The sequence below is a fragment of the Variovorax sp. PvP013 genome (assembly GCF_050435945.1).
In the GTDB taxonomy this organism is placed as follows: Bacteria; Pseudomonadota; Gammaproteobacteria; order Burkholderiales; family Burkholderiaceae_C; genus Variovorax.
Map to the genome: position 1 here is coordinate 1 of NZ_JBNDLF010000008.1, position 55,839 is coordinate 55,839.

Annotated in this window: 52 protein-coding genes and 1 pseudogene (1 of these 53 only partly in view); 29 read left to right on the top strand and 24 right to left on the bottom strand. The window is 70.7% G+C overall.

Annotated elements, in window-relative coordinates; genetic code table 11:
• Positions 1–233: hypothetical protein (locus tag ABID77_RS17870; RefSeq protein ID WP_429598634.1), on the top strand; the 233-nt coding region annotated here is incomplete at its 5' end.
• On the opposite strand, the gene ABID77_RS17875 is transcribed toward ABID77_RS17870, so the two are convergent.
• Entirely contained in the window at positions 220–420 is a 201-nt protein-coding gene (locus ABID77_RS17875; protein ID WP_429598636.1) for a hypothetical protein, read from the bottom strand. The two genes, ABID77_RS17870 and ABID77_RS17875, sit on opposite strands and share 14 nt — an antisense overlap.
• 194 nt (positions 421–614) lie before the next feature.
• Here ABID77_RS17875 and ABID77_RS17880 point away from each other — a divergent pair, with 194 nt between their 5' ends.
• Both ABID77_RS17880 and ABID77_RS17885 read left to right on the top strand, forming a co-directional pair.
• Positions 615–926 (top strand): H-NS family nucleoid-associated regulatory protein, encoded by a 312-nt coding sequence (locus tag ABID77_RS17880; RefSeq protein WP_429598638.1) that lies wholly within the window; start codon positions 615–617, stop codon positions 924–926.
• 89 nt (positions 927–1,015) lie between these two features.
• Entirely contained in the window at positions 1,016–1,912 is an 897-nt protein-coding gene (locus tag ABID77_RS17885; protein ID WP_429598640.1) for an SDR family oxidoreductase, read from the top strand.
• Positions 1,913–2,237: 325 nt separating this feature from the next.
• Here the strand turns inward: ABID77_RS17885 and ABID77_RS17890 are convergent, their stop codons facing one another.
• From ABID77_RS17890 to ABID77_RS17905, 4 genes are read right to left on the bottom strand one after another with little or no spacing between them, the layout of a single operon-like run.
• Positions 2,238–3,119, bottom strand: coding sequence for an amidohydrolase family protein (locus ABID77_RS17890; RefSeq protein ID WP_429598642.1), 882 nt, complete (start codon positions 3,117–3,119; stop codon positions 2,238–2,240).
• On the bottom strand, positions 3,106–4,185 hold the full coding sequence (locus tag ABID77_RS17895) for an isocitrate/isopropylmalate dehydrogenase family protein (RefSeq protein WP_429598644.1): 1,080 nt from the start codon (positions 4,183–4,185) through the stop codon (positions 3,106–3,108). The genes ABID77_RS17890 and ABID77_RS17895 overlap by 14 nt, the downstream gene beginning before the upstream one ends.
• Positions 4,186–4,210: 25 nt before the next feature.
• Positions 4,211–5,206 (bottom strand): Bug family tripartite tricarboxylate transporter substrate binding protein, encoded by a 996-nt coding sequence (locus tag ABID77_RS17900; protein WP_429598646.1) that lies wholly within the window; start codon positions 5,204–5,206, stop codon positions 4,211–4,213.
• A 25-nt stretch (positions 5,207–5,231) separates the two neighbouring features.
• Entirely contained in the window at positions 5,232–6,212 is a 981-nt protein-coding gene (locus ABID77_RS17905) for a tripartite tricarboxylate transporter substrate binding protein (protein ID WP_429598648.1), read from the bottom strand.
• A 102-nt stretch (positions 6,213–6,314) separates the two neighbouring features.
• Between ABID77_RS17905 and ABID77_RS17910 the strand changes: the two genes are divergently transcribed.
• Positions 6,315–7,253, top strand: a complete 939-nt coding sequence (locus tag ABID77_RS17910) for a LysR family transcriptional regulator (RefSeq protein WP_429598650.1) — start codon at positions 6,315–6,317, stop codon at positions 7,251–7,253.
• A gap of 379 nt (positions 7,254–7,632) precedes the next feature.
• Here the strand turns inward: ABID77_RS17910 and ABID77_RS17915 are convergent, their stop codons facing one another.
• Positions 7,633–8,910, bottom strand: coding sequence for an extracellular catalytic domain type 2 short-chain-length polyhydroxyalkanoate depolymerase (locus tag ABID77_RS17915; RefSeq protein WP_429598652.1), 1,278 nt, complete (start codon positions 8,908–8,910; stop codon positions 7,633–7,635).
• Positions 8,911–9,263: 353 nt separating this feature from the next.
• Here ABID77_RS17915 and ABID77_RS17920 point away from each other — a divergent pair.
• Positions 9,264–10,040 (top strand): annotated as a pseudogene (locus tag ABID77_RS17920) (protein-glutamine glutaminase family protein); the annotation flags it as partial.
• A gap of 13 nt (positions 10,041–10,053) precedes the next feature.
• Here ABID77_RS17920 and ABID77_RS17925 read toward each other — a convergent pair.
• The 5 genes from ABID77_RS17925 to ABID77_RS17945 are packed head-to-tail and all read right to left on the bottom strand — an operon-like array spanning position 10,054 to position 16,194.
• Positions 10,054–10,731 carry a glutathione S-transferase family protein gene (locus ABID77_RS17925; RefSeq protein ID WP_429598654.1) on the bottom strand — a complete coding sequence of 226 codons (678 nt, stop codon included), beginning with the start codon at positions 10,729–10,731 and terminating at the stop codon, positions 10,054–10,056.
• Positions 10,728–12,806 (bottom strand): aconitase family protein, encoded by a 2,079-nt coding sequence (locus ABID77_RS17930; RefSeq protein WP_429598656.1) that lies wholly within the window; start codon positions 12,804–12,806, stop codon positions 10,728–10,730. The genes ABID77_RS17925 and ABID77_RS17930 overlap by 4 nt, the downstream gene beginning before the upstream one ends.
• Before the next feature lie 60 nt (positions 12,807–12,866).
• Positions 12,867–13,871, bottom strand: a complete 1,005-nt coding sequence (locus ABID77_RS17935; protein ID WP_429598658.1) for a tripartite tricarboxylate transporter substrate binding protein — start codon at positions 13,869–13,871, stop codon at positions 12,867–12,869.
• Positions 13,872–13,918: 47 nt separating this feature from the next.
• Positions 13,919–15,160, bottom strand: coding sequence for a CaiB/BaiF CoA transferase family protein (locus tag ABID77_RS17940; protein WP_429598660.1), 1,242 nt, complete (start codon positions 15,158–15,160; stop codon positions 13,919–13,921).
• Positions 15,161–15,174: 14 nt separating this feature from the next.
• Positions 15,175–16,194, bottom strand: coding sequence for a hydroxymethylglutaryl-CoA lyase (locus ABID77_RS17945; RefSeq protein WP_429598662.1), 1,020 nt, complete (start codon positions 16,192–16,194; stop codon positions 15,175–15,177).
• Positions 16,195–16,318: 124 nt separating this feature from the next.
• Here ABID77_RS17945 and ABID77_RS17950 point away from each other — a divergent pair, with 124 nt between their 5' ends.
• Positions 16,319–17,224, top strand: coding sequence for a LysR family transcriptional regulator (locus ABID77_RS17950; RefSeq protein ID WP_429598664.1), 906 nt, complete (start codon positions 16,319–16,321; stop codon positions 17,222–17,224).
• A gap of 43 nt (positions 17,225–17,267) precedes the next feature.
• Here ABID77_RS17950 and ABID77_RS17955 read toward each other — a convergent pair whose 3' ends face one another.
• From ABID77_RS17955 to ABID77_RS17990, 8 genes are all read right to left on the bottom strand, one after another.
• Positions 17,268–19,256, bottom strand: a complete 1,989-nt coding sequence (locus ABID77_RS17955; protein WP_429598666.1) for an alkyl/aryl-sulfatase — start codon at positions 19,254–19,256, stop codon at positions 17,268–17,270.
• Between the two features lie 44 nt (positions 19,257–19,300).
• Positions 19,301–20,287, bottom strand: a complete 987-nt coding sequence (locus ABID77_RS17960; protein WP_429598668.1) for a Bug family tripartite tricarboxylate transporter substrate binding protein — start codon at positions 20,285–20,287, stop codon at positions 19,301–19,303.
• Positions 20,288–20,330: 43 nt separating this feature from the next.
• Positions 20,331–21,554, bottom strand: a complete 1,224-nt coding sequence (locus ABID77_RS17965) for an acyl-CoA dehydrogenase family protein (protein WP_429598670.1) — start codon at positions 21,552–21,554, stop codon at positions 20,331–20,333.
• Between the two features lie 11 nt (positions 21,555–21,565).
• The gene (locus tag ABID77_RS17970) at positions 21,566–23,137 is read right to left on the bottom strand and encodes an AMP-binding protein (protein WP_429598672.1); all 1,572 of its coding nucleotides are present in this window, start codon (positions 23,135–23,137) and stop codon (positions 21,566–21,568) included.
• Between the two features lie 143 nt (positions 23,138–23,280).
• Positions 23,281–24,294, bottom strand: coding sequence for a LysR family transcriptional regulator (locus tag ABID77_RS17975; RefSeq protein WP_429598674.1), 1,014 nt, complete (start codon positions 24,292–24,294; stop codon positions 23,281–23,283).
• 58 nt (positions 24,295–24,352) lie between these two features.
• Positions 24,353–24,514 carry a hypothetical protein gene (locus ABID77_RS17980; protein WP_429598676.1) on the bottom strand — a complete coding sequence of 54 codons (162 nt, stop codon included), beginning with the start codon at positions 24,512–24,514 and terminating at the stop codon, positions 24,353–24,355.
• Between the two features lie 21 nt (positions 24,515–24,535).
• Positions 24,536–24,865 (bottom strand): hypothetical protein, encoded by a 330-nt coding sequence (locus ABID77_RS17985; RefSeq protein WP_429598678.1) that lies wholly within the window; start codon positions 24,863–24,865, stop codon positions 24,536–24,538.
• A 285-nt stretch (positions 24,866–25,150) separates the two neighbouring features.
• Complete coding sequence (locus tag ABID77_RS17990; protein ID WP_429598680.1) at positions 25,151–25,930, bottom strand: IclR family transcriptional regulator; 780 nt, start codon at positions 25,928–25,930, stop codon at positions 25,151–25,153.
• 203 nt (positions 25,931–26,133) lie between these two features.
• Here ABID77_RS17990 and ABID77_RS17995 point away from each other — a divergent pair, with 203 nt between their 5' ends.
• The 3 genes from ABID77_RS17995 to ABID77_RS18005 are packed head-to-tail and all read left to right on the top strand — an operon-like array spanning position 26,134 to position 28,853.
• On the top strand, positions 26,134–26,652 hold the full coding sequence (locus tag ABID77_RS17995) for an amidohydrolase family protein (protein WP_429598682.1): 519 nt from the start codon (positions 26,134–26,136) through the stop codon (positions 26,650–26,652).
• Between the two features lie 58 nt (positions 26,653–26,710).
• Positions 26,711–27,658: a hydroxymethylglutaryl-CoA lyase gene (locus tag ABID77_RS18000; RefSeq protein ID WP_429598684.1), complete on the top strand. Its 948-nt coding sequence runs from the start codon at positions 26,711–26,713 to the stop codon at positions 27,656–27,658.
• Complete coding sequence (locus ABID77_RS18005) at positions 27,651–28,853, top strand: CaiB/BaiF CoA transferase family protein (RefSeq protein WP_429598686.1); 1,203 nt, start codon at positions 27,651–27,653, stop codon at positions 28,851–28,853. Before ABID77_RS18000 ends, ABID77_RS18005 begins: the two co-directional genes overlap by 8 nt.
• A 576-nt stretch (positions 28,854–29,429) precedes the next feature.
• On the opposite strand, the gene ABID77_RS18010 is transcribed toward ABID77_RS18005, so the two are convergent.
• Positions 29,430–29,942, bottom strand: a complete 513-nt coding sequence (locus ABID77_RS18010; protein ID WP_429598688.1) for an Lrp/AsnC family transcriptional regulator — start codon at positions 29,940–29,942, stop codon at positions 29,430–29,432.
• Positions 29,943–30,088: 146 nt separating this feature from the next.
• Here ABID77_RS18010 and ABID77_RS18015 point away from each other — a divergent pair, with 146 nt between their 5' ends.
• Both ABID77_RS18015 and ABID77_RS18020 read left to right on the top strand, forming a co-directional pair.
• Entirely contained in the window at positions 30,089–31,105 is a 1,017-nt protein-coding gene (locus ABID77_RS18015; protein ID WP_429598690.1) for a 1-aminocyclopropane-1-carboxylate deaminase, read from the top strand.
• 25 nt (positions 31,106–31,130) lie between these two features.
• Positions 31,131–31,562, top strand: coding sequence for a hypothetical protein (locus ABID77_RS18020; protein ID WP_429598692.1), 432 nt, complete (start codon positions 31,131–31,133; stop codon positions 31,560–31,562).
• On the opposite strand, the gene ABID77_RS18025 is transcribed toward ABID77_RS18020, so the two are convergent.
• On the bottom strand, positions 31,555–32,499 hold the full coding sequence (locus ABID77_RS18025) for a LysR family transcriptional regulator (protein ID WP_429598694.1): 945 nt from the start codon (positions 32,497–32,499) through the stop codon (positions 31,555–31,557). The genes ABID77_RS18020 and ABID77_RS18025 overlap by 8 nt on opposite strands.
• Before the next feature lie 139 nt (positions 32,500–32,638).
• Between ABID77_RS18025 and ABID77_RS18030 the strand changes: the two genes are divergently transcribed.
• Genes ABID77_RS18030 through ABID77_RS18060 form a run of 7 tightly spaced genes read left to right on the top strand, consistent with a single transcriptional unit; the run spans position 32,639 to position 40,513 of the window.
• Positions 32,639–34,171, top strand: coding sequence for an ABC transporter substrate-binding protein (locus ABID77_RS18030; RefSeq protein ID WP_429598696.1), 1,533 nt, complete (start codon positions 32,639–32,641; stop codon positions 34,169–34,171).
• 21 nt (positions 34,172–34,192) lie between these two features.
• Positions 34,193–35,110, top strand: a complete 918-nt coding sequence (locus ABID77_RS18035; RefSeq protein WP_429598698.1) for an ABC transporter permease — start codon at positions 34,193–34,195, stop codon at positions 35,108–35,110.
• 11 nt (positions 35,111–35,121) lie between these two features.
• A complete protein-coding gene (locus ABID77_RS18040; RefSeq protein WP_429598700.1) occupies positions 35,122–36,051 on the top strand; it encodes an ABC transporter permease in 930 nt (309 codons plus the stop codon).
• Between the two features lie 10 nt (positions 36,052–36,061).
• Positions 36,062–37,057, top strand: a complete 996-nt coding sequence (locus tag ABID77_RS18045; protein ID WP_429598702.1) for an ABC transporter ATP-binding protein — start codon at positions 36,062–36,064, stop codon at positions 37,055–37,057.
• On the top strand, positions 37,054–37,893 hold the full coding sequence (locus ABID77_RS18050; RefSeq protein ID WP_429598704.1) for an ATP-binding cassette domain-containing protein: 840 nt from the start codon (positions 37,054–37,056) through the stop codon (positions 37,891–37,893). Before ABID77_RS18045 ends, ABID77_RS18050 begins: the two co-directional genes overlap by 4 nt.
• A gap of 44 nt (positions 37,894–37,937) precedes the next feature.
• Entirely contained in the window at positions 37,938–39,341 is a 1,404-nt protein-coding gene (locus tag ABID77_RS18055) for a M20 family metallopeptidase (protein ID WP_429598706.1), read from the top strand.
• A complete protein-coding gene (locus tag ABID77_RS18060; protein WP_429598708.1) occupies positions 39,338–40,513 on the top strand; it encodes a M20 family metallopeptidase in 1,176 nt (391 codons plus the stop codon). Before ABID77_RS18055 ends, ABID77_RS18060 begins: the two co-directional genes overlap by 4 nt.
• Positions 40,514–40,752: 239 nt before the next feature.
• Here ABID77_RS18060 and ABID77_RS18065 read toward each other — a convergent pair whose 3' ends face one another.
• From ABID77_RS18065 to ABID77_RS18075, 3 genes are all read right to left on the bottom strand, one after another.
• Entirely contained in the window at positions 40,753–43,905 is a 3,153-nt protein-coding gene (locus tag ABID77_RS18065) for a sensor domain-containing protein (RefSeq protein WP_429598710.1), read from the bottom strand.
• A gap of 30 nt (positions 43,906–43,935) precedes the next feature.
• On the bottom strand, positions 43,936–44,823 hold the full coding sequence (locus ABID77_RS18070) for a phosphate/phosphite/phosphonate ABC transporter substrate-binding protein (protein ID WP_429598712.1): 888 nt from the start codon (positions 44,821–44,823) through the stop codon (positions 43,936–43,938).
• 622 nt (positions 44,824–45,445) lie between these two features.
• Positions 45,446–46,135, bottom strand: a complete 690-nt coding sequence (locus tag ABID77_RS18075; RefSeq protein ID WP_429598714.1) for a GntR family transcriptional regulator — start codon at positions 46,133–46,135, stop codon at positions 45,446–45,448.
• Positions 46,136–46,211: 76 nt separating this feature from the next.
• Here ABID77_RS18075 and ABID77_RS18080 point away from each other — a divergent pair, with 76 nt between their 5' ends.
• The 11 genes from ABID77_RS18080 to ABID77_RS18130 all read left to right on the top strand — a co-directional run.
• Positions 46,212–47,600, top strand: coding sequence for an acyclic terpene utilization AtuA family protein (locus ABID77_RS18080; RefSeq protein ID WP_429598716.1), 1,389 nt, complete (start codon positions 46,212–46,214; stop codon positions 47,598–47,600).
• On the top strand, positions 47,593–47,919 hold the full coding sequence (locus tag ABID77_RS18085; RefSeq protein WP_429598718.1) for a DUF4387 domain-containing protein: 327 nt from the start codon (positions 47,593–47,595) through the stop codon (positions 47,917–47,919). Before ABID77_RS18080 ends, ABID77_RS18085 begins: the two co-directional genes overlap by 8 nt.
• A gap of 362 nt (positions 47,920–48,281) precedes the next feature.
• Positions 48,282–49,493: an ABC transporter substrate-binding protein gene (locus tag ABID77_RS18090; protein WP_429598720.1), complete on the top strand. Its 1,212-nt coding sequence runs from the start codon at positions 48,282–48,284 to the stop codon at positions 49,491–49,493.
• A 10-nt stretch (positions 49,494–49,503) separates the two neighbouring features.
• Positions 49,504–50,388 (top strand): branched-chain amino acid ABC transporter permease, encoded by an 885-nt coding sequence (locus ABID77_RS18095; protein WP_429598722.1) that lies wholly within the window; start codon positions 49,504–49,506, stop codon positions 50,386–50,388.
• Positions 50,389–50,404: 16 nt separating this feature from the next.
• Entirely contained in the window at positions 50,405–51,325 is a 921-nt protein-coding gene (locus tag ABID77_RS18100; protein WP_429598724.1) for a branched-chain amino acid ABC transporter permease, read from the top strand.
• Complete coding sequence (locus ABID77_RS18105; protein ID WP_429598726.1) at positions 51,318–52,082, top strand: ABC transporter ATP-binding protein; 765 nt, start codon at positions 51,318–51,320, stop codon at positions 52,080–52,082. The genes ABID77_RS18100 and ABID77_RS18105 overlap by 8 nt, the downstream gene beginning before the upstream one ends.
• Positions 52,083–52,093: 11 nt before the next feature.
• The gene (locus tag ABID77_RS18110; protein WP_429598728.1) at positions 52,094–52,810 is read left to right on the top strand and encodes an ABC transporter ATP-binding protein; all 717 of its coding nucleotides are present in this window, start codon (positions 52,094–52,096) and stop codon (positions 52,808–52,810) included.
• A gap of 11 nt (positions 52,811–52,821) precedes the next feature.
• Positions 52,822–53,751, top strand: a complete 930-nt coding sequence (locus ABID77_RS18115; protein WP_429598730.1) for a branched-chain amino acid ABC transporter permease — start codon at positions 52,822–52,824, stop codon at positions 53,749–53,751.
• Positions 53,741–54,685, top strand: coding sequence for a branched-chain amino acid ABC transporter permease (locus ABID77_RS18120; protein ID WP_429598732.1), 945 nt, complete (start codon positions 53,741–53,743; stop codon positions 54,683–54,685). Before ABID77_RS18115 ends, ABID77_RS18120 begins: the two co-directional genes overlap by 11 nt.
• Positions 54,682–55,140: a FixH family protein gene (locus tag ABID77_RS18125; RefSeq protein ID WP_429598734.1), complete on the top strand. Its 459-nt coding sequence runs from the start codon at positions 54,682–54,684 to the stop codon at positions 55,138–55,140. Before ABID77_RS18120 ends, ABID77_RS18125 begins: the two co-directional genes overlap by 4 nt.
• A 19-nt stretch (positions 55,141–55,159) precedes the next feature.
• Positions 55,160–55,839: the 5' portion of an SDR family NAD(P)-dependent oxidoreductase gene (locus tag ABID77_RS18130; protein WP_429598736.1), read on the top strand. It continues 85 nt past the right edge of the window; only the first 680 of its 765 coding nucleotides appear in the window; its start codon is at positions 55,160–55,162; the stop codon falls past the right edge of the window.

Here is a 55,839-nt window from a genome sequence, read left to right on the forward strand (position 1 = left end):
TCACCCGGCAGACCAGCGAGGAGCTGCTGGCGCAGACGGGGACCGGGCCGCGCATCGAGGCGGCCATCCTGCGTCTCGAGGGCCGGCTGGGCGACCTGCTGCTCATCGCGCAGCTCATGGAGGGCTTCAAGCCCGTCGAACCCGCGCAGGCGCTGGCGCGCTGCGGGATCGCGTTCGATCGCCTCAGTGCGCTCTTCGCCCGCGCGACGGGCGAGGTCATCACCAGCGGCTGAGCGATGGGAGAGGCTGGCCGATGATCGGCCCCGTGCTTGGTGTCTGGTAGCGCGCGGCGCACGCGGCCACGTCCAGGCCCTCGGCGACCGCGCGCAACTGTGCGAAGCGGTGCAGGCCGATGTGCCGCACGGATCGCCGCTCGCCGGAGGAGCGCGTGGGCGAGGGCGGATGCGATGGTGAAGTCACCGTCGGACGGTGAAATTCGAGTCCGAGATTGTGCGAGCGATCTCAGGTCTAGGATCTTCGGCATGGCCTGTTCGGCAGAGACAGGCACATGGAAAAGCCGGAGAACAAGCGTGGATGCATGCAGCATGCGGCGGAATACAAGGAACAGGCGGACTAGACTCAGGACCGGCAAGCCACGGCATTCACACGCACTGATGAGAAGAACCTACACCGAACTGAAAACCGAGATCGCCCGATTGGCGGCAGAAGCCGAGAGGGTGCGGCAGTTTGAGCTGCCCGCCGTCATCGCCGAACTGAATCTGCTCATCGAGCGCTACGAGCTCACCGAGGCGATGATCTTCGGCGTCAGCCGCAAGGAAAACCCGGGTCGGCCAAGGACTGTGCTGGTCCCCAGGTATGTCGATCAGGCCACCGGCAACACGTGGACCGGACGTGGCCCGAAACCGGCTTGGTTGTCCGAAGCGCTCAGTGCCGGCACGCTGGCGGAAAACCTGCTGGTCGGTTGAGGCCTCGCGATGCGCGTTGGACCGCCCATCGCGATCACCCCGTGCTTGTGGATGCACCTGACCCTTTTTTCAGATGAGCAAGGAACACCATGTCTCGTGACCAATACAGCTTCACGAATCCGGTCGAGCAGTACGACCGTGTGGAGCCGCCCGTGCAGCATCAGCCGGTGCCCGGCGTTCAGGCGAGGATGACGCCGGTGCCCGATCTGGGCGAGGCGACGTACCGCGGCAGTGGACGCCTCGCGGGCCGCAAGGCGTTGATCACGGGCGGCGACTCCGGCATCGGCGGTGCGGTCGCCATCGCGTTCGCGCGCGAGGGCGCCGATGTCGTGATCGTCCATCTGCCTGCCGAGCAGGAGGATGCCGAGCACATCCTCGGCCACATCGAGAAGGCTGGCAGGAAGGGACACGCGATCGCCGCCGACATCACGGACGCCGATCGCTGTCGCGCGCTCGTCGCGAAAGCCGTCGGCGTACTCGGTGGGCTCGACATCCTCGTCAACAACGCCGGCAAGCAGGTGGCTGTCGCGCGAATCGCGGATCTGTCCGACGAGCAGTTCGAGCTGACGTTCCGCACGAACGTGTTCGCCAATTTCTGGATCACCAAGGCGGCGCTGGCACACATGTCGGCAGGTGCCAGCATCATCAACACCGCATCGCTGGAGGCCTACAAACCGTCGCCGGAACGTCTGGACTACGCGGCCACCAAGGCGGCGATCAACAATTTTTCGAAGGGACTCGCGCAGCAGCTCGCTCCGCGCGGAATTCGAGTCAACGTGGTCGCGCCCGGGCCGGTGTGGACTGCGCTGCAGGTGTCGGGCGGTGTGTCCGACGAGCAGATGAAGGCCTTCGACGACGAGAACACCTACCAGCGTTCCGGCCAGCCGGCGGAACTCGCGCCCGCCTATGTCTTCCTCGCTTCCGCGGAATCGAGCTACGTCTCGGGCGAGACGTTGAACGTGAACGGTGGCATGGTCACGCCGTGAGGGATCGAAAGGCCCACCGTCTCCCCGGCGGCGTGGCGGCACGACTTCCCATTCGGGTATCGCCGACGCAGTCTCGTGGAGATCGGGAGGGGCCGCTTCCAAAGACCGGGTGAGCGAACGACGGCGTAGGACTTTGAGCAAACGAGTGCTCTGAAGGTCAGCTGCACCCCCGGCGGCGTGCGACACGTCGGCAGGAATGAAGGTCGTGCACCGACCCGGTTCCGACGCGTCGTCGGCGTGATCGACGTGCGTGATCCGGACCGGAGACCAGGTGATTCGGCGAGACGGCGACCGACGCCGTTTCGAACGTGGCCACCACTCTTCTTCAGAAGCCGTAGAGGTCCGCCGGCGTGTCGACCAGCACCAGACGCCGCAGGTCCGGCGAAGGCAGCCAGGCCTGCACTGACTCGGCGAGTTCACCGGGCGCGATGCGGCGATAGGCGCTGACGCCCAGACGCCCGGCCTCGGGCTGCCGCGCCGTGTGGGGCCAGTCGCTGCCCCACAGCACCGACGTCGGCGAGGCCTCGACGAACGCCCGGGCCCAGTCCCGGGCCGACGCGGGCGACGTCAGACGGTAGGGCGCCGACAGCTTCACCAGGACCCGGCCGGTGCGCAGCAGGTCCTCGATCGCCGTCCCCGGGCCGTCGGCGCCGGGGGCTTGCGCCATCAGCGCGAAGTGATCCAGCACGACCCGCGTCGGCAGCGCGGCGAGCCGGTCGGCCAGCGCGGCGACGACGTCCGACGCCGCATACAGCTGCACGTGCCATCCCAGGTCCGCGATGCGGCCGCTCCACCGCGCGAGCATCGCCTCCAGCACGGCGACGTCCTGGCTGCCCGAACTCTCGAGGTTGATGCGCACGCCGCGCACGCCCCGCGCATGCATGCGGCGCAGTTCGGCCGGGGAAACGTCGTCCGGCGGCACCGCGATGCCGCGACCGGTCCCTTCCAGGCGTTCCAGGGCGGCGAGCATGCAGCGGTCGTCGGTGCCGTAGACGCTCGGCTGCACGATCACCGCGCGCTGCAGCCCCAGGGCCGCCATGTGCCTGCGCAGGGCCTCCAGGGGCGCCGGACCCGGGGTGTAGTGCCGGTCCGCGACCATCGGACAGGCCTCCGGCGCGCCGATGACGTGGACGTGGCAGTCGCACGCGCCGGCGGGGAGCGCCGGTTCCGGCGTTCTCGGCGTGTCCGACGCGTCAGGCGGCGCCATGGTCGCCGGCCCTTGCCAGGCGTTGCGCGAACGCCCGTCCCGTGGCGGCGGTGCCCAGGGCGCCGCCGACGTCGCGGGTCGCTTCGCCGGCCTGGATGGCCTCGGCGGCGGCGTGCTCGATGGCCTGCGCCGCGGCGGTGAACGCCGGCAGGCCACGCCGCTGGCCGTGCCAGCCGAGCAGCTGGCCGGCCGACAGGATCAGCGAGAACGGATTGGCGACGTCCTGGCCGGCGATGTCGGGCGCCGAGCCGTGCGCGGCCTGGCCCATCGCGTGGTCGCGGCCCGCGTTGAGCGAGCCGCCCAGTCCCAGACTGCCCGAGAGTTCGGCCGTCAGGTCCGACAGGATGTCGCCGAACATGTTGGTCGTCACCACGACGTCGAATTTCTGCGGCGCGCGCACCACGTGGGCCATCATGGCGTCGACGATGACGTCGTCGACCCGCACCTCGGGGAAGCGCCGCGCCACGCGCCGGCACTCGTCGATGAACATGCCGTCGCCGATCTTCAGCACGTTGGCCTTGTGCACGATGGTCACGTGGCGCTGTCGCGTCATGGCCAGCTCGAAGGCGGACTCGGCGATGCGAGCGCAGCACACCCGCGTGATGCGCCGCAGCGACACCGCTACGTCGGGCGTGATCAGCATCTCGCTGCCGCCGGACGCGATGTTGCGATCGGCGTAGAAGCCCTCGGTGTTCTCGCGCACCACCACCAGGTCGAACGCGCCGACCTTGTGCGGCAGGCCGCTCCAGGTGCGCGCGGGCCGGATGTTGGCGTAGAGGTCGAGCTCCTTGCGGAAGAACTTGGAGGGATTGATCTCGCCCTTGGCCTCGTCCTTGAAGTCGTAGGTGGCCATGGGACCGAGCATCAGGCCGTCGGCGGCCTTGACCTTGGCCAGCAGGGCCGGCGTCACCGTCGCGCCGTGCCGCCGCAGGCTCTCGTGGCCGGCCACGTCGTGGTCGAAGTCGAGGTCGAGGCCGAAGCGCGCGGACGCGGCCTCCAGCACCTCGATCGTGGCGGCCATGCTCTCGGGGCCGATGCCGTCGCCGGGAAGGACAACGATTTTCATGGGAGTGTTCCTGTGGGTTGGGGATTCATTCAAGGATGGTGCCCGTGGCCTTGATCAGGCGCGCGTACTTGGCGACCTCGTCGCGCACGAACCGGTCGAAGCGCTCCGGCGTCATCGGGGTCGCGGCGCTGCCTTCGGCTTCGAAGCGCGCCTTCAGCTCGGGCTCCGTGACGATCCGGTTGATCTCGGCGTTCAGCCGCCAGACGACGTCGTCCGGCGTGGCGCGCGGGGCGAAGTAGCCGCCCCACAGGCTGAAGTCGAAGCCCGGCAGGGTGTCGGCGACCGGCGGCACCTGCGGCAGGCTCGCCAGCCGCGCCGGCGTCGAGACCGCCAGCGCCCGGACCCGCCCGCCCTGCAGGTGCGGCGCGATCGACGACGCGCTGGCGAAGAAGAACTGCACCTGCCCGCCGATCAGGTCGGTGATGGCCTGGCCCGCACCTTTGTAGGGGACGTGGGTCATCTCGGTCCTCGTGCCGGCGGCCAGCGCGGCGGCCGCCAGGTGGCCGGGCGTGGCGGTGCCCGAGGACGCGTAGGCCACGCCGCCGGGCTTGTCGCGCGCGCCCTTCACCAGGTCCGCGACACTCGCGAAGGGCGAGGCCGAAGGCACGGCCAGCACCAGCGGCGCGTCGCCCACCAGGGCCACGGCGCGCAGATCCCTGAGCGCGTCGTAGCCGGGGTTCTTCATGGCGGTGCCGTTGATGGCGATCTCGCCGGTCTGGCCCAGCAGCAGCGTGTGGCCGTCGGCCGGCGCCTTGGCCACGAGCCGGGCGCCCAGCGCGCCACTGGCGCCGGGCCGGTTGTCGACGATCACGGGCTGCCCCAGCGAGCGGGCGAGCCGATCACCGACCAGGCGGGCGAAGACGTCGCCCTGGCCGCCGGGGGCGTAAGGCACGATCACTGTCACGTTGCGTTCCGGCCAGGCGGCGGCGAAGGCGTTGCCGATCGGGGTGACCGCCGCGATGGTCGCCGTGGCTGCGCAAGCGCCGAGGAAGCGGCGGCGCTCGAGTTCGAAGGTCGTCATGGGGAAAGGGCTCCTGTTGAGTGGTTCAACGCAGCTGCATGCCGGGCTTGTTCGCGACGTCGCGCCACAGGGCGAGCTCCTTGCGCAACTCCTGGCCGAAGGCGACGGGCGCCAAGCGCACCGGGTCGGCGCCTTCGTGCAGCAGTCGGCCCTTCACCGGCTCGGCGGCGGCGGCGTCGTTCACCGCCCGGTTGAGCGCCTCGACGATCGCGCCCGGCGTGCCGGCCGGCGCGAGCACGCCCCACCAGGTCGTCACCTCGTAGCCCGGCACGCCCGATTCCGCCAGCGTGGGCAGGTCGGGAAAGAGGGGCGAGCGGCGCGCGCCGGTCACGGCCAGCAGGCTCAGCCTGCCGTCCTTCAGGTGCGTCTGGATGGTGGGCACGGTGGCGAAGAACAGGTCGACCCGTCCGGCCAGCAGCTCGACCGTCGCGGGCGCGCTCCCCTTGAAGGGCACGTGCGTCATCGCGAGGCCGGTCCTCTGGCGGAACATCTCGCCGGCCAGGTGGTTGATGCTGCCGTTGCCGGCCGAGCAGTAGTTCAGCCCCTCGGGCCTGGCCTTCGCCGCGGCGACCAACTGGGCGACGGTCGACACGCCCAGCGCCTTGTTCGCCACCACCAGCAGCGGGCCGCGGCCGATCATGGCGACCGGGACGAAGTCCTTCACCGGATCGAAAGGCAGCTTCGGTTCGATGGCGGCGTTGGTCGCGAAGGTCGAGGTGGCGAACAGCAGCGTGTGGCCGTCGCCCGGCGCCTTGGCCACCAGGTTGGCGCCGATGGCGCCGCCCGCGCCGCCCCGGTTGTCGACGATCACGGGCTGGCCGAGGCGGTCGGCCAGGGTCTTGGCGATGTCGCGGGCGATGCTGTCGGTGCCGCCGCCGGCAGCGAACGGCACGACCAGCGTGATGGGCCGCGCCGGCCAGGGCGCCTGCGCGATCGATGTCAGGGGCAGGGCGGCGAGCGCGGCCAGCAGCACGCGCCGGTGGCGGTGGCGGTGGAAAAGGGTCATGGTGTCTCCGTCGGTTCCTGTCGCGGGTCGATGCAGCGGATGATCGATCGGCAGTGGGGCGCTGTAAATTGCAAAGAAGCTGTCGATTGATACGCTTCGCACATGAATTTCGATCTCTCCGACCTGCGTGCCTTCGTCTCCGTCGCCGACCTCGGCAGCTTCCGCGCCGCCGCCGAGGCCCTGCACCTGTCGCAGCCCGCGCTCTCGCGGCGCGTCGACAAGCTCGAGCAGGCGCTGGGATTCAGGCTGTTCGAGCGCACCACGCGCAAGGTCGAACTCAACGCCATGGGGCGGGCCTTCCTGCCGCGCGCTCGCCACGTGCTGGGCGAGCTGGAGGCGGCCCTGCTGGGCATGGTGGACCTGTCCGAGCGCATCCACGGTCTGGTGACCGTGGCGTGCATCCCCTCGGCGGTGGGCAACTTCGTCGCGGGCGTGGCGCGCGATTTCCATCGCCGCTTCCCGAGCATCCGGGTGCGGCTGCTCGACCAGTCCGCGCCCGACATCCTGCTGTCGGTGGCCCGGTCGGAGGCGGACTTCGGCATCACGTACCTGGGAGCGCAGGAACCCGACCTGGAATTCGAGCGACTCGTCGACGAACCGTTCGTGCTGGCCTGCCGGACCGACCATCCGCTCGCGCACCGGCGCCGGGTGCGCTGGGCCGAGTTGGCCGAGCACGACTGCGTCGTGCTGGCGCCGGGCAGCGGCAACCGGCTCCTGATGGATCAGGGCCTGGCGCACGTGCCGGCGAAACCGCGCTGGACCTGCGAAGTCCAGCACGTGCCGGCGCAACTCAGCCTGATCGAGGCCGGTGTCGGGATCGGCGCCGTGCCCGGGCTGGCGCTGGCCGGGGGCGCCGGCTCGTCCCTGGTCGGCGTGCCGCTGGTCGAGCCCGCGCTCGCACGCAGCGTCGGCATCGTGCGCCGACGCGGACGTCCGGCCGGTGCCGCCGTGCAGGCGTTTCACGACGCGCTGGTCGCGGCGCATCGGCCGGACGACCGTGCGTCGGGTACGGTCCGATCGAAGGCAGGGCGGGCGGATTGACCGCATCGCTTCGCCGGCGGGTCGGCGCGCCCGCGAAGGCAGCGTCGATCGGACGGCGCGCGCCGCGGTTCATGACGGCCTGGGTCACGATCCCGCCATCTTCGGTCTTCTCGGCTGCAGCGCCGACGGATCGGGCCGCCCGAGGGGTGGCCGGAACGCACCTCGCCGCATCGACGGTCCTGCCGCTCGAGGCGACATGGGACTGCGGGCGCGAGACGAAGGCGGTCTTGGGCGTGTGGGGGCGCTCCTCGGTCGCTTCCGGGGCACTGTCTCCCAGGCCCGTGCCGGCGACAGACCCGGCACCTCGCTGGGAAGCGTGGCCGGCCAGTTCCGACGAAGGCTCTGGGCCCGCCATCGGATCGGGCGGTCGCCGTCCGAGCTAGCGTTGCAGCGCGGCAACCATCGCGCGCACCGCGCGCATCTGCGGTGCCATGTTCGTGACCTGCCGGCTGATGAAAGGGATCGGCTGCGTGTAGCCCCAGAAGTCCCAACAGGCCCGCGGATTGTTCAGGTAGGGGATCAGCGGCGTGCCGGTGTCGATCGGCCGCACCTGCGGATAGAGCACGACGATGCGGCTGCCGGCGGCCCAGCGGTTGTAGCCGGCGTCCCGCGCGAACAGGTCGCCGACCACGCCCCCATGCCCATCGCCGGAGTCCCGCGCCTGCCGGCAGCCATGGAACGCGACGTGCAGGCGACAGCGCGCGCCGACGGCGTCGCAGGGGGTGGGCACGTAGACATAGCCGGTGTCGCCCAGTCCGGTGTAGCCCAGTCCTGCGAGGTAGGGCCGCTGATCGAACTCGAGGAGTCGTCCCGCGCCAGCCTGCTCGCTCGAGACCGTGTCCGGATACAGCCACTCGAGCAGATCGCCCGCCGCGTCGAGCGGACAGTCGGTGAGAAAAGGGTACGCCGATGCGCCGCAAGCGGTCGCACCGGCCGGTTTTGGAACCACCGGCATCCCATGGCCGGAGGCCGCGATTCGGCGGTGGCGCAGACGTGAACGCGGCAGCTTCATGTGCGCCACATAGAAAAGTCCGATCGCGTCGACGTTGGCAGCCGGCACGGTCTTGTCCTTGCCGCCGGAGAACAGCCACACGCGTTGAGCCTTCAGGTTGTCGAGCGGATCGATCTGCTCGACCGCGGCCTTGCCGCTGGCCCGCAGGGCACTTTGAACGGCGAGCACCGACGGGGTCGGCGTGCTGCACGACGGCGGCAAAACGCAGGAGCAACGGGTGGTGGCCTCCTGCAGGCTGCCCTGCGCGCAATCGAACGGGCCGCCCGCGAGCACGCCGACCCCCTCGACGCTGGCCGAGAACGCGACAGCGAACTGCACTGCCATGTAGCCACCGGACGAGAGTCCGGAGACCGTGACTTTCGGCTCGACACCGAGCGGGGGCAATGGCGCGGCGGCAAAGCTGCCGCCGCACCATGCCAGCACACCGGCGATGCGCCAGATCCAGGAACCTCGTTCGGACAGCGGCATGTTCATGCGGTCTCCGCTGTTGCGGCGTGCGCGATGCGTACAAGTTTGTCGCCCGAGCGGCCAGTCGATGAGGTCCATCCAACCTTGCGGCGCCGCAAACGTCATCAATGCTGAGGAGGACTGCTCCTCGCACCGGGGCGGCCGGTGCGAGCGCATGGCGATCAGGCCGTCGAGCAAGTCTTGCGATGCGGCACGCGCTTCACGTCATCGCACCGCCGTCACGGCGCCCCGGCAAATTGCCGATGTGCATCGAGACATCACGAGCGATGCCATGGGTGCGCTTGATCGGGGGGCCTTGCCCCGAGCCGGCCCGAATGGGCAATTGCTTCGAATTCGCATGGCGCGAGCGCCACTGCATGCCCAACCATCACTGACTCGGTTTCCGCTGCCAGGCGCAGACTCCCCAGGAGATCCCCATGTCACCTGCGAATGCACTCATCGATTTCGTGGACAGCGTGGCCGCTGCTCCAGTCGCTGCCGCTTCGGGCAGCACCGGTGCGCTACCGGCTGCAGCCCCCTCGACCACGTTGATGCACATCGCCTTTCGACACGGTCCGGTGGACGTGGTCGACACCGCCACGCCGCAAGGCAACGCCTGGCTCCAGGTGCTCACGTCGTTGCAGCGGAACGGCGCCCCGACGTATGTCGAACTCGACCCGGTGAATGGCCATGTCACCCGGGTTCTTCAACCGCACGTGGTGCAGGTGATCGCGATCACCAACATCGTCGATGGCGTGGAAGTCGAACTGCAGATCTCGCATGCCAAGCATTACCTGCGCAAGAGTCAACCCGACTACGCCCGCCTGCTCGCAGCGTTGAAAGACGCGCTGGCGAAGAAGACACGCGTCGCGGTGACCGAGACGCCGGTCGATCACGAGATATTCGAGGTGAGTGCATTGCCGGCAGGCGATGCGGACATCGCCCCGGCTGCCGCGCCCGCCGCTGCACCCGGGAGCGGGCAGGAAGGTCCGGTCGCGACCGCGATCGTGCCATTGGCACAGGCGCAGCGACTCTTCGAGTTGATGAACTCCAAAGTGTGTTGCCCAGCTGGCGCCGCTGCATCGTGGATCACCTTCGGCTACCCCGACGACGGCTGTTGGGGTCGCGCCCACGAGATGCACCGGCTGATGGCCGCCGAAGGCGTGATCGCCGACAAGATCTGGATCTACGGCAGTTTGCGCGTGGCCACGCGAAACAACCCGCGCCGCGAAGTGCGCTGGGGCTGGCATGTGGCACCGACGCTGCTGGTCGATGTGGGCGGTGGGCGCAGCGAAACCTATGTGATCGACCCGTCGCTTTTCCCCGGGCCCGTGTCGCGGGCTACGGCCGTGCATCGGGCGCGGGCACCGGCGACACGCCCTGCGCCAGCGCCTCGGCTCGCTGCACGGCCAGGGCCCGGCGGAAGCCATCGCGCCGCTGCAGGCGTGCCCAGTAGTCCTGGACGGCGCGCGGGAATCGCGCCAGCAATCCCAGGTGTTCGCCCAGCATCAGCGCATAGGCCACGGAGATGTCGGCGCCCGTGAAGCGGCCGGCGCACAGGAACTCGTGATCCGTCAGCACGGCCTCGATGCCGCGCAGCCGGGACAGGAACCACTTCGCGTAGTCGTCGGCCGCCTGCGGCAGCCGGCGCGCGTCGGGCTCGAAATGGCCGTAGCGCAGCACGATGGTCTGCGGGAAGGTCAGCGTCGCCTCGCCGTGATGGAGCCAGTTCAGGTAGGCGCCGTAATCGGCCTCGCGCGGCCGCACCGACAGGCCCCGGGCGTTCTCCGGATCGCAGCGCTCCGGGAGGTACTGGCACATCGCGGCCGACTCGGTCATGCGCGTGTCGCCGTCCTCCAGCAGGGGCACGGTGCCCAGCGGGTTGAGCGCCAGGTAGGAGCGCGCCAGCGCCCGGGGCGGGAACGGCAGCATCCGCAGTTCGTACGGCACGCCCAGCTCTTCCAGGGTCCACAGGGGCCGGAAGGAGCGGGCGCTGACGCAGTGGTGGAGGACGATCATGGGGTCGGCGCCGCGTCGTCGCGGGAGTGGGTGGCATCGGTGCGTGGCGCCGGACCCGGCCGGTCGTCCGTCGCCGGTGCCCGGGCGTGGCGCGCCCGCAGTTCGTCGAAGGACAGCAGCTCGCCGGCGATGGCGCTGGCCGCCACGGTGAGCGGACTCGCCAGCCAGACCTGCCCGGGTCCGCCGCGGCCGGGGAAGTTGCGGTTGATCGCGCTCACGGTGACCTGGTCGGCGCTCAGCGAGCCGCCGGGGCCGCAGTTGCCGCAGGCGCCGCAGGAGGGCTGCAGGATGCGCGCGCCGACGCGCTCGAAGGCCTCCAGGTAGCCGGCCGCGACGCAGTGGTCGCGCACCGCCGTGGTCCCGAACTGGAGGTAGAGCGCGACGCCCGGCGCGACCCGCAGGCCCCGGTCGGCGGCCCACTTCAGCACCGCGTGGTAGTGGTCGAAGTCCTCGCGCTTGCCGGCCGTGCAGGAGCCGCCGTAGGCGATGTCGATGCGCACCGGCCCGGCCACGTCCGCGAGGGGCAGGCCGTTGCCCGGGTCCCCGGGCGCCGCGACCATGGGCGGCACCTGCGCGCAGTCGACGTGGATCGTCCGGGCGTAGACGGCCCCGGGGTCGCTGCGCATCCACGGCGCCACGGCGAAGTCGACGCCGCGGCGCTCGCGCAGGAAGCGCTCCGTCCGCGCGTCGGGCGCGACGATGCCGGTGAAGCCGCCGAGCTCGGCGGTCATGTTGGTCAGGGTGGCGCGCTCGTCGATGTCCATGCCCGAGACCGCGTCGCCCGTGAACTCGAAGACCTTGCCCACGCCGCCGCCCGCGCGGACGAACGGCAGCGCCAGCAGGTGCAGCACGACGTCCTTGGCCGTGACGCCGGGCGCCGGCGTGCCCGCCAGCACGATCCGCAGCGACTCGGGCACGGTCAGCCGGACGGCGCCCGTGACGAAGGCGTTGGCCATGTCGGTCGTGCCGACGCCGAAGGCCACGCAGCCGAGCGCGCCGCTGTGCGTGGTGTGCGAATCGGTGCCCACCACCAGCTGGCCGGGCAGGGCGTAGTGCTCCGCCACCATGGCATGCGAGATGCCCGCGACGTTGGCGCCGTCGTCGAGCGCCGCCTCGTCCTCCGTCAGCGTGCGGTGGGTGCGCAGGCCATGGGCGGTGGCGAAGTCGCGCTGGGCCTCGACCATCCGGTGCACGTTGGGCACCAGGCCGCCGCGCACGTGGGCCGGGCTCTCGGCCACGTACGAGGTGTGGTCCTCGAAGACGACGATGGAGCCGGGATCGTGCAGGTGGAGCGGCCGGCCGAAGGTCGCGTGCAGCAGGTGCGCCGCCATGCCCGTGTAGTACTCGTGGATGAAGCGCAGGTCGGCGCGCACGAAGGCGCCGGCGCCGGGCGCCGGATGCGCGTCGGTGAGTCCGGTCGCCAGCGCATGGCGCGCCACGATCTTCTCGAACAGCGTGCGGGGGCGCGCGTCCATGACGTCGTCCGGCCGCGCGATGTCGCGCATGAAGCGCTGGCCGAAGCGCAGCAGCCCGCCGCACTTCAGGATCGCCGCGGCCAGGGCGTCGCGGCCGGCCACCAGGTCCTCGACCGGGATCGCCTCGCCGGCCCGGATGCGCGGGATCAGGCCGAAGTCGGTGGAAGTGAACAGGCCGATGTTGTCGGCGTTCTGGCGGTACAGGCGCTCGAAGCTCTCGGCGACGACCAGCCGCACGCCGGCGGCCTTCTCGGCCGTCGGGCTGTGCTCGCGCGAGGACCCCTTGCCATAGCGCCTGCCGGCGACCACCACCTCGATGCCGGCGCGCCGGATGGCGTCGGTGGCGATCGGGAACCCTCCGTCGGCCTGGAAGCCGGTGTACGGGTAGCGCCCGAGCTGGTCGTCGTAGTGCGTCAGGATGGGCAGCGGCGTGATCTCGTCGGTCGAGATGTCGTCGCGCAACGGCAGCGCCTCGGCGAGGTCGAGCCGCTCGCCCCGCAGGCAGCGCTCGACCTGCGACCGGGCGCTGCTCAGGAACAGGAGGCGTGCGTCGAAGCGGATGGCTTCGGCGCCCGACGGGTCCGGCATCGGTGTCGGCATGGGGTGGTCCTTCGGGTTCGTGCGCGTGCGGCCCGGCGCCCGCGCGGGGCGGGGGGGCGCTCAGGTCACGGTCACGCCCGCGCTCCGGACGATCTTCTCGTACTTGTCCTTCTCGCTGCGGAAGAACGCGGCGGCGGCCTCCGGCGTGGTCGGCGCGATGACGTTGCCCTGCTTGAGCATGGCCTCGCGCACCTCGGGGTTGGCCATCGCCGCGACGAAGGCGTCGTGGACGCGGCGCACGTCGGCCGCGGCCATCCGGGCCGGTCCGACGACGCCGAACCAGCCCTCCACCACGCAGCCGGGCAGGCCCTGCTCGGCGATGGTCGGTACGTCGGGCAGGCTCGGGGTGCGCGTCGCGCCGCCGACGCCCACGGCCACCATGGCCTGGCTCTTCAGGTGCGCCTGGATGGCCGGCACGGCGATCATCGCCAGGTCGACCTGGCCGCCGATCAGGTCGGCGATCAGCGGCGCCGAGCCCTTGTAGGGCACGTGCTGCACCTGCACGCCGGCCTCGTCGACGAACATCGCGGCGGCCAGGTGCAGGATGGTGCCGTTGCCCGAGGAGCCGTAGTTGTACTTGCCGGGCGCGGCCTTGAGCGATGCCACCAGCTCGCGCACCGACTTCACGGGCAGCTTGCGCGGGTTGACGACCAGCGCCAGCGGCGTGCTGCCCAGCACGGTGATGGGCGTGACGTCGGCGATGGGGTCGAAAGGCAGGCTCCGGTAGACGCTCGGGAAGATCACGTGGTTGTTGGACACCACGCCCAGGGTGAAGCCGTCCGGCGGCGACTTGACCAGCGCGGTCGTGCCGGTGATGCCTCCGGCGCCGGGCTGGTTCTCGATCACCACCGGATGCTTCAAGGCGACGCCCAGGGCCTGCGACGCGGCCCGCACGATGGTGTCGACGCCCGAGCCGGCGCTCACCGGCAGGATGAAGCGCACCGGCCGGTCGCCGCCGCCCTGCGCCCGGGCGGTGGACGCGCCGAGCGCCAGGGCCGCGGCGAGGCCGAGGACGTCGCGGCGGACGAGGCCCGCGCGTGGCCTGTCGAAGGTCTGGATCGTCATGGGTCGTCTCTTTGTCTCGTTGTCTCGTTGTTTCTTTGTTGCCTGGCTCAGGCCAGCACGCGCCGCCCGCGCAGATCGGCGACGTCGTCCGGACCGTAGCCCAGTTCGGCCAGCAGTTCGTCGGTATGTTCCCCGAGGGTCGGCGGATCGAGCCGCACGCCCAGCCGTTCGCCGTCCATCGACAGCGGGAAGAGGGCGGTGCGCGCGGTCTGTCCGGCGCGCTCGCCGTCGGGCAGGCGGATCTCGGCGAGGCCGCCGGTGGCCCGCAGGTGCGGGTCGTCGTAGAGGTCCTCGGGCCGGACGATGGGCGCGAACGGCAGGCCGTGGCGCTCGAAGATCGCCGACAGTTCGGCGGCGTCGTGGTCGGCCAGTCGCACCCGCAGGTCGGCCAGCATCGACGGCCGGCTGCGCACGCGCAGGTTGTTGGTCGCCAGCGCCGGATCGGCCAGCAGGTCGGCGAAGCCCAGCGCCTCGCAGAAGGTCTTCCACTGCGCGTCGCTGACGGCGGCCAGGAAGATCTGCTCGCCGTCCTTCACGGTGAAGACGTCGTAGAGCGCCCAGGCCGAGATGCGCTCGGGCATCGGCGCGGCCGCCTCGCCGGTGATGGCGTACTGCAGCATGTGCTGGCCGACCAGGAAGACGTTGTTCTCGAACAGCGCCGAGCGCACGCGCTGGCCGCGCCCGGTCTCGCGCCGCTGCATCAGCGCGGCCAGCGCGCCGATGGCGCCGAACATGCCGCCCATGATGTCGTTGACGCTGCTGCCCGCGCGCAGCGGATCGCCCGGCCGGCCGGTCATGTAGGCCAGCCCGCCCATCATCTGCACCACCTCGTCGAGCGCGGTGCGGTGCTCGTAGGGGCCGGGCAGGAAGCCGGCGTGGTCGACGTGGATCAGGCCCGGGTTGAGCTTCGACAGCGTCGCGTGGTCGAGCCCGAAGCGCTCCATCACGCCGGGCTTGAAGTTCTGCGCCACCACGTCGGCGTCCACGCACAGGCGCAGCGCGATCTCCAGGCCCTCGGGCGTCTTCAGGTCGAGCGCGATGCTCTTCTTGTTGCGGTTGAACATCGGGAAGAAGCCGGCGCCGGCGCCCAGCAGGCCGCGCGTGCGGTCGCCCTCGATGGGCTCGACCTTCACCACGTCGGCGCCCAGGTCGGCCAGCACCATGCCGCAGGTCGGCCCCATCACCATGTGGGTGAACTCGACCACGCGGATGCCGGCCAGCGGCAGCGGGCGGTGGGAGGGTTCCGACGCGGCGGCGTCGGGGCGGGGGAGGGTGTCGGGAGCGGTCATGGGTTCGACGGCGTTCATGCGCTGGCGGCGGCGGTCCCCGGCGCCGCGACGGCGGCCGCGGGCGTGGCCGGCACGAAGGTCTTGGGGAAGCCGGCGCGCCACAGCGTGCCCTGCAGCGTCTGGCCGGCGAGCCAGCCGGCCAGGCGGGCGCGCAGGTCCAGCAGTGCCGGCAGGTCGATGCCGGTGGCGACACCCATGCTCTCCAGCATGAAGGCGACGTCCTCGGTGCCGACGTTGCCGCTGGCGCCGGGGGCGTGCGGGCAGCCGCCGATGCCGCCCAGGCAGGCGTCGAAGCGCGTGACGCCGACCTCCAGCGCGGCATACACGTTGGCCAGGCCCATGCCGCGCGTGTCGTGGAAGTGGCCGCACCAGACGCGGTCGCCGGCGATGCGGATCGCCCGCTCGAACAGGCGCCGCACCATCGCCGGATCGGCGTAGCCCACCGTGTCGGCCAGGCTCACGCGGTCGGCGCCGGCGTCGAGCAGGGCCTGCATCAGGCGCAGCACCTCGTTGGTCCCCACCTCGCCCTGGAGCGTGCAGCCGAAGGCGGTGCCGACGCCGCCGTCGATCAACGTCCTCGACCCGGCCGCGTCGCGCGCCGCGCGCATCTTCGCGACCTCGGCGACCACCTCGTCGGGCGTCCTGCGCAGGTTGGCCAGGCTGTGGGCGTGGCTGGCCGACAGGGGCACCATCATCAGGTCGGCCCCGCCCTCGATGGCGCGTTCGGCGCCCCGGAGGTTGGGCACCAGCACCGAGGCGAAGACGCCCGGCAGCGTCCTGGCGAAGGCCAGCAGCTCGGCCGTGTCGGCGAGCTGCGGCATCAGGCGTGCCGGCACGAAGGAGCCGACCTCGATCTCGCGCTGCCCCGCCGCGTGCGCGGCGCGCAGCCATTCGATCTTGGTGGCCGTGGGCAGCACGACCGGGATGCTCTGCAGGCCGTCGCGCAGGCCGACCTCGCGGATCACCGCGCGCGGCGGCAGGAAGGCGTGGGGCTCGCGACCCGGCCGCCCGGGCGTCGAAACGTCGTCGTTCATCGTGTCTGTCTCCTTGTGCGGACATCGTAGGAATTCCGGGCCGCGAAGCGACGCAATCTGGGAACATGCAGGATTCCCGATCGGAACATCACGCGCCCCACCGGCACGAACGGACGCCCGCTCCATGAGAGACCTCGACCTGACCACCCTGCGCCTGTTCGTCGCCGTGTGCGAGACCGGCAGCCTGAGCCGCGCGGCGGAACAGGCCCACATCGTCGGCTCGGCGATCAGCAAGCGCCTGGCGCAGCTGGAGGCCGGCCTGGGCACGCCGCTGCTGGTGCGCCGCCGGCGCGGCGTGGTGCCCACGCCCGCCGGCGCGACCCTGCTCGAGCACGCCCGCGCCGTGCTCGCCGGGGTCGACCGCATCGGGCGCGACATGGCGGGCTACGCGGGCGGCGCGCGGGGGCTGGTGCGGGTGCTGTGCACGTCGTCGGTGCTGGAGGAGTCGCTGGCGCACGACGTCGCCGATTTCCTGCGGCAGCCGGCGCACGGCGACATCCAGGTCACCATGGAGGACCACATCAGTCCGCACGTGGTGCGCGGCGTGCTCGAAGGCACCGCCTCGCTGGGACTGTGCTGGGACGCCGTCGACACCCAGGGCCTGGCGACGCGGCCCTACCGCACCGACCGGCTGGCCATGGTGATGCACCCGGCGCACCCGCTCGCCGGCCACGAGCGCCTGCACTACGCGCAGACGCTCGCGCACCAGCAGGTGGGCCTGCCGGCCACCACCATCCTGCAGATCCTGCTGCGGCGCGTGGCGGCCGGGCAGGGCCTGCAGATCCAGAGCCGCGCCACGGTGTCGAACTTCGACGCCGCGCTGCGCGTGGTGCAGGCCGACCTCGCCATGGCGGTGGTGCCGGTCGAGGTCGCGGACGTCTACGCGAGCGCCGTGGGGCTGCGCGTCGTCCCGCTGGCCGACGCCTGGGCGCGGCGGCAGTTCGTGGTGTGTTTCAAGGACCCGACCGCGCTGTCGTCGGCCGCGCGATCGCTGCTCGAGCACCTGTCGAGCCGATCGAGTGGCCCCTGATGGCTTTCGGCACCGCTCGAGGCCTTGCGATGGCAACGCGCTGTCACCGGTTGCCGACCGGCACCCGAGGTTCGACGACAGGGAAGGTGGGTCGGAAGCTGTCGAGCATGCCCATGAGTTCGGCGAGCTTGCCGCGATCGCCTTCGATTTCCAGGTCGCCCGCGAGCAGGGCGGCCTGGACACTGGTCTGCTCGAGCGTGATGGCATCGAGCACCGCGCGGCTGACCCTGACCGTCGCGTCCGCATCGGCCTGTCGGCCCGCCACGTGCGTGAGCGCCGAATTTTCCAGCGTGAGAACGACCTGATCCCGGGAGTCGGTGAAGACCCAGTTGATGACCAGATGCTTGCCTTCGGCCTTCGCGGCATCGAGCCGCACGCCCAGGAAGTCGAAGAAGAGGTCGTTGCCGACGGCCTTGAGCATGTCGACGTTGGCGCCGCCGGCGGCCGGGTTCTTCGGGACCCCGTCGCGCAGTTCCATCGCGCCGACGAGGTAGGCATTGCGCCACGTCCCGGCCTCGGCCTGATAGCCCAACTGCTCGAGGGCGTCCGCGCCCAGTTCGCGCGCGGCGCGGTTCGATGGATCGGCGTGGACGACGTCGTTCATCACGCTCGCGACCCAGCGGTATTCGCCGTTTCCGAAATCCTCGCGCGCGCGGGCGAGGACGGCGTCGGCGCCCCCCATGTACGCCACGGTCTTGCGGGCCGATTCGACCGGTGGCAGCGGGTCGAGGTTCGCCGGATTGGCGTCGTACCAGCCCAGGTATTTCTGGTAGACCGCCTTCGCGTTGTGGCGCAGCGTGCCGTAGTAGCCGCGCGCGGACCAGACGTGGTCGAGGCTGGCGGGCATGCGCAGCGTCTCGGCGATCTCGTCGGCGGTATGGCCCCGGTTGAGCAGGCGCAGCGACTGGTCGTGGATGAACTTGTACATGTCGCGCTGCTGCTTCATGAGCGACACCACGCGGGCGTTGCCGGCGACGGGCCAGTGATGCTGCGCGATGAGGATGTCGGTGCGCTCGCCGTAGGCCACGCGCGCTTCGTCGATGTACTTCGACCACAGGTTGCCGTCGCGCACCTCGGCCCCCCGCAGGGTGTAGAGGTTGTGCATGGTGTGCGTGATGTCCTCGGCCATGTTGAGCACGCGGAATTGCGGCAGGTAGACGAGCATCTCCGCCGGTGCCTCCGAACCCGGCACCAGCCTGAACTCGAAGCGCACACCGTCGATGTCGCGCTGCTCGACGCGCTCGACGACGCTCGAGGTCGGTGCGATGAGCGAGACCGTCCCGCGCGCGAGCGCCTTGCCCAGTCCCGTGTCGACCTGGCCCGTGGTGCCCGGTGGCAGGTAGGTGCCGAACTGGTACTGGGCACGCCGGTTCATCGCGTTGCCCGCGAGGATGTTCTCGGCCACGGCGGTTTCCATGAAGCCCGCCGGCGCGATGACCTGCACCTTGCCGGCCCTCGCGTCGTCCTCGTCGATCACGTCGCGCACGCCGCCGAAGTGGTCGACGTGACCGTGCGTGTAGATGACCGTGCCCACCGGCTTGCGCGGGCGGTGCGCGTGGTACAGGGCGAGGGCGGCGCGCGCCGTCTCGGTCGTCAGCAGGGGGTCGATGACGATGAGCGTGTCGTCGCCCTCGACGATGGTCATGTTGGCGAGGTCGAAGCCGCGCACCTGGTAGATGCGCTCGCCGACCCGGAACAGGCCGTGGATCGCGTTGAGCTGCGCCTGTCGCCACAGGCTGGGGTTGACGGTGTCGGCGGGCCGGTCGCTCCCGAGGAATTCGTAGGGCTTCATGCTCCACACGGACCGCCTGCCGTCCGCGGTCCGCACGGTGGCATCGGGCACGGTGTCGACGAAGCCCCGCATCGCGTCCTCGAAATCCTGCCGGTCCGCGAAAGGCAGTGTCTTCGCCAGCGCGGCATGGGCTCGCAGCGTCGAGGGCTCGGAGGGTTTGGCCTGTGCCGCGACCCCGTGCGTGGCGAGCGCGCAGGTCGTGGCGATGCACAGCGCGGCGAATGTATGACCCTGGCGCATGAGCGGAACTCCGTCGGACGGCGGGAACGGATTCGAGCGACGGACTACAGCGCCGTGAGCTGCGCCGTGGCCATCATCCGCCGGGTCAGGTCGATCTCGTTCCTGAAGAGCTCGACGTAGCCCTCGGGGGTCGACGGGCTGACCTCGCTGCCGAGGTCCGTCAGGGCGCGCACCACCTCGGGCTGCCCGAGCGCCTGCGCGAACGCAGCGCGGATTCGTGCGACGACCGGGTCGGGGGCGCCGGCGGGCAGCGAGAGCCCGCCCCACGACGACAGTTCGACGCCGCTCACGTTCTGCTCGCTCAAGGTCATGACGTCGGGCAGCGCCGCATTGCGCTTGCGACCGGCCACGGCCAGCGCGCTGAGCCTGTCCGCCTTCACCTGGGGATAGGCGACCGAGAAGATGGGCATGCCGAAGGTCACCTGCTTGCCCAGCACGGCATTCACCAGTTCCGAGGCGCCCTTGTAGGGCACGTGCGTCGCCTGGATGCCCGCCGATCTGAGGAACAGCTCCACGGCCAGGTGCGAGGGCGTCCCGACGCCGCCCGAGGCGTAGTCGAGCTGACCGCGGCCGGCGCGCGCCTTGTCGATCAGGTCCGCCACGCTGCGGATGCCCGAGGAGGCGTCGACGACGAGCAGCACGTCGGAATTGGTCAGCCGCATGACGTGGCGGAAGTCCTTCAATGCGTCGTAGCCGGGGTTCTGGTACATGACCATGTTCGCGGCCATGGGCCCGGCGGAGTAGATCCACGTGTGACCGTCCGGCGCGGCGCGCGCCACCAGCCGGGCGCCGATGTTGCCCGCCGCGCCACCGCGGTTCTCGATGATCACCGGCTGGCCCAGCGTCGGCGCCACGGCTTCCGCCAGGACACGCGCCGCGTGATCCGGCGCGGTGCCGGCGAGGTAGGGAACGACCCACTTGATGGGGCGCGTGGGCCAGGGTTCGGCGCTGCGGGCGGCGCAGGCGAGCGCCGCGAGGGGCGCGGCGGCGAGCGCCCGGCACAGGCCGCGACGGGGGAGGTTCGGTGTCATGTCTGTCTCCGGGATCTGTTTCTCGTCTGGCGCCGAGCGAGGTTCAGCCCAGGTCGCCGAGCAGTTCGCGCGCCACGATGTTCTTCTGGATCTCGCTCGTTCCGGTGAGGACGCGGTACATGCGCAGCATGCGGAACAGGAACTCCACGCGCCGTCCCTGCACGATGCCCTCGCCCCCGTGGATCTGCACGGCGGCGTCCGCGATGCGGAAGGCGGCCTCCGAACAGAACAGCTTGCTCATGGAGGACTCCGCGCGCGGATCGCCGCCCGCGTCGATCTGGCGCGCGGTCGAGATCATCAGCGCGCGGGCCGCGGCGAGTTGCGTGGCCATGTCGGCCAGCGAGTGCTGGATGGCCTGGAACTGCCCGATGGCGCGGCCGAACTGCCGGCGCGACCTGGCGTAGTCCCTCGCATCCTTCAACGCCACGGTCGCCAGCCCGACCATCGCCGGGCAATGCAGCAGCCGATTGACCGTGATGCGCCCCAGCGCCAGGGCCAGGCCGCGCCCCGGCTCGCCGATCCGGTTGGCGACCGGCACGCGGCAGTCCCGCAGCACGATGTCGCCCGTGCTGGACTGGCCGGCCATGGTCTTGTAGTTGCATTGCACTTCCACGCCGGGCGCGTGGAGGTCGACGAAGAAGGCGGTGATCTCGCGCCACGCCGGGTCGTCCGACGTCGAGGCCATCAGCACCGCGAAGTCCGCGAACGGCGAGCCCGAGATGAAGCGCTTGCAGCCGTCGAGCACATAGGTGTCGCCCTCCCGCACCGCCCGCGTGCGCAGCGAACCGGGATCGGAGCCCGCTTCCGCTTCCGTGAGGGCGAAGCAGATCGAGCGTTCGGCCTGCGCGACCGGCAGGATGAAAGCCGCCAGTTGCGCGGGTGTCGCGTGGCGCACCAGCGCCCCCACGCGGGGCGGGCCGCTGAGCTCGCCGAAGACGTGCGGCGCGAAGGGAGAGCCGCTCGCGTAGATCGATTCCTTGACGAGCACGTGATCGAGCATCGACAGGCCCAGGCCGCCCATCTGCGTGGGCAGCGTCATGCCGTAGAAACCCAGTTCGTGCGAGCGGCGCCAGACGCGCTGCAGCGTGGCCTTGCTCGCGCCGCCTTCGTGGTCGATGCCTTCCTCCTGGGCCAGGGCGGCCAGTTCGCCATGCAGGAAGTCGTCGATGCGCGCGATGAGCTCGGCCGCGCGTTCGGAACCTTCGAACCGGTGACCGTCGAACAGCGGCACGCGCAGCCCGCGGGTGTCTTGAGTGGGATGGGTCATGGCCGTGCGCCTCAGTTCACACGCCTGTCGCGACCGGCCCAGTACGGCGACTGGATCGCCTTGCGGGCGACCTTGCCGTTGGCGTTCTTCGCGAGCGAAGCGACGAACTCGATGCGGCGCGGGCGCTTGAAGCCCGCCAGCCGCTCGGCGCAGAAGGCGTCGAGCGCGGCGGCGTCGGCACGGGCGCCCGCCTTCACCACGATCTGCGCGGCCACGGCTTCCCCCCACTTGTCGTCGGGCACGGCGAACACGCAGGCTTCGTCGACCGCACCGTGCTGGTAGAGCACGGCCTCGACCTCCGAGGGGTAGACGTTGAAGCCGCCGCTGATGACCATGTCCTTCTTGCGGTCCACGATGTAGATGTAGCCGTCGTCGTCGACGCGCGCGAGATCGCCGGTGTGATATCGGCCGTCCTTCAAGACCTCGGCCGTGAGTTCCGGCGCCCGCCAGTAGCCCGCGAACACGTCGGGTCCGCCGACGACGATCTCGCCGATCTCTCCCGCTTCCACGCACCGTCCTTCGTCGTCGACCACCGCGACGTCCGACTCGAGGTACGGCCGTCCGCAGGAGGCCAGCCGCTCGGGCCTGGCCGCGCGCGCGAAGAGGTGATCCTCCACCGTGAGCCCGCAGACGCCCGAGGTGGTCTCGCCAGCGCCGTAGCCCTGGGACAGCACGGGGCCGAACACGTCCATCGCCTGCAGGATGCGCGCCGGGGCCATGGGCGCCGCGCCGTAGCCCAGGCGCTGGAGGTCGGGGAGCGGGCGGTACCGGCCCTGCACCTCGTTCAACACCATGTTGATCATGGTCGGCACCATGAAGGTGTGCGTCACCCGTTCGCGCCGCATTTCCTCGACGAAACGACCGGGCTCGAAGCCCGCGAACAGGCGGATGGTCGCGCCGGCGCACAAGGCCGGCACCAGCTGCATGCCCGAGGCGTGGGTGATGGGGCCGACGAGGCCCAGCAGATCGCCCGCGCGCAGGCCGTCGGAGCGCATCATGAACTTGCGCAACTGGGCGAGGCGGTTGCCGAAGGTCTGCATCGCGGCTTTCAGCACGCCGCTCGAGCCCGAGGTGTAGTGCAGCACGGCCAGTTCGTCGGCCCGCACGCGCACGGGGGCGAAGCGATCGCTGGCACGCGCGAGCAGACTTTCGTAGGACGTCGCGGCACCGTCGGCGGCGTCGAGCAGCAGCAGACCCGGCGTGGCACCCTGGAGATGAGGCAGGAAGCTCTCGGCGCGCTGCGACGTGGTCAGGACCCAGCGCGCCTGGCTGTTCTCGATGACCTCGGCTACTTCGACCGGCGCGAGCCGCGCGTTCATCGGTGCCTTCACCAGGCCGGCCTTGTAGCAGGCCAGTTCCAGCTCGACGATCTCGACGCGGTTGGGCAGGTAGACGCCCACGCGGTCGCCACGTCGCAGGCCCAGGCCGAGCAGCGCGTTGGCCAGCCGGTTGGCGCGCTGGTCGAGCTGGGCGTAGGTGACGGTGCGGGCGTCGATGGCGATCGCCACGCGTCCCGCGTGCAGCCGCGCGGCGCGGGATGCGAGTTCGCCGACGTTGGCGACTTCGAAAGCGGTGGAAGTCAAGAGCGTGTCTCCTGGAAGGGATGTGCGTGTCGTCGCACGCATGGAGCCACTGTCGTGGCAATCGCTTCCCCGCAACAAATACCGTTTGGTGATGTCGAGCCATCAATCGCATTGATGGCCGTTCCCCGCCTGGAGATCCGGCGCTACGGACGCTTCGCCTTCGCCGTCGTCCCCGCCGTCCCTCGACCCTCCAGCAGGAACTCGGCCTGCCAGCGGCCCGTCTCGATCATGGTCCGCGTCTCGTCGACGAGAACGTCGAGCACCGCGCGCGTGGCCGCGTCGGGCGTGCGCGCCGAGAGCGTCGCCAGGAAGTAGTCACGCATGATTTCCGGCTGCACCACGCGAGCGACGAGCCAGCGTCCCCGGCCGTCGTCGGGGGGACCGTCGCCGAGCGCGCAGGCCGGCGTGAAGGTGAAACCCGCACCCGCGTGGGAGAGCGACCGGATCACGCGCGCCGAGTCGTGTTCGTGGGCGATGTTGAGTTCGATCCCGGCGCTGGCGGCCGTCTGCTCGATGCGCGCGCGGATGCTGAAGCGGCGGGACTGCAGCACGAGCGGCAGACGGGCGGCGATGGCGAACGGCAGTTCCGGCCGTGCGCCCGCACGCGATGGCCGTCGCGTGCGGGAAGTCACCGCACCGTCGGCGTCGCGGCCACAGACATGCATCGCCTCGCGCACGAAAGGTTTCACGTCGAGGCCGCTCACGTCGTCGGTGTCGACCAGGATGCCGATGTCGGCACGCCGATCGCGCATGGTTTTCTTCACCATCAGGCTCAGGTCGTCGAGGACGAAGACGCGGATGCCCGGGCACGTCGCCTTCAGGCGCGCGAGGACCGGACCCATCAGCAGGGACGCGATGAGAAAGGGCAGGGCCAGGGTGACCGAACCTTCGGGGCCCTTCGGGGCGCGCTGGATGCGTTCGCACATCGCGCCGGCATCGGACAGGAGCCGGCGCGCGTCTTGATAGAACTGCTGGCCCGCCGCGGTCGGCGTGACGCCCGTGTGCGAGCGCTCGAGCAGCTGCGTGCCCAGTTCGTCCTCGAGCTTCTTGATCTGTGCCGTCAGGGCCGGCTGCGCGACGTAGAGCGAACCCGCCGCGCGCGAGAGACTGCCGGCTTCCAGCACGGCGACGAAGTAGCGTAGCGAGCGCAATTCCATGGGAGCAACGGGCTGTTGGGGCGTGACGCCAGGGTCCCGCCGGTTTCGACCCCGGCGTTCATTCTTCGGTCTTGTACAGCATCGGACCGCCGGGAACGCACGGGACATGCGCCACGGCCGCCGTCGTGCCCCTGGCGTCGGGCGACATCGCCAGTCGCTCGATCGTAGACATGCCGATCGCGTCGGCGTCCGGCCCGGCTCGAAGGGAGGCGGTGGGCATGCCTGGATGCGCGGATCGACCTCAGCGATTGCCGGAGCGTCGCTCGGAAAGGCCGAACCCGTCGTCCGCGCCAGGCTGGCGACGGCTTCGCGTGGCCAGCAGCGCGCCGATCCAGCCGAAGTAGAAGAGCACCTGGAGCAGGCTGCGCGCGAGCAGGGCGCGCAGACTCTCGGTCGTCTCGGTGCCGGTCCAGTGGAGCTGCAGACCCAGCAGCCAGCCGAAGGATTTGGCCCAATCGGCCAGCATGGAGTGGCCTTCCATCGAAGGCCGGACGGCCTGCCCCATGCCGATGACCGCAGCCAGCGCCCAGACGATGGAGACCATGCGCAACACGCGCAGCAAGACGGGCATGCCGATCCTCGACGAAAAAAGGACGGATCATAAGAGGCCCCACCCGGCGGCGCATCGCGTCCTCCGACGGCGGCGATCCCTCAGGCATCGTTCCGACGACGGGCCGGCCAAACCGTCGAGGATGGTTCCGTCCATGATTCGCCCGCCATGGCGGGTCCCGCTTTCCGGGCCGCCCGTCGGGTCGTTCGGCGGGCAGGGCCGTCGGCAGAAGAAATCTCGCCCGGGCGCGCAGGATTCGGGCGCTTTCGCGCGTGGCGGCTCGACGGTCGCATCCAACGGGGTCGTCTATCCAGGGTCCTCCACGAAGTCCTTCTCGTCGAGTTCCGCCACGCTCGACGCGTAGATCGACTCGTCGCCGCCCAGCGGTGCGACGGCTTTGCGTGCGGCTTCCAGCAGCAGGCCGCAGTTCCGGACCATGGTGCCGGGCGACACCATCCTCGACTTCGGTCCGGACAGCGTGAGCGCGCCCTGGAGTTCGCCCGTGACGCCGAACACGGGCACGGCCAGCGAGGCCGTCTCCGGATCGCGCTCGCCGTGGGACGTGCGCCAGAGCGGTGTCCGGCGTCGCGCCGCCGAGATCCCTTCGGCGAACGACACCAGGACCTTGCCCGAGGCACCCTGGTCGAGCCTGAAGGTCTCGCCCACCCGGATGGAGAACCGGACCGCGCGCGGCGGCTCGGCCCGGAACAGCACCACCCGCCGGTCGTCGCGGCGGATGTAGAACGACGCCGTCTCGCCGCTGGCCATGCTGAGCTGGCCGAGCAAGGGCTCGACGACCTGGGCGACCGCGAACGATCCCTGGTAGACCGCGGCCAGCCGCAGGGGCTCGGGTCCGATCGCATACAGCCCGTCGGGCGTCTTGCGGATGAAGCCGCCGTGCTCGAGCGCGCCGAGCAGGCGCAGCACCGTGCTCTTGTACAGGCCGGTGCGTCGCGAGAGTTCCGTCAGGGTCAGGCGCGCGTCGGTGACGCCGAACGCGCCCAGCAGCGCGAACGCACGGTCGAGGACGGCGACTCCGCTCGAGGACGCCGCGGCTTCGGGAACGGTTTCGATCGTTTCGGTCATCGCTCATCCATGGGAAAAAACAGCCTCGCCGAGTGTCTCACTGGGGGCCTCGCACCTGCGACCACGCCATCCGCCCCATGCGCCGAGGGTTTACCCAAGATGTATCCACCCCTCAAGCCTGATAAAGTTCTTTCAGACAGAATAAAAGTCTATCAAGCAGAACAACTAGAAATGACCAGGGCATGTTCTCATCGGAGACATCGATGACGGTTTCTTCCACCAGGTCCTTGCCGGCGACGACCGGCAACCTGCCGGTGCGGCCGCAGTGGCTCGCACCGCACCGGGAGGACGTCCTGGCGCCCGACCTGCCGATCGTCATCGATCACCGCGGCAGCATCGTGCGCATCGGCGTCCACGAGCAACGGCGAAAGGAGGACTTCGACGATGGGTCGAAGTCGATCCATGCGCTGGCAAGGCTGCCCAACGTCGTCGTGAAACTCGGTGGCCTGGGCATGCGCATCAACGGTGTCGGGTTCGAGAGGCTGCCTGCGCCACCGAACTCGATCCGACTGGCCCAGGCGTGGGCGCCGTGGATGCAGACCTGCATCGAGGCCTTCGGCGACGAACGTTGCATGTTCGAGAGCAATTTCCCGGTCGACAAGGGTTCGCACGGCGACGCGATCGGCTGGAACGCGTTCAAGCGCCTGTCCGGCGGCGCGTCCGCCCATGGGAAGCGAGCCTTGTGCGAAGGCACCGCGAGCCGGGTCTACCGCCTGGGCTGACGGCCCGGCGTCCGCCGTTCGTTCCTCGTTCCCCCATTTCCCTTTCTCGGAGACTTCCATGACATCCCTGGATTCGCGAGCACCCGAGGTGCTCGTCAGCGAGGTCGGCCCGCGCGACGGCCTCCAATCGGTCAAGGCCACCATGCCGACGGCCGACAAGCTGCGCTGGATCGACGCCCTGTACGCCGCCGGCGTGCGCGAGATCGAGGTGGCGTCGTTCGTTCCGGCCAGGCTGCTGCCGCAGATGGCCGACGCCGCCGAGGTGGTGCGCCACGCGACCACACTGCCGGGACTCACCGTCATGGCGCTCGTGCCCAACCGTCGCGGCGCCCAGGCCGCGATCGAGGCCGGGGCGCACAAGCTCACCATGCCCGTGTCGGCCAGTGCCGCCCATTCGCTGGCCAACGTGCGCAAGACGCGCGAGGAGATGGTCGAGGAGGTGCGCGCCATCGACGGACTGCGCCGCGAGATCGCCCCGCACGTGAAGCTCGAAGCGGGCATCTCGACGGCCTTCGGCTGCACGCTGCAGGGCGCGGTGCCGGAAGACGAGGTGATCCGGCTGGCCGCGCAGTGCATCGAGGCCGGCGCCGACGAGTCCGGCCTGTCGGACACGGTGGGCTACGCCAATCCGGCGCAGGTGCGGCGCCTGTTCCGGCGCCTGCGCGCCGAGCTGGGCGAACACGCCGGCGCGGCGCACCTGCACAACACGCGCGGCCTCGGACTGGCCAACTGCCTGGCCGCGTACGAGGAAGGCGTGCGCACCTTCGATTCGTCGCTGGGTGGCCTGGGCGGCTGTCCCTACGCGCCGGGCGCTTCGGGCAACGTGGTGACGGAGGATCTGGTGTTCATGTTCGAGGCCATGGGCGTCGCCACCGGCATCGACATCGAGCGGCTGCTGGCGGCGCACGAACCGCTCAAGGCCGGTCTGCCGGGGGAGGCCGTCTACGGCATGACGCCCGAGGCCGGCCTGCCCAAGGGCTTCGTGCAGGGAGCCGTCCATGGCTGAATCCACCTCCGCGTCCAAGCCGCTGCCCTACGCCGGCATCCGCGTCGTCGAATTCACCCACATGGTCATGGGCCCGACCTGCGGCCTGCTGCTGGGCGACCTCGGCGCCGAGGTGATCAAGGTCGAGCCCATCGACGGCGACGCCACCCGCACGCTGCTGGGTTCGGGCGCGGGCTTCTTCCCGACCTTCAACCGCAACAAGCTGAGCGTCGCGCTGGACCTGAAGCGGCCCGAGGGCGTCGAAGCGGCGCTGAAGCTGATCGCCACGGCCGACATCGTCAGCGAGAACTTCAAGCCCGGCACCATGCAGAAGCTCGGGCTCGACTACGAGACGCTCAGGAAGCGCGATCCGCGCCTGATCTACGTCAGCCACAAGGGCTTCCTGCCCGGACCGTACGACCACCGCACCGCGCTCGACGAGGTGGTGCAGATGATGGGCGGGCTGGCCTACATGACCGGCCGAGCGGGCGACCCGTTGCGCGCGGGCACCAGCGTCAACGACATCATGGGCGGCATGTTCGGCGCCATCGGCGCGATGGCCGCGCTGCGCCAGCGCGAGCTGACGGGGGAGGGCTGCGAGGTGCAGTCGGCGCTGTTCGAGAACAACATCTTCCTGGTCGCGCAGCACATGATGCAGTTCGCCGCCACGGGCAAGGCCGCCGACCCGATGCCCAGCCGGATCTCGGCCTGGGCGGTGTACGACGTCTTCACGGTCAAGGACGGCGAGCAGATCTTCCTGGCGGTGGTCAGCGACAAGCAGTGGGCCATCTTCTGCCAGGCCTTCGGTCTGCAGGAGATGCTGGCCGACCCGCGTCTGAAGACCAACAACGACCGGGTGCGCGCGCGCGAATGGATGATGCCGCAGCTGCGTTCGCACCTGGCCGGCCGCGAGGCGGCCGAGCTGGCGGCGGTGTTCGAGGCCAACGAGCTGCCCTTCGCCCCGATCACCCGGCCGCAGGACCTGTTCGACGATCCGCACCTCAATGCGAGCGGTGGCCTGGCGCCGATCCGCATGAACGACGGCTCGCGCTCCAAGGTGCCGCTGCTGCCGCTGACGCTGGCCGGCGAGCGCCCCGGCATCCGGCTGCAGCCGCCCCTGCTGGGCGAACACACCCGGCGACTGCTGCGCGAGGTGGGCTACGGCGATGCGGACATCGACTCCCTCACAGCCCGTCGCATCGCGTCCGGAGACTGACTGTCATGACACCTCGTTTCGATGCCATTCGACGGGCGCTGATGCTCGGCACGATAGCGCTGGCCTGCGGGGCCGCCCTGGCCCGGACGACCTGACCGGATCGCCCGGACCGCCCCGTGGTGCCGTATTCGCCCTCGGCGACCCACCTGGGCGGCGAGCTGCTCGAGCAGAACGGCAGGCTGTCGCTCACGCACGTGCCCTGCAAGGGCGCCGGCGAGGCCATGCCGGGCGTGGTGTCGGGACAGGTCGACGTGCTGGTGACGGCCGCGCCCACCGCGATCGCCCAGGCCGAGGTCGCCAAGGCGTTGGCTTCGCCCGATCTGGCCCGACGGTTCGCCGACCAGGGGGCCGAGGTGGGTGCCATGACACCGGCCGACTTCCAGGCCTGCGTGCGCAGCCAGTGGAGGAGTGGGGCAGGGTCGTCGAGGCCGCGGGCGTCCGGCCCGACTGACGGCCCAGCACGTTCAGCCTGCGTGAGGGTGCTCATCGAAGACCGGCGACGCACGCGTCGACGACGCATGACGTGCAATGACGTCGGTGCGTGCCGAGCCGGGAACGGCGCCTCGTGGCGCCCGTCTACACGCTCAGCTGCGTCGTCGACAGCACCTCCTTGAGCACCATGAAGCTGCGGATCTGCCGCACGCCCGGCAGGTAGAGCAGCTGTTCGGCATGCAGCCGGTTGAAGCTCTCGTGGTCGCGCGTGCGCAGCAGCATGAAGTAGTCGAACTCGCCCGTGACGACGTGGCATTCGAGGCAGCCCGAAACCTCGTGCACCGCCTTCTCGAAATCGGCGAAGGAGTCGGGCGTCGAACGGTCGAGCACCACGCCGATCATCACCAGCATGCCGGCGTCGATGGCGCGCGGCTCCAGCAGGGCGACGATGCCCCGGATCAGGCCGATCGACTTGAGCCGGTCGACGCGTCGCAGGCACGCCGGCGCGCTCAGGTTCACCTTGGCGGCCAGCACGACGTTGGACACCGATGCGTCGCGCTGGAGCGCCCGCAGGATGGCCCTGTCGGTGCGGTCCAGCGTGCCCTTGAGGGAGGTCGTCGCGGCGACGGTGGGAGTCTGGCGTTTTGTTGCGTTCATCGTCGGTTTGGCGAAATTAGAAAACGATTTCTCTGCAGATGAATCCGAATCATTAGGTGAAGTCGCATGACTTTGCAACCCTGTGGCGCGACTTGGTGCCTACCATCGATGCACACCCGTCATCGAACGTCCACAGGACCGCCACCATGAATCTCCAGCAATTTCCCCGTTACCCCCTGACCTTCGGTCCGTCGCCGATCCAACCCCTCAAGCGCCTCTCCGCGCACCTCGGGGGCAAGGTCGAACTCTTCGCCAAGCGCGAGGACTGCAACAGCGGTCTGGCCTTCGGCGGCAACAAGACGCGCAAGCTCGAATACCTCATTCCCGAAGCGCTCGAAGGCGGCTACGACACGCTGGTGTCGATCGGCGGCATCCAGTCGAACCAGACGCGCCAGGTCGCCGCGGTCGCCGCGCACCTGGGCCTCAAGTGCGTGCTGGTGCAGGAGAACTGGGTCAACTACTCGGACGCGGTGTACGACCGCGTGGGCAACATCGAGATGTCCCGGATCATGGGCGCCGACGTGCGGCTCGACGCGGCGGGCTTCGACATCGGCATCCGCAAGAGCTGGGAGGACGCGATGGAAAGCGTGCGCCAGGCCGGCGGCAAGCCGTTCCCGATCCCCGCGGGTTGCTCGGAGCATCCCAAGGGCGGTCTCGGCTTCGTCGCCTTCGCCGAGGAAGTGCGTCGGCAGGAAGCCGAGATGGGGATCAGGTTCGACTACGTCGTCGTCTGCGCGGTGACCGGCAGCACCCAGGCCGGCATGGTCGTCGGCTTCGCGGAGGACGGCCGTGCCGACCGCGTGATCGGCATCGACGCATCGGCCAAGCCGCAGCAGACCTACGACCAGGTGCTGCGCATCGCGCGCAACACGGCCGAACTGGTCGGCCTGGGCCGCGACATCACCGAGAAGGACGTGGTGCTCGACACCCGCTTCGGCGGCCCGGAATACGGCCTGCCGAACGAGGGCACGCTGGAGGCCATCCGCCTGTGCGCGCGCCTCGAAGGCATGCTGACCGACCCGGTGTACGAGGGCAAGTCGATGCACGGGATGATCGAGAAGGTGCGACTCGGCGAATTCCCGGCCGGCTCGAAGGTGCTCTACGCGCACCTGGGCGGCGTGCCGGCGCTCAACGCCTACAGCTTCATCTTCCGCAACGGCTGAGCCTGCGCAGGCTCCGGGCACGACCGTGGAACTGCTGCAGCGCGCCACCATCGCCTCGGGCCGGCGCATGCAGTGGGTCTGCGGCCCCGAGGTCCTCGGCGAGGCACGGGCGGCCGCGGCCGCGCTGGCGCGCTCGCACGGCCTGTGCGTCGATCTCTGGCGCATCGACGACTGGGCGGGCCTGGCGCGCGACGGCATCGCCTGCGAGCGGCGCTGGCTCCAGGGCCGGTGCGGCGAGGTCGGCAGCCGGTTCGAACGCCTGATGGCCCCGACGCGGGGGCCGATCCTCGCGGTCACGCGCGGGCCGCGCGAACTGCCCGAGATGCTGCGCGCCTTCGCGCCGGCCGGGCGGCGCTATCTCAGTTTGAGCGGGTCGGACGTCGACGCGCTGTCCACGACCGCGCTGCGGCTCGATCGCGAAACCGACATCGAATGGGCGAAGCTCTCGGTCAGCTAGCCTTGTCCTGCTGCAACCCCGACAGCTGCACCTTGAGATAGTCCAGGAAAGCCTGCGCCGCGCGCGACGGCGTCCGGCCGACCAGCGTCTGCACCTCGATGTTGCGCAGGTCCAGCCCCTTGTCCTTCAGCGGCATCGCCACGAATTCGCCCCGCTCGATCTGGTAGCGCACCGAGATGTCGCCGCAGATCGTGATGCCCAGCGCCGCGTGCTTCAGGAACCCGAGCAGGCTGGCGATGTAGGAGCTGGTCAGCACCGGCTCCACCGGCAGCCGCTGCCGGTGGCAGGCGATGTCGAAGAGCTGCCGCACGGTCGTGTCCGGCTCCGGCAGCGCGAGCGGATAGGCCATCAGCTGGCGCAGGCTGATCTGCCTGAAGCGCACCAGCGGATGCGTCGTGCGCATCACCGCCATCACCGGCGAGGGTTGCAGGTGCTCGATCTTGATGTCCTTCTCCGCCCCGCGGCTCATGACCATGCCGATGTCGGCATCGCTCTGCAGGATGCGCCGCGTGCTCTCCGCCGGCGGATGGACGCCGAGATGGAACTGGATGCCCGGATGCATCGCGACGAAGTCGCCGATCACGCGCGGCAGGAATTCCATCGCGAAGCCCTCGGTGGATGCGATGCGGACGCAGCCGCGCTGCACGCCCTGCAGCGCCTGCACGTCGGCGACGACGCGCTCCGCGTCGTGCGCCGACCGGATGGCATGCACGGCGAGCAGTTCGCCCGCCGCGTTGGGCACCATGCCGCGCGCGTGCCGATCGAACAGGCTGACCTCGAGCAGGGCCTCGAGGTGCGCGATGTGCCGGCTGATCGCCGAGCTCGCGACGTTCAGGCGCGTCGACGCCTCGCTGATCGAGCCGCAGCGCACGACCTCGAGGAAGTAGCGCAACGCGGTGTCCTGGAGCTGACGCGCGACGAGTTGGGAGGTGGCCATCGGTGGGTGGGGACGGAGATCCCGGCATTGCCTTTTCGGCATCGCTCGGATCGAGATTCTGTAACGGCTGGAACGTCGACGAGGCGCCATTCTTGCAACGTTCGGACCATTCGATCCAACTCTCATCCAGGAGCCCGTTATGACGAGTCAATCAACCAATCTGGTGCAGTGCACGATCCTGGCGGGCCTGCTCGCCGTCGGCGCCGCATCGGTGCACGCCGGCAAGGCCAACGACACGCTGACCTACGCGTCGGACAGCGAGGTCGAGAACGTGAGCCCGTACCACAACAACATGCGCGAAGGCGTGATCCTCGCGGCCATGGCCTGGGACACGCTGATCTACCGCGACACCCGCACCGGCGAGTTCAAGCCCCAGCTGGCGACGTCCTGGAAATGGGATTCGCCGACGGCCCTGAACGTCACGCTGCGCCAGGGCGTCACGTTCCAGAACGGCGACAGGTTCAGCGCCGACGACGTGGCCTACACCTTCAACGAAGTGACCTCGGCCGACGCGAAGATCGCCACCCGCCAGAACACCGACTGGATCAGGAACGTCGAGAAGATCGGCGAGTACCAGGTGCGCATCAACCTGAAGACGCCGTTCCCGGCCGCGCTCGAGTACCTGTCGGGTCCGACGCCGATCTATCCCGCGGCCTACTTCAGGAAGGTCGGGCTGGAGGGCTACAGCAAGGCGCCGATCGGCACCGGGCCATACCGGATCACGGCGGTCGTCCCGGGCCAGGGCGTGACCATGGTCCGGAACGCGGCGTACTTCAAGGACAGCCCGGTGCCGCAGCCGAAGATCGGCAACGTCAGGTTCGTCGTCATTCGCGATCCTGAGGCGCGGCTCGCGCAACTCATGACCGGCGCCGTGGACTGGATCTGGCGCGTGCCCGCCGATCAGGCGGACTCGCTCAGGGCCGCGCCGAACATCGCCGTGCTCAGCGGCGAGACGATGCGCGTGGGTTTCATGTCGATCAACAACAACGGCACCACGCCGGAGTCCGCGCCCTTCAAGGACCCGCGGGTGCGCCAGGCGTTGAACATGGCGATCAACCGCAAGGGCCTGGCCGACAGCCTGGTGCGCGGGGGCAGCCAGCCGGTGCATGCGCCGTGCTTCCGGACGCAGTTCGGTTGCGAGACGGCCAAGGTCGTGAAGTACGACTACAACCCGGCCAAGGCGAAGGCGCTGCTGGCCGAGGCCGGTTTTCCAAACGGTTTCGACACCGATCTCTGGGCCTACCGCGAGCGCGAGTACGCCGAGGCCATGATCGGCGACCTGCGCAAGGTGGGCATCCGCGCGCGGCTGCACTTCGTGCAGTACCCGGCGCTGCGCAACGAGATCCGCTCGGGCCGCGCGCCGCTGTCGTTCCAGGCCTGGGGCTCGTTCTCGATCAACGACGCCTCGGCCTTCGCCGGCAACTACTTCAAGGGCGGCCCCGACGACACGGCCAAGGACGCGCAGACCATCGCGCTGCTGCAGACCGCCGACGCCACGCTCGACAAGAACGATCGCAAGGCCAAGTATGCGCAGGCGCTGCAGCGCATCTCCGAGCAGGCGATGTGGGCGCCGCTGTTCTCGTACTCGACCAACTACGCCTTCACGTCCGACCTGAAGTTCGACGCTCAGCCCGACGAGCTGCCGCGCTTCTTCGCGGCCAGCTGGAAGTAGGCCCTGCCACCGGGTCCCGCCATGCTGATTTACATCTTCCGCCGCCTGCTGGTCGCGCTCAGCGTGATGCTGACGGTGGCCGTCATCAGCTTCATGCTGCTGCACCTGTCGGGCGACCTGGCCACGGCCATCGCCGGGCCGGAGTCCTCCGCCGCCGACGTGGAGAAGATCCGCGTCCAGTACGGGCTCGATCGGCCGATCGCCTCGCAGTTCCTCGACTGGCTCGGCGCTGCGGCGCGGCTCGACCTCGGGCGTTCGTTCTACTTCCAGAACACGGTGGTCGAGCTGATCGGCGAACGCCTGCCGATCACGCTCAAGCTCGGCGGCGTCGCCCTGCTGCTGGCGGTGGTGGTGGCGATTCCGCTGGGCGTGCTGGCGGCCATCTACCGCGACACCTGGATCGACCGCGTCTCGCTGGCGGTCGCGGTGGTGGGGCAGGCGATGCCGACCTTCTGGTTCGCGCTGACGCTGGTCATCGTGTTCTCGGTCGGCCTGAAGTGGCTGCCGGTGGCCGGCAACGGCACCTGGCGGCACTTCGTGCTGCCGGCCGTGGCGCTGGGCTACTACGCCATGCCGGCCATGATGCGGCTCACGCGCGCCGGCATGCTCGACGTGCTCGGCTCCGACTACGTCCGCACCGCGCGCGCCAAGGGACTGAGCCCCGCGCGCGTGGTCTTCAAGCACGCGCTGCGCAACGCCATCATTCCGGTGGTGGCGCTGGCGGCCGTGGAACTGGGCTTCATGCTCGGCGGCTCGGTGGTCATCGAGTCGGTGTACTCGATGCAGGGGCTCGGCCAGCTCGCCTGGGACTCGATCTCGCGCAACGACTATCCGGTGGTGCAGGCGGTGGTGCTGATCATCGCGGTGTTCTACATCGGTCTGACCTTCGTGGCCGACGTGCTCAACGCCGCGCTCGATCCGCGCATGCGCACCCGCTGAAGGAGATGGACATGACCGCCTCGACCCTCGCTTCCTCCGTCCCGCCGGCGCTGCGCGCGACGCCGGCCCCGGCCCTGCCGCCGACCCCCGCCTGGCGGCGTCTCATGCGCCGCGTGCTCGGCCAGCACGGCCTGACCATCGGCGCCACGATCCTCGGCCTGATCGCGCTGGCCGCCCTGTTCGCGCCGTGGCTCGCGCCGCACGACCCGTACGCGCAGGACGTGACCCGCCGCCTGATCCCGCCGATCTGGCACGACAGGGGCAGCTGGGACCACGTCCTGGGCACCGACAAGCTGGGCCGCGACTACCTCAGCCGGCTGCTGTTCGGCGCCCGCGTGTCGCTGACCATCGGCGCCGTCACCGCGCTCATCGCCGGCACCATCGGCACCACGCTCGGCGTGCTCGCCGGCTACTACGGCGGTCGCGTCGATGCGGTCATCAGCTACCTCATCACCACCCGGCTGGCGATGCCCGTGGTGCTGGTCGCGCTGGCCATGGCCTCGCTCGTCGGCGGTTCGCTGCAGGTGGTGATCGTGCTGCTCGGGCTGCTGCTGTGGGACCGCTTCGCCATCGTCACGCGCTCGGCCACGCAGCAGTTGCGCGATGCCGAGTTCATCGCGGCAGCCAAGGCGCTGGGCGCGTCCACGCCCTACATCCTGGTGCGCGAGCTGCTGCCCAACCTGACGGGCGCGCTGACGGTCGTCGCCACGCTGGAGATGGCCCACGCCATCCTGCTGGAATCGACGCTGTCCTTCCTCGGCCTGGGCGTGCAGCCGCCCACGCCGTCGTGGGGGCTGATGGTCGCCGAGGGCAAGGCGTACATGTTCTTCCAGCCGTGGGTGATCGTGATCCCGGGGCTGGTGCTGGCGCTGCTCGTGCTGGCGATCAACCTGGTCGGCGACGGCATCCGCGACCTGACCGCGCCCGATGGCCGCAACTGAGATGGACGACATGACCACCCCCCTGCTGGACGTGAAGAACCTGCGCGTCGACCTGCCGACCGAACGCGGCCCGCTGCATGCCGTGCGCGGCATCGACTTCCACGTCGACCGCGGCGAGATGCTGTGCCTGGTCGGCGAATCGGGCTGCGGCAAATCGATGACCTCGCTGGCGCTGATGGGCCTGCTGCCGCGCAAGGCGGTGCGCACGGCCGACCGCATCCGCTTCGACGGGGTCGACCTGCAGACCTTGCCGGACAAGGGCATGACCGCGTTGCGCGGCGCGCGCATGGCGATGATCTTCCAGGAGCCGATGACGTCGCTCAACCCGTCCTACACCCTGGGCGACCAGCTCTGCGAGGCGCTGCGCGCCCACCGCAAGGTCACCGCCGCCGAAGCCCGCGACCGCGCGGTGCATCTGCTCGAACGCGCGGGCGTGCCGCAGGCCGCCGACCGCATGCGCCAGTACCCGCACCAGCTCTCGGGCGGCCTGCGCCAGCGCGTGATGATCGCGATGGCGCTGATGTGCGGGCCCGACCTGATCATCGCGGACGAGCCCACGACCGCGCTCGACGTCACGATCCAGGCGCAGATCCTGCGGCTGATCCGCGAGCTGCAGCAGGAGTTCGGCACGGCGGTGATCTTCATCACGCACGACCTGGGCGTGGTGGCGCGCATCGCCGATCGCGTGGCCGTGATGTACGCCGGCGAGGTGATCGAGACGGCGCCCGTGGGCGAACTGTTCTCGCGGCCGACGCACCCGTACACGCGCGGCCTGCTCGACTGCATTCCGGTGCGCGGCAAGACGCTGCCGGGCAGCCGTCTGCAGGCGATCCCAGGCGTGGTGCCCAGCCTCGTGGGCGACGTGCGGGGCTGCGCGTTCGCCAACCGCTGCGCGCACGCGCGCCCCGACTGCCTGCACACGCCGCCCTACGTGGCGTTGAACGACCGGCACGCGGCGCGCTGCGTGCTCGCCCTCGACCCGACGACGATGCCGGAGGCCGCATGAATCCCGTCGACGACATCGCGCTGGAGCTCTGCGCGCTGACCCGCGTCTACGCGCTCAAGCGCGGCCTGTTCCGCGCGCCGGGCGAGATCCGGGCGGTGAACGACGTCTCGCTGCGCATCCGCAAGGGCGAGACCCTGGGTCTGGTCGGCGAGTCGGGCTGCGGCAAGAGCACGCTGGCGAAGATGCTGCTGGGCCTGCTGGCGCCGAGCTCGGGCAACGTGCTGATCAACGGCAAGGAGATCGACCCGACCCGGCGCAAGGCGCTGGCGCGCGCGGTGCAGCCGATCTTCCAGGACCCGTATTCGTCGCTGAACCCGCGCCGCACCGTGGCCGACATCGTCGGCGTGCCGCTGCGGCTGCACGACGTCGGCACGCATGCCGACCAGCGCGCTCGCGTGAAGGAGATGCTCGACCTGGTGGGCATGCCCGAGCGCACCCACGGCCAGTATCCGAACCAGCTCTCCGGCGGGCAGCGCCAGCGCGTGGCCATCGCGCGCGCGCTGGTGCTGCGGCCCGACATCCTGATCTGCGACGAGCCGACCTCGGCGCTCGACGTGTCGGTGCAGGCGCAGATCCTGAACCTGCTGCTCGACCTGAAGGCCGAGTTCGGACTGACCTACCTGTTCATCAGCCACGACCTCGGCGTGGTCGAGCACCTGGTCGATCGCGTGGCCGTGATGCACCAGGGCCGGATCGTCGAGACCGGCACCCGCGAGCAGATCTTCGCGCGCCCCGCGCACCCCTACACCCGCATGCTGCTGGCCTCCGCGCTGACGCCCGAACCCGGGCTCGGCATCCCGGACATCGCCCGCGAACCGGCGCTCGCCGTCGTCTGATCCCCTTCCTCCTCTCCTTCGTTCACTCCTTCCAAGGCATTCCCATGAGCCGCACGCACGCCATCGCCCGGACGCTGGCCAGTTTCGACGACGGACGTTTCCAGCGGACGCTGGCCCGCCGCGTCGCCTTCCGCACCGAGAGCCAGGACGCCGCCAGCGGCCCGATCCTGCAGGCGTACCTCGACGACGAGATCGCGCCGCAGCTCGTCGCGCTGGGCTTCGCCTGCCGCGTGGTCGAGAACCCCATCCCCGGCAAGAGCCCGTTCCTGCTGGCCGAGCGCATCGAGCCCGATGCCGCCTTCACGCTGCTGACCTACGGCCACGGCGACGTGGTGCGCGGCCACGACGCGCAATGGCGCGCGGGGCTGAACCCGTGGGAGGTGGTGGTCGAGGGCAACCGCTGGTACGGCCGCGGCACCGCCGACAACAAGGGCCAGCACACCATCAACCTGAGCGCGCTCGAACAGGTGCTGGCCGTGCGCGAGGGCCGGCTCGGCTACAACGTGAAGATCATCCTGGAGATGGGCGAGGAGGACGGTTCGCCGGGCCTGAACGACGTCTGCGCGCTGCACCGGGAAGCGCTGGCGGCCGACCTGTTCATCGCCTCCGACGGCCCGCGCGTGTCGGCCTCGCGCGCGACGATGTTCCTGGGCTCGCGCGGCGTCTTCAATTTCGACCTGCACCTGAAGCTGCGCGAGGGCGGCCACCATTCGGGCAACTGGGGCGGCCTGCTGCGCAACCCCGGCATCCGGCTGGCGCACGCGATCGCGTCGCTGGTCGACGCCAAGGGACGCATCCTGGTGCCCGGGCTGCTGCCCGCGGAGCTGCCCGGGAGCGTCCGCGCCGCGCTGAAGGACATCGAGGTCGGCGGCGATCCGGGCGACCCGGCGATCGACCCCGACTGGGGCGAGCCCGGCCTCTCGGCGGCCGAGCGCGTCATCGGCTGGAACAGCCTCGAGGTGCTGGCCTTCGTCACCGGCAACCCGACCACGCCGGTCCACGCGATCCCGTCGGAGGCGCGCGCGCACTGCCACATGCGCTATGTCGTCGGCAGCGACCACACCCGTTTCCTCGACCACATCCGCAGGCATCTCGACGACCACGGTTTCGACGACGTCGAACTGCGCTCGACCGACGTGCGGATGGCCGCGACGCGGCTCGACCCGGACGACGCCTGGGTGCGCTGGGGCCTGGCGTCGATCGAGCGCAGCACCGGCAAGCCGGCCGCGCTGTTGCCCAACCTGGGAGGTTCGCTCCCGAACGAGGTGTTCTCCGAGACGCTGGGCCTGCCGACGCTATGGGTGCCGCATTCCTATCCGGCGTGCTCGCAGCACGCCCCCGACGAACACATCCTGGCCGACGTGACGCGCGAGTCGCTGCACATCATGGCGGGCCTGTTCTGGGATTTGGCCGAGGAAGGCCCTGCCGTCTTCGGCAAGCGCGCATGAGCACGCAGGCCGTCGAAGGCGATCCCGCCGCGGCCCTGGCCTGGCTCGCGGCGCAGCGCGGCGCGATGCAGACGGCGCTCGCGAACCTGGTCGACATCGATTCCAACAGCCACGACAAGGCCGGTACGGACCGCGTGGCCGAGGCGATGCGCGGCTGGCTGGCTGCCGACGGCATCGAGGCCGAGCACCGCGCCGACCCGGCCGACGGCGACGTGCTGCTGGCGCGCCTGCCCGGTCCGTCGCCCGCCGCCGCGCCGGTCGTGCTGATGGGGCATCGCGACACCGTGTTCCCGACCGGGACCGTGGGCCGGCGGCCGTGGCGCGTCGAGGGCGATCGCGGCCACGGGCCCGGCGTGGCGGACATGAAGTCCGGCCTGGTGCTGCAGTGCTTCGTGCTGATGGCACTGCGCCGGATGGCGCCGCTGCCGTTCCCGGTGCTGGGCCTGTTCACCGCCGACGAGGAGATCGGCTCGCATCGCGGCCGCGTCGCCATCGAGGCCCACGCGCGGGGCGCGCGCGCGGCCTTCAACGCCGAGCCGGGCCGCGTGAGCGGCAACCTCGTGACGTCGCGCAAGGGCGGCGCCAACTTCCTGATCGAGGTCCGGGGCCGCGCCGCGCACGCTGGCATGAACCATGCCGACGGCGCCAGCGCCATCGAGACCCTGGCGCGCAAGATCACGGCGCTGCATGCCCTGACCGACTACGACGCCGGCGTCACGACCAACGTCGGACTCATCGGCGGGGGCATGTCGAGCAACACGGTCGCGCCCTCCGCGCAGGCGCGGCTCGACGTGCGCTTCTGCACGCTGGCGCAGCGCGAGGCCGTGTTCGCACGCATCCACGACATCGTGGCCGAAGCCGGCGTGCCGGGCACCTCCGCCACGGTCGCGCAGACCTCGGAGTTCCTGCCATTGGAGCCGCGCTGGAGCGAGGCGCTGCTCTCGCGCTACCAGGCGAGCGCCGCGCGGGTCGGCTTCGAGGTGCAGGGCGAATTCACCGGCGGCTGCTCGGATGCGGGCTTCACCGCGTCGCTGGGGATTCCCACGCTCTGCGGGGTCGGGCCGGTCGGTGGCAAGGCGCACACCGACGACGAGTACTGCCGCCTGGAGACGCTGGTGCCGCGCGCGCAGGCGGTGCTGCTGACGATCGCGGCGCTGGACCGTCCCGCCTGAGCACCGGGCCGGCTCCGGCGTCCCTCGTGGTCGACCGTCGGGCGATGGCGCCGATGCATCGGCCCGCGCGCTTCGGTCGCGCGGCCGGGGCCACCCCGTCGGGAAGGTCGAAACGCGCGACACGGTGGCGACGGAGACGCCCGGCGTCGGGCACCTGCGCTCGATGCCGGCTCCGTCCGGGCGGACGAGATCACACGCTCGGCAGGGACGTGGATGGCGGGCCGTGCGACGCCGCGCTCTCAAGCCAGGACGACCGCGTCCTCGTCGGGCAGGAGCATTCGTCCCTCGCGTCCCTCGCGTCCCTCGCGTCCCGCGTGCCAATGCGATTCGAACGCCTCGGGCGTCAGCGGTCGTCCGAAGAAATAGCCCTGCGCCATTTCGCATCCCATGTCCCGCAGGATGGCCGCCTGGGCTTCGTTTTCCACCCCCTCGGCCACCACGTTCATCTGCAGCACCCGGGCCATCGAGACGACGGCCTCCGCGATGCCCCTGTCGTTCAGGTCGGTTTCCAGGTCCCGCACGAAGGAGCGGTCGATCTTCAGCACGCTCACCGGGAAGGTCTTCAGGTAGGCCAGCGACGAATAGCCCGTCCCGAAATCGTCGATCGCGATGGTCAGGCCGATGTCGCGCAGTTTCGACAGGATGCGCGCCACGTTCTCGGGATCCTCGACGAGGCCGCTTTCGGTCACTTCCAGTTCGAGCTGCTGCGGGTCGATGCCGTGGCGCGTCACGATCCGCTCGATCTCCTGGGCCAGGTCGGGCGCCCGGAACTGCACTGCCGCGATGTTCACCGCGATCCTCACGTCGCGCATGCCCATGTCGGTCCAGGCGCGTATCTGGCGGCAGGTCTCCTCGAGGATCCAGCGGCCCATCGGGATGATCAGCCGCGACTCCTCGGCGATCGGAATGAAGCGGTGCGGTCCCACTTCGCCCAGTTCGGGATGGTGCCAGCGCATCAGTGCCTCGGCGCCGACGACGGTCTGGTCGGCCAGTCTGACCTTGGGCTGGTAGACCACCCGGAGTTCGCCGCGCTGCAGCGCGCCGCGCAGGGCGGATTCGAGCTGGGCCCGTCCGAGCTTCGCGGTTTCGATCTCGTCGGTGAAGAACACCAGCTTGCGCTTGCCCGATTCCTTGGCGCGGTAGAGCGCCATGTCGGCCTTGCGCAGCAGGTCGGCCACATTGACGCCGTCCTGCGGGAAGACCGAGACGCCGATGCTGGTGCTGATGCGGATGTCGTGACCTTCGACGAAGAACGGCGCATCGAACTTGTCGATGATCAGTCGGCCCATCAGACGCGCCGACAACGCAGTGGCATGAGGCAGCAGCAGGGCGAATTCGTCGCCGCCGATGCGCCCCACGAAGTCCTGGGCACCGATGCAGCCCTCCAGCCGCAGCGCGACCTCGGCGAGCAGCGAGTCGCCCACGTGGTGGCCGAGCGAATCGTTGACGTTCTTGAAGCCGTCCAGGTCGAGGTAGCAGGCGAACAGGGTCTTGCCGCCGGCCGACGCATCGTTGATCGCGATGTCGGCCTGTTCCATGAACATGCGGCGGTTGGGCAGGCTGGTGAGCGAATCGAAGAAGGCCAGCCGGTGGATGGTTTCCTCGCTGCGCTTGCGCTCGGTGGTGTCTTCCATCACCGAGACGAACTGCACCGGCCGGCCGGCGTCGTCGAGGATGGCCGACACGGTCATGCCGCACCAGAACTCGGCCCCGTCCTTGCGACGGTTGATCATCTCGCCGCGCCAGATGTTGCCCTTGTGGAGGGTCGCCCACAGCTGGGCATGGGTTTCCTGGGGCACCTTGCCCGACTTGAGGAAGCGGGGGGTGCGACCGCGCACCTCCTGGAAGCCGTAGCCGGTCATCGAGGTGAATCCCGGGTTCACGTAGTCGATGCGGCCGTCCTGGTCGGTGGTGAGGATGGCGCTGGCCGCATGGCGGACCGCCAGCGATGCGCGCTTGAGTTCGCGGCGGATCGCGTGTTCCTGGGTCACGTCGCGAAATGCCAGCACTTCGCCGGCCAGGAAGCCCTGCTCGTCCTGCAGCGGCGCGCGCGAGAGCTCGATGACCGACGAGCGGCCGTCGGGCAGCCTGATCCGGGTCGTGGCCGCTTCCGACGCGTCGGCGTCGATGACGCCGGGGCCGGCGCCGGTCTGGATCGGCAGCACATGGTCGAGGGGCGAACCCTCCATGCGCTGGCGGGACTCGCCCAGGATGCGTTCGGCCGCCAGGTTGGCATAGCTCACACGGCGCTGCATGTCGACGGTGATCACGCCGTCGGCGATCGAATGCAGCGTGACCTCGGCGCGCTTCTTCTCCTGCTTGAGCGTCAGCTCGCCCAATTTCTCGGCGCTGATGTCGATGTCCAGGCAGATGTATTTCTCGGTCGAACCCCCTTCGTCCTGGATGGGCATCACCGAGCGACGCACCCAGACGGTGGCGCCGTCGATCCGGGTGCACGTCACCTCGCCCTTCCAGATGACCGATTGCGGCGACTGGCGCGCATGCGCCCGGTAGAGCTCGATGTCCAGCGACCAGCCTTCCTGGCGACCGACGAAGGCGTCCCGATCCCAGCCGCTGACCCTGGCATGCAGGTCGTTGGCATACACCACCCGGCCCTCGGGATCCAGCTCGATGACGATCACCGCCTGATCGGTGGCGCGCTTGTGCTGCACCAGCGAGTGGGTGAGGGCGCCGATGCGCTGGCCGAACTTGTCGCGGAACTGGTTGGCCACGGAATTGAACTGCTCCAGCGTGCGACGCACCTCTTCCGGGGCGTTCATCGACACGGTGGCCTGTGCGTCGAGTTCGCCGGCCTGCACCTGCTCGACGAAGCGTTGCAGCGTGCCCAGGTTGGACAGCCAGCGCGCCAACAGCGCCCGGGTGGCGAGCAGGCCCAGGGTCAGCGCGCCGGTGGCGAACAGCAGGGTGTTGAACAGCGTGGCCCAGAGGTAGTCGGCCACGCCGTCGACCAGGAAGCTCAGCCGCAGCACCCCGTAGTCGCGACCGCCCACCTCCACCACCCGGTTGACGTCCGGCAGCCGCTCGGCGACCAGCGCACGCAGCGTGGCGGGCGCCTTGGAGCGATGGGGCGGCGCGTCGAAGCGCAGCTCGTGGCCGTCCACTTCCAGGTAGCGCGCGCTGCCGAAGGGCGTGCGGTTCACGCCGGCGGCGAGGGTGCGGTTGATGGCTTCCAGGTCGTTGACCACCGCCGCGTCGGCCACCGCCTGCGCGGTGATCTCGATGACCATGGTGGCGGTGTCGTTGGCGTCCTCGATCTCGCGCGACAGCTGGCCACGCAGAGACAGGCCGAGCCCGCCGAACATCATGACGCTGAGCACCACCGCATAGAGCAGGAACACACGGTCGAGCAGGGAGCGGGGGAGGAGTTGCACGGGGAGGATCCGATCTGGCCGACGAAGGTCTCAACGCGAGTTCGGCGGGGCGTTCTCGAAGAAGCGCAGGTAGCTGGCGTAGTCGTGCTCGTCGGCGGCGACGAAGCCGATCGTCTCGCGCAGGCCCACCGTCTTCGACGCGTTCTCCAGCACCAGGCGCCCCTTGGGGTCGGACTTCATGCCCACGAAGGCGTCGCGCACCGCCTTCGCCTGGGCCGGCGAGACGCGGGGCGACGCCATCAGCGCCAGGTCGAAGAAGGGTTCCGAACTCCAGAGCACGCGCAGCTTCTGTTTCTCGCGGGCGGAGAAGCCATCGAGCAGCTGCGAATTGCCACCCACCGCGGCCACCTTGCCGCTCACCAGCTGAGCCAGCGCGCTGTCCATGTTGCCCCCGAACACCACCCGAACGGGGATGTTCCGGGCCAGCAGCTGACCATGGGTCACCTTGTAGGCGATGAAGGCCTCGGGGCCGGGGAAGCCGACTTCCTGGTCCTTCAGCTCGGCGATCGACCGGATGGGCGAGTCGTCGAGCACCACGATCTGGCCGCGCACCGGCGGCGAGTCGCGGCGGGCCAGCACCGACCAGCCCATGCGCACCCGGCTCGGACTGAACAGGTGGTTGGTGAACGCGAAATCGACCTCCTGCGCCAGCACGTAGCTGGTGGTGTCGGCGGAGGTGCGGCCGATCTTCAGCCGCAGATCGACACCACTGACCTTCGACACGTGGCTGATGATCGGATTCCAGTAGCTGGCGGTGAGCTGCAGGCCGTACTGGTTGACCGGGGAGAATTCGAAATGCTGCGGCTGGGCGCCTGTCGACGCGGCGGCCTGAGCCATCGCCGGCGGCAGGCAGCAAGCGAGCAGGGCCGCGCAAACGGTGCGCCGGGCGGTCGGATGGGAGAAGCGGGAGACGGGCATGGGAGTCGGATGGGAGCGTCGGGTATGGCGGAGCCGCAGAAGGTGTCGGATCGCGTCGAACGACGCCGTCCGTAGCCAGGAAAGTGGTTCGGACGGCGGGTTCTTCATGAGCGCATCAGGTGCCCGCCACCGAAACGGAACGTTTCACCACTGACTTTCGGTCGGCTGGGACGATTCTTGAGAGCCGGACCGGGTTTTCTTCGTCGGCGAAGCACAAGCACCGGTGTCCCGGGCGGAAGGGAGCGATCGGAAATCGGGTGATGTGGAGTGGGCGGGGACGACGACGATCTGTTTCGTTCGGCGCGTTGGTTGAGGAAGCGACTCGATGCCTACGGAACGCCGACGCGGACGGATTCGGGCGAGCGACCCATCGTCGGCGGCATTCGGTGACGAACTTCACGGAAATGCGCCGGCATGGCGCATGAACGTCGAAATGGAACCGTGCCATCGTCCGGTGCCTGTCCTGCGGGTCCGACCCTCGATCCCCGGGCCGACGACGACCACCACCACCGCCCCCCGATGCGCGTGGACGGGTTTCCCGCTTCGGCCGCCGACGTCGCCCGCGGCGAGGCACGGTCGGCGTGTCGCGCGGCCGTTCGCTGCGCAACGCGTCGAAGGTTCCTCAGGCGCTCCCGGACGCCGTCGCGCTCAGTCGGGCGAGCAGCCGTTCGCGTCCCGCGCGGACGTGCCGGCGCATGGCGTCCTCCGCCGCGTCGGCATCGCGTCGGTGGATGCAGTCGATGATGTGGTGGTGTTCCTTGGCCGTCTCGCGCGGCCTGGACGTCGGCGCCGTGGACGCGTAGGCGCGGTAGAGGCGCAGCAGCGCGTAGAGGTCCTCGCACAGCATCCGCTCGATCCAGCGGTTGCGGCTGCCGATGGCGATCTGGCGATGGAAATCGTGGTCGGGGCCGCTGGCGAAGACCGCGCCCGGTCCGTCCTCGAGCAGCTTCTCGATGTGCTCGGCGGTCTCGCGCAGTCGGCGGATCTCCGGCCCCGTCATGTGCTCGGCGGCCTGGCGGCAGGCCATGCCCTCGAGCGCTTCCCGCGTGACCAGCAGCTGCTCCACGTCGTCGCGCGACAGGAGCGGCACGCGCACGCCCGCATGGGGCGTGCGTTCGAGCAGCCGGCGTCCCTCGAGCGTGCGGATCGCCTCGCGCAACGGACCCCGGCTCACCCCCAGCTGGCTGGCCAGCGCCTGTTCCCGCAGCGGGGCGCCGGGAACCAGCTCGCCGCACACGATCAGCCGCTCGATGGATGCGACGGTGTGGTCGATCAGGAGACGGGGTTCGGCGGCGGCGGCGGAGGGGTTCATGGACCCAGTCTAGCAAGCGTTGACGAAACGAATGAATTGTCTACAATTAGAAAGATTGTCTACTGAGAAATCCACGATGCCCGCTTCCATCGACACCACGAACATCCTCGTGCCCATCGGCGCCCTCGGCATGGGCGTGCGCGAGAGCGACGTGGCCGCGGGCATCGCCGCCGGCGCCCACGCCATCGCCTGCGACGCCGGCTCCACCGACAGCGGCCCGGCCTACCTGGCCACCGGCCTGGCCAAGTACTCGCGCGACGCGGTCAAGACCGACCTGGCGATCCTGATGCGGGCGCAGGCCGCGGCCGGCATCCCGCTGCTGATCGGCTCCTGCGGCACCTCGGGCAGCGACGCAGCGCTCGACTGGACGCACGACATCGCGCGCGAGATCGCCGCCGAGGAGGGGCTGGATCCCCGCATCGCATTGCTCTACGCCGAGCAGTCGCCCGCCGCGATGGCCCGATGCGCCCGCGCCGGCCGCGTGAGCCCGCTCGCCCCCATGACCTCGGGCGAGCCGATGCTGTTCGAGGCCTGCGACCGCATCGTCGCGTTGATGGGACCCGAGCCCTACGTCGCCGCGCTGGCGGCCGGCGCCGACATCGTGCTGGGCGGGCGCACCACCGACACCGCCGTGCTCGCGGCCGTGCCGCTGATGCGCGGGGCGGGCGCCGGACCGGCCTGGCACGCCGGCAAGATCGCCGAGTGCGGCGGCCTGTGCACCGAGCGGCCGCGCAACGGCGGGGTGCTGATCCGCGTGGGCGCCGACCACTTCGACGTCGAGCCGCTCACCGAGGGCAACCGCTGCACGGTCCACACCGTCTCGGCGCACATGCTCTACGAGAACAGCGATCCGTTCCTGCTGCACGAGCCCGGCGGCGTCCTCGACGTGACCGAGGCGCGCTACGCGGCGCTCGACGAGCGCTCGGTGCGGGTCACCGGCTCGCGCTTCGAGCCCCGGCCCTACACGATGAAGCTCGAGGGCGCTTCCGGCGGCGCCTTCCAGACCCTGATGCTGGTCGGCATCCAGGACCGCAAGGTGCTCGCCGAGCCCGACCGCTTCCTCGCGCGCCTGCACGGGGTGCTGACGACCCGCGTGCGCGAGGCGATGGGCGAGCGCGCCGGTGCCTTCGACATCTCGCTGCGCCCGTACGGCTGGAACGCGGTCGACGGCACGCCGGTGGAGGCCGGCACCGCGGTGCCGCGCGAGATCGGCCTGCTGTTCGTCGCCACCGCGTCGACCCAGCACCTCGCCACGCAGATCGCCAAGACCTGCAATCCGTGGCTGTTCCACCTGCCGCTCGACGAGGGCGACCCGATGCCCAGCTACGCGTTCCCGTTCTCGCCGGCGGAGATCGAGCGCGGGCAGGTGTTCGAGTTCCGGCTCAACCACGTCGTCGCGGTGGACGATCCCGCGCAACTGGTGCGCACCGTGTTCGCCCCGGCGAAGGAGGTGGCCCATGGCTGAGACCGTCGACCACGTCTGCCGCCACGTGCGCTCGAAGAACGCCGGCCCGTTCTGGATCACGCTGGACCTGTCGTTCGCCGACCAAGCCGCGTTCGACCGCTACGCCCAGTCGCCGCAGCTGCAGCCGGCGGCGATCGGCGCGCTGTTCGACGTCGATCCGGCGCAGGTCAAGCACTTCGCCGTGCCCGGGCTGCTGGTGGTGAAGATCTCCTACCCGCGCCGCCACGCGCAGGGCGGCGCGCTGGAACGCGACATGCACGGCGGCCAGCAGTACATCCGGCTGCTCGACGTCGAACTCGACCCCGCGCGGGGGACATGACGAATCGGCAATCTCGGCGCCGCTCGTTCCTGTTCTCCGCCGCCGCCTCCGCCACGTCGGCCGCCGGCGTGGCGACCGTGTCGAGGGCCCGGGGCACCCACCCCGATAGCGAACCCGAGTAGGGACGGGGTCGCCGACGGTGCCGGACGTCGTGGACGGGGCGTCACGGCGGGGCCGGCTCGCGCAGCGCCCGTCCGGTTCGCGCACGACGCCGCGCCACGGGCCGATCCCGGGGCGGGTCGCGCTCGGCGCGGACCGTTCGTTGCCGGCCGGTGAACGCTGCATGAACGCCTTTGGAATGGCCTCGCCGGGGCGCTTTGGCGATAGTTCCGCCGCGATCCCAACAATCGACGGAGACAACCATGGCACCAGCCTTCCCGCGTGCGCGCCTCGCGCGCGCCGCCTTCCTCTCGTGCTCGCTGCTCGTCGCGCTGGGCGCGGCCGCGCAGGAGCGCACGGTCAAGATCTACGGCTTCGGCGCCAAGAGCGGCGTGGTCCGGATCTTCGGCCTCAACAGCGAAGCGGCGATGAAGGCCGCCGCCGACCAGATCAACAAGGCCGGCGGCCTGACGCTGGCCGACGGCGCCAAGGCCCGGCTGGCGGTCGAGTACCTCGACGACCGCTGCAGCGCGGAGGAGGGCATCAACGCGCTGCGCCGCATCGCCTCGCAGCCCGACGCGATCGTCGCCATCGGCCCGACCTGCAGCAACGTCGCCGAGCCGGTGTTCGGCATCCTGCAGAAGAAGGTCGGCGACGCCGGCGACACCGGGCTGCAGTTCCCCCTCTACACCGACGTCGCCGCCAAGGGCGGCCTCGCGTCGATCTCGCAATGGGCGTTCCGCAACGTGCCCAGCGAAGCGGCGATGTACCGCAGCATGTTCGACTGGCTCAAGACCACGCAGCCCGGCGTGAAGACCTTCTGGGGCGGCGTCGAAAAGGACTTCGCCCACAGCAACGCGACCTACAACACGATCAGGGACGTCGCGGCCAAGGCCGGCTTCGAGGTGCAGGGCCAGAGCGAGTGGCTGCTCGCCGACACCACGTTCTCGACCCAGGTGCGCGAGATGCGGCGGGCCAACGCCGACATCGTGGCGATCTCGGCGCATCCGTTCACGACCTGCGGCGTGCTCAAGGAGATGCAGCGCCAGGGCGTCAAGCCCAAGGTGCTGGTCGGCCTGACCAGCTCGTCGAGCATGGAGACGCTGCAGGGCTGCGCCGCGCAGGCCGAGGGCATCCTGATCCCGACCAGCTTCGCGCCGGTGACGCCGGAGGCGAAGAAGGCCGCCGACGCGCTGCAGGCCGTCGGCGGCAACATGGACCTGCACAACGCCGCCGCCTGGGAGAACGTCTACACGCTGAAGGACCTGATCGAGAAGAAGGGGATCGTCGGCAAGCCCGAGACGGTGCAGGCCGACCGGGTGAAGATGCGCGAGGCGCTCGCCGCCCTGAAGCAGACGCAGGGCCTGCTCGGCCCGGTCGGCCGCGGCGACGACCGCGAGGCCGTCAAGCCCTTCCTGTTCGTGCAGGCCAAGGGCGGCCAGTGGACGGTCGCGCACCGTCCCGCCAGCCAGTGAGCGGCCGGCCATGTCGCTGCTCGACCTGCAGGATCTGGTCCAGTCGGTCGTCGACGGGATCATGTTCGGCACCACCTACGCGCTGATCGGCATCGGCTTCACGCTGATCTTCGGCGTGATGCACAAGATCAACCTGTCCTACGCCGCGGCCTCCGTCGGCGCGGCCTACCTGAGCCTGATCGTCGTCAACGCGGTGCCGGCGCCGCTGGTCTACCTGACGTCGGCCCTGGCCGGCGGCCTGCTGGGGGCGCTGGTCTACGTCGTGTGCTTCCGCTTCCTGCCGCTGGACAAGCCGCTCGCGACGCTGATGTCGACGGTGGGCATGCTGCTGCTGCTGGAGGAGGCGATCGTCCACGCGACCGCCGGCATGCCGCAGAACTACCCGACCGCCTTCACCGGCGCCAACCTCGACATCGGGCCGTTCACGATCCGCGGCGACCTGCTGGCCGTGTTCGCGCTCGGCTGCGCGGCGATGGTCGGCCTCAAGCTGCTGCTCGAGCGCACCCGGCTGGGCCTGGCCACGCGCGCCGTGGCGCAGCAGCCGGTCGCGGCGCGGCTGTGCGGCATGGGCGTCGACCGCACCAACGCCAGCACCTTCGTGATCGCCGGCTTCCTCGGCGGCACCGCCGGCGCCATGACCGGCGCGGCGATCGGCGTGCTGTCGCCGCTGCTGGCGCTGCCGCTGACGGTCAAGGGCCTGGTGGTGACGGTGATCGGCGGGCTCGGCAGCATCCCGGGCGCGATCGTCGCCGGGCTGATCGTCGGCGGCGTCGAGAACCTGTTCCAGTTCTGGCGCGGCGTGAGCGAACGCGACATCTACGTGATGCTGATGCTGTTCGCGTTCCTGGTGTTCCGTCCGGGCGGGCTGTTCGCCGCGCCGGGCGGGCGCGATTGAGTCGGGAGGACGGACGATGGACTTCTATCTCGGTCTGGCGCAGGTGATCGGCGTGCACACGCTGCTGGGCCTGTCGGCCTGGTGCGTGCTCCACACGGGCCAGGTCAGCCTGGCGCAGGGCGGTTTCTTCGCCATCGGCGCCTACGCCGCCGGCTGCCTGACGACGATGTTCGGCTGGCCGCTGGTGCCGGCGCTGGCCGTCGCGGCGCTCGTGGCGGCGGTCGTGGCGCTCGGCGTGGGCGTCCCGGCGCTGCGCGTCAAGGGGCTGATGCTGGTGGTCGCGACGACGGCCTTCGCGGAGATCGTGCGCCTGGTGTTCTTCAACCTGAAGTGGCGCGTCGAGACGGCCGCCGGCACGGTCGGCCCGGACGGCGGGCTCGGCTTCGGCGGCATCCGCTACTTCCAGGCCAACGGCTGGTCGGCCTGGCAGGTGCTGGCGCTGATCTGGAGCACGGTCGCGCTGGTGATGCTGCTGCTGGCCTGGCTCGACCGCTCGCGCATCGGCACGCTGTGGCGCGCGGTGGGCGAGGACGAGCTGGCGGCGCAGAGCGCGGGCATCGACCTGACCGTGGCCAAGGTCTCGGCCTTCGGCATCGGCGGCGCGATCGCGGGGCTGGCCGGCGGGCTCTTCGCCCACTACACGACGCACATCGAGCACGGCAACTTCACCATCCTGCTGGCCACCTTCGCGATCGCCTACCCGATCCTCGGCGGGCTCGCGAGCCTGGCCGGCACGCTGCTCGCGGTGATCTTCATCCAGGGCTTCATGGTCGAGGGCCTGCGCTTCCTCGGCGACTGGCGCAGCCTGCTGTTCGGCGCGCTGATCGTGGGGGTGATGCTGGTGCGCCCGGGCGGCGTGATCGGGCGCGCCCTGCCGTGGCCCGGCCGGCGCTCGCGCAAGCCCGACGCCTTCGAGGGAGCGACCCGCCATGCCTGAGATGCTCGAACTGCGCGACATGAGCCGCCACTTCGGCGGCGTCAAGGCGGTCGACGGGCTCGACCTGGACGTCCGCCAGGGCGAGATCCTGGGCCTGATCGGGCCCAACGGCTCGGGCAAGAGCACCACCGTCAACCTGATCGCCGGGCTCTACCGGCCGACCCGCGGCGAGATCCGCTTCCTCGGCGAGGACATCGGCGATCGTGCGACGCACGAGCGCGCCGAGCGCGGCATCGCGCGCACGTTCCAGAACATCCGGCTGTTCGGCCACCTGAGCGTGTGGCAGAACCTCTGGGCCGCGCAGGTGGTGCGCGAGCGCGGCTGGGCCGGCTTCCGCCGGCGCTGGCTGGCCGGCGCCGGCGCGGCGCGCGAGGAGGCCGAGCGGCTGCTGGCCTTCAGCGGCCTGGCCGACAAGCGCGACATGCTGGCCGCCAACCTGGCGTTCGGCGAGCAGCGCCGGCTCGAGCTGGCGCGCGCGGCGGCCTCGGGCGCCTCGCTGCTGCTGCTCGACGAGCCGGCCGCCGGCATGAACGCCCAGGAGATCGGCGAGCTCGACGAGCGCATCCGCGCCCTGCGCGACCAGGGCCGCACGATCCTGCTGATCGAGCACCACATGGAGCTGGTGATGGGCGTGTGCGACCGCATCGCGGTGCTGAACTTCGGCCGCAAGATCGCCGAGGGCACGCCCGCGCAGGTGCAGGACGACCCCCAGGTGCGCGCCGCCTACCTGGGCGCCGACGAGGCCGCGGCGGGCTAGGAGACACGACGATGCTTGAAATCGAGGACCTGGCGACCGCCTACGGCAAGATCGACGCGCTCAAGGGCGTGTCGCTGTCGGCCCGGGGCGGCGAGGTGACCTGCCTGCTCGGCCCCAACGGCGCCGGCAAGACGACGCTGATGATGACCCTGGCGGGCATCCTGCGGCCCCAGCGCGGCTCGATCCGCTTCGAGGGCGAGGAGATCGTCGGTCGGACGCCGGCCGAGATCGTCGCGCGCGGCCTGGCCCTGGTGCCGGAGAACCGGCTGGTCTTCCCCGCGCTCAGCGTGCGCGAGAACCTGCTGGCCGGCGCCTTCCGCCGGCGCGACCGCGCCGCCATCCGCGACGACGTCGAACGCATGCTCGACCGCTTCCCGCGCCTGCGCGAGCGCATCGGCCAGCTCGCCGGCACGCTGTCGGGCGGCGAGCAGCAGATGCTCGCGGTGGCCCGGGCCCTGATGTCGCGGCCGCGCATGCTGCTGATGGACGAGCCGTCGGTGGGGCTCGCGCCGCTCGTGGTCGCGGAGATCTTCGCCATCGTCCGGCAGCTGCACGCCGAGGGCACCAGCATCTTCCTGGTCGAGCAGAACGCCCACATGGCGCTGAAGGTGGCGCAGCACTTCTACCTGATCGAGCAGGGGCGCATCGGCTTCTCGGGCACGCCCGGCCAGCTGGCCGAGGACGACGTGATCCAGCGCGCCTACCTCGGCCGCCGCCGCGCCGCCTGAGGTCCCGCGTGATGGGCCGGGTCATCGATCTCCTGCAGACCACGCTCGACGGCCTGCTCGACGGCGCCTCGTACGCGCTGGTCGGGCTCGGCCTGACCCTGACCTTCGGCACGCTGCGCCGGCTCAACCTCGCGCACGGCGCCGTCGCGATGATCGCCGCCTACGCCGGGGCCTGGCTGCACGGGCGCGGCGCGGTGCCGGCCTGGGGCGTCGCGCTGGCCGTGGTGGGCGTGGCGGTGGTCGCCGGTCTGTACGTGGAATGGCTGTGCTTCGCGCCGGCGGCCGACGGCGCGGCGCTCGCGCGCGGCGGCGCGCCGGTGGCCGGGGCGGACGCCCGCGAGGTGGTCGCGCTGGCCTCGAGCTTCGCGGTCTGGATGCAGCTCGAGCAGCTCGGCGTCCACCTGCTGCCGCGCCACCTCAACGCGTTCCCGTCGCTCGCGGCCGAGACCGAGTGGGCGCTCGGTCCGTTCGCCCTGCGGCCCGACCGGCTCGCGCTGGCGCTGCTGGCCGTGGTGCTGACGGCCGGCCTGGCGACGTGGCTGGCACGCACGCGCGGCGGCCTGGCCTGGCGCGCCGCGGCCGACCAACGCGTCGCCGCCGGGCTGGTGGGCATCGGCGTGCCGGGCGTGCAGCGGATGGCGTTCGCGGTCGCGGGCGCCCTGGCCGGCGTCGCGGCCTTCGCCGTCCTCGCCGTGCAGGGGCAGGTCACGCCGATGTTCGGCATGTGGGTGCTGACCAAGGGGCTGGTCGCGGCGCTGCTCGGCGGGCTCGGCTCGGTGCGCGGGGTGCTCGGGGGCGGGCTGGCGCTCGGCGTCGTCGAGGCGCACGCGCAGGGCCTGGCCGGCGCGCTCGGCCGCGAGTTCGCGACCTGGGCGCTGCTGTTCGCGGTGCTGCTGGTGCCCCGGCGGCGCGGCGGCGCGGGGAGGGCGCATGGGGCCTGAGCACGCCCACGCGATCGGCCTGGCGACCGACATGGCGGTCATGTCGCTGCTGGCGCTGTCGGCCTACCTGCTGCTGCTGGCCGGGCGCATCTCGTTCGGCCAGCAGGCCTACTTCGGCCTCGGCGCCTACGCCTCCGCGCTGGCGACGACCTGGGCGCAGTGGCCGCTGGCGGCGGCGCTGGCGGGCGCGGGCCTGGTCGGCGCGGCGGCCGCCTTCGCGCTGGCGCTGCCGACCTCGCGGCTGTCGGGCCTGCACCACGCGGTCGCGACGCTGGCCTTCGCCGAGATGCTGCGCATCGCGCTGCAGGGCTGGCACTGGCGATGGACCGGGGCCGACGGCGCGCCGGCCGGGCCGAACGGGATCGACGGCTTCCGCGACATCCGCTGGCTGCTGGAGAACGACGTCTCCGACGCGGCGTTCCTCGGACTCGCGGCCGGCGTGCTGGGCGCCGTCCTGCTGGCGCTGGCGCTGCTGTGGCGCTGCCGCGCCGCCCTCGCGCTGCGCGCCGTCGGCCAGGACGACACCCTCGCCGCCGCGCAGGGCACGCCGGTGCGGCGCGTGCGGCTGGCCGCGGCCACCGTGGCCGGCGCGGTGGCGGCGCTGGGCGGCGCGCTCTACGCGCACCGCACGACCTACATCGAACCCGCCCTGTTCGACCCGATGCTGGGCGTCCACGCGGTGGGCTACGCGCTCATCGGCGGCCTCGGCACGGTCTTCGGGCCCTTGCTGGGCGTGGCCTTCGACCTCGGGCTGCTCGACGCCACGCGCGTCTTCGCCGGCTGGCGGATGGTCGTCTTCGGCGGCTTGGTGGCCCTGTTCCTGCGCTGGCGCCCGCGCGGGCTGCTCGACGAGGCGACGCTCGATCGCCTGGCCTCGTTCCTCGGGCGCCGGCGCGCGCCGCCGATCGCCCCCTCCCTGGAGACCGTCCGATGACCCCGTCCGTTTCCCGCCGCCTGCTCGCCCTGGCGGCCGCTGCCGCGCCCGTCCTGGCCGCCGCGGCGCCGCCCCGCCCGGTGGTGGACCTGCAGTGCGTGTCGCTCGGCGGCGCCGGGCATCGGCTCGAATGCACCGTGCGCCTGGCGCGGCCGGACGGCCGCCCGCTGGCCGATGCCGGCGTGACCCTCTCGGCCACGATGCCCTCGATGCCGATGGCGCACCGCGTCCGGCCCGCCGTCGCCGCGGCCACCGGCGCGCCGGGCGAGTACCGCGGGCGCATCGAGCTGGAGATGGCCGGTGCCTGGGCGGTCGAGGTCGACGTCGCCGGCCCGGTGCGCGAGCGCGTGGCCCGCACGCTGCGCATCGAGGCCTGCGACGGCGATCGCCGCTGCCCGGCCGAACCCGTGTCACCCACCCGACCCGCCGCCGCGGCGGCATCCCACCCGCACTGAAACCCAGGAGACACCCCTCATGACCACGCCCACCCACGACCTGCTCGACGGCCGCACCGTCGTCGTCACCGGCGCCGCCACCGGCATCGGCCAGGCCTTCGCCGTCGGCTGCGCCGCGCAGGGCGCCAACGTCGTCGTCGCCGACATGAACGCGGCCGACGAGACCGTCGCCCTGGTCGAGCGGGCCGGCGGCCGCGCGCTCGCGGTGCGCGTCGACGTCGCCGACGACGCCTCGACCCGGGCCATGGCGCAGGCCGCGCTCGATCGCTTCGGCCGCATCGACGGCCTGGTCAACAACGCCGCGTACTTCCGCGAGGTGAAGCTGACGCCGTTCGAGGAACTCGACCCGGCGATCTGGGACCGCATCTTCGCGGTCAACGTCAAGGGCGTGTGGCAGTGCTGCAAGGCGGTGATGCCGGCGATGCGCGAGCGCGGCGGCGGCTCGATCGTCAACATCGCCTCGGTCGTCGCGGTCGCCGGCCAGCCGGGCTACCTGCACTACGTCGCCACCAAGGGCGCGGTGCTGTCGATGACCAAGGGACTGGCCAAGGAATGCGGCGCCAGCGGCGTGCGCGTCAACGTCATCGCGCCGGGCTTCGTGATCACCGGCGCCACCCAGGACCGGCCGGTGGAGTGGCAGCAGAGCTTCCTGAAGGCGCGCGCCATCTCGCGCGAGCAGCGGCCCGACGACCTGGTCGG

Coding starts and splice junctions, on each gene's coding strand:
- ABID77_RS17880 (WP_429598638.1), top strand. CDS start 615: ATGAGAAGAACCTACACCGAACTGAAAACCGAGATCGCCCGATTGGCG.
- ABID77_RS17885 (WP_429598640.1), top strand. CDS start 1,016: ATGTCTCGTGACCAATACAGCTTCACGAATCCGGTCGAGCAGTACGAC.
- ABID77_RS17890 (WP_429598642.1), bottom strand. CDS start 3,119: ATGGCGCCGCCTGACGCGTCGGACACGCCGAGAACGCCGGAACCGGCG.
- ABID77_RS17895 (WP_429598644.1), bottom strand. CDS start 4,185: ATGAAAATCGTTGTCCTTCCCGGCGACGGCATCGGCCCCGAGAGCATG.
- ABID77_RS17900 (WP_429598646.1), bottom strand. CDS start 5,206: ATGACGACCTTCGAACTCGAGCGCCGCCGCTTCCTCGGCGCTTGCGCA.
- ABID77_RS17905 (WP_429598648.1), bottom strand. CDS start 6,212: ATGACCCTTTTCCACCGCCACCGCCACCGGCGCGTGCTGCTGGCCGCG.
- ABID77_RS17910 (WP_429598650.1), top strand. CDS start 6,315: ATGAATTTCGATCTCTCCGACCTGCGTGCCTTCGTCTCCGTCGCCGAC.
- ABID77_RS17925 (WP_429598654.1), bottom strand. CDS start 10,731: ATGATCGTCCTCCACCACTGCGTCAGCGCCCGCTCCTTCCGGCCCCTG.
- ABID77_RS17930 (WP_429598656.1), bottom strand. CDS start 12,806: ATGCCGACACCGATGCCGGACCCGTCGGGCGCCGAAGCCATCCGCTTC.
- ABID77_RS17935 (WP_429598658.1), bottom strand. CDS start 13,871: ATGACGATCCAGACCTTCGACAGGCCACGCGCGGGCCTCGTCCGCCGC.
- ABID77_RS17940 (WP_429598660.1), bottom strand. CDS start 15,160: ATGACCGCTCCCGACACCCTCCCCCGCCCCGACGCCGCCGCGTCGGAA.
- ABID77_RS17945 (WP_429598662.1), bottom strand. CDS start 16,194: ATGAACGACGACGTTTCGACGCCCGGGCGGCCGGGTCGCGAGCCCCAC.
- ABID77_RS17950 (WP_429598664.1), top strand. CDS start 16,319: ATGAGAGACCTCGACCTGACCACCCTGCGCCTGTTCGTCGCCGTGTGC.
- ABID77_RS17955 (WP_429598666.1), bottom strand. CDS start 19,256: ATGCGCCAGGGTCATACATTCGCCGCGCTGTGCATCGCCACGACCTGC.
- ABID77_RS17960 (WP_429598668.1), bottom strand. CDS start 20,287: ATGACACCGAACCTCCCCCGTCGCGGCCTGTGCCGGGCGCTCGCCGCC.
- ABID77_RS17965 (WP_429598670.1), bottom strand. CDS start 21,554: ATGACCCATCCCACTCAAGACACCCGCGGGCTGCGCGTGCCGCTGTTC.
- ABID77_RS17975 (WP_429598674.1), bottom strand. CDS start 24,294: ATGGAATTGCGCTCGCTACGCTACTTCGTCGCCGTGCTGGAAGCCGGC.
- ABID77_RS17980 (WP_429598676.1), bottom strand. CDS start 24,514: ATGCCCACCGCCTCCCTTCGAGCCGGGCCGGACGCCGACGCGATCGGC.
- ABID77_RS17985 (WP_429598678.1), bottom strand. CDS start 24,865: ATGCCCGTCTTGCTGCGCGTGTTGCGCATGGTCTCCATCGTCTGGGCG.
- ABID77_RS17990 (WP_429598680.1), bottom strand. CDS start 25,930: ATGACCGAAACGATCGAAACCGTTCCCGAAGCCGCGGCGTCCTCGAGC.
- ABID77_RS17995 (WP_429598682.1), top strand. CDS start 26,134: ATGACGGTTTCTTCCACCAGGTCCTTGCCGGCGACGACCGGCAACCTG.
- ABID77_RS18000 (WP_429598684.1), top strand. CDS start 26,711: ATGACATCCCTGGATTCGCGAGCACCCGAGGTGCTCGTCAGCGAGGTC.
- ABID77_RS18005 (WP_429598686.1), top strand. CDS start 27,651: ATGGCTGAATCCACCTCCGCGTCCAAGCCGCTGCCCTACGCCGGCATC.
- ABID77_RS18010 (WP_429598688.1), bottom strand. CDS start 29,942: ATGAACGCAACAAAACGCCAGACTCCCACCGTCGCCGCGACGACCTCC.
- ABID77_RS18015 (WP_429598690.1), top strand. CDS start 30,089: ATGAATCTCCAGCAATTTCCCCGTTACCCCCTGACCTTCGGTCCGTCG.
- ABID77_RS18025 (WP_429598694.1), bottom strand. CDS start 32,499: ATGGCCACCTCCCAACTCGTCGCGCGTCAGCTCCAGGACACCGCGTTG.
- ABID77_RS18030 (WP_429598696.1), top strand. CDS start 32,639: ATGACGAGTCAATCAACCAATCTGGTGCAGTGCACGATCCTGGCGGGC.
- ABID77_RS18035 (WP_429598698.1), top strand. CDS start 34,193: ATGCTGATTTACATCTTCCGCCGCCTGCTGGTCGCGCTCAGCGTGATG.
- ABID77_RS18040 (WP_429598700.1), top strand. CDS start 35,122: ATGACCGCCTCGACCCTCGCTTCCTCCGTCCCGCCGGCGCTGCGCGCG.
- ABID77_RS18045 (WP_429598702.1), top strand. CDS start 36,062: ATGACCACCCCCCTGCTGGACGTGAAGAACCTGCGCGTCGACCTGCCG.
- ABID77_RS18050 (WP_429598704.1), top strand. CDS start 37,054: ATGAATCCCGTCGACGACATCGCGCTGGAGCTCTGCGCGCTGACCCGC.
- ABID77_RS18055 (WP_429598706.1), top strand. CDS start 37,938: ATGAGCCGCACGCACGCCATCGCCCGGACGCTGGCCAGTTTCGACGAC.
- ABID77_RS18060 (WP_429598708.1), top strand. CDS start 39,338: ATGAGCACGCAGGCCGTCGAAGGCGATCCCGCCGCGGCCCTGGCCTGG.
- ABID77_RS18070 (WP_429598712.1), bottom strand. CDS start 44,823: ATGCCCGTCTCCCGCTTCTCCCATCCGACCGCCCGGCGCACCGTTTGC.
- ABID77_RS18075 (WP_429598714.1), bottom strand. CDS start 46,135: ATGAACCCCTCCGCCGCCGCCGCCGAACCCCGTCTCCTGATCGACCAC.
- ABID77_RS18080 (WP_429598716.1), top strand. CDS start 46,212: ATGCCCGCTTCCATCGACACCACGAACATCCTCGTGCCCATCGGCGCC.
- ABID77_RS18085 (WP_429598718.1), top strand. CDS start 47,593: ATGGCTGAGACCGTCGACCACGTCTGCCGCCACGTGCGCTCGAAGAAC.
- ABID77_RS18090 (WP_429598720.1), top strand. CDS start 48,282: ATGGCACCAGCCTTCCCGCGTGCGCGCCTCGCGCGCGCCGCCTTCCTC.
- ABID77_RS18095 (WP_429598722.1), top strand. CDS start 49,504: ATGTCGCTGCTCGACCTGCAGGATCTGGTCCAGTCGGTCGTCGACGGG.
- ABID77_RS18100 (WP_429598724.1), top strand. CDS start 50,405: ATGGACTTCTATCTCGGTCTGGCGCAGGTGATCGGCGTGCACACGCTG.
- ABID77_RS18105 (WP_429598726.1), top strand. CDS start 51,318: ATGCCTGAGATGCTCGAACTGCGCGACATGAGCCGCCACTTCGGCGGC.
- ABID77_RS18110 (WP_429598728.1), top strand. CDS start 52,094: ATGCTTGAAATCGAGGACCTGGCGACCGCCTACGGCAAGATCGACGCG.
- ABID77_RS18115 (WP_429598730.1), top strand. CDS start 52,822: ATGGGCCGGGTCATCGATCTCCTGCAGACCACGCTCGACGGCCTGCTC.
- ABID77_RS18120 (WP_429598732.1), top strand. CDS start 53,741: ATGGGGCCTGAGCACGCCCACGCGATCGGCCTGGCGACCGACATGGCG.
- ABID77_RS18125 (WP_429598734.1), top strand. CDS start 54,682: ATGACCCCGTCCGTTTCCCGCCGCCTGCTCGCCCTGGCGGCCGCTGCC.